The organism is Geobacillus sp. LEMMY01 (genome assembly GCF_002042905.1).
Classification (GTDB): Bacteria; Bacillota; Bacilli; order Bacillales; family Anoxybacillaceae; genus Geobacillus; species Geobacillus proteiniphilus.
Window position 1 is genome coordinate 1 of record NZ_MVKA01000016.1, and the last position, 57,671, is coordinate 57,671.

The following is a 57,671-nucleotide window of genomic DNA, read 5'->3' on the forward strand; positions in this document are numbered from 1 at the left end:
CATGCGGTCTTCKGTGTTATCCGGTATTAGCTCCGGTTTCCCGGAGTTATCCCGGTCTTGCGGGCAGGTTGCCCACGTGTTACTCACCCGTCCGCCGCTGACCGAATCAGAGCAAGCTCCAATCCAGTCCGCTCGACTTGCATGTATTAGGCACGCCGCCAGCGTTCGTCCTGAGCCAGGATCAAACTCTCCAAAGAAAGTTGATTGGCTTTTCGCATTGTCCAGCTTCGGCGCCTAGCTCTCTTCTGCCAAATCACCTTCCCCCTCGGGGGGGAAGCACCCCTGCGGGTGAAGAACATTTGGCTTCGAGATCGCCAGGATGGCGATATTTCGCCGTTGCCCGCAGGACGCGGGCTGCCTTTAGGCGAAATTACGGCGCCTCAGCTTTTCTATTGCGCTTCGTTTCGTTCAGTTTTCAAGGAACGAAATAATCCTATGACTCTTCATGGAGCGGGTGATGGGAATCGAACCCACGACATCAGCTTGGAAGGCTGAGGTTTTACCACTAAACTACACCCGCATAATTTTTGATTAAACACCCACCACACTCTTTCATGCCCCTTCCTCTGCTAGCCGATTCAAAGAAGCTGGATGCGTCGGGGCAACTCGAAGCGTATTCGGCGAAGTGAAGGCTCGTGGCTGAGGTTTTACCACTAAACTACACCCGCATAATATTTAGTTTAACAAAATCGGGAAGACAGGATTTGAACCTGCGACCCCATGGTCCCAAACCATGTGCTCTACCAAGCTGAGCTACTTCCCGATGATGGCGCGCTCGAGAGGATTCGAACCCCTAACCTTCTGATCCGTAGTCAGATGCTCTATCCAATTGAGCTACGAGCGCAATAGATTATTGCACCAAAGAGACGGATTTCATTTTAGCAACTCACTGTGTTGCTGTCAATAGTTTATCTAAAAAATGCGGTCGAGAGGACTTGAACCTCCACGGGGTCGCCCCCACTAGGCCCTCAACCTAGCGCGTCTGCCATTCCGCCACGACCGCATATTGACTAATCAATGCGGGTGGAGGGACTTGAACCCCCACGCCGTGAGGCGCCAGATCCTAAGTCTGGTGCGTCTGCCAATTCCGCCACACCCGCTAATATGGTGAGCCATGGAGGACTCGAACCTCCGACCCTCTGATTAAAAGTCAGATGCTCTACCTACTGAGCTAATGGCTCATGGGTTAGATAACACTCCGAGATAACGATGTCCCTTCCTCTGCCAGCTGATTCGAAGATGCAGGATGCGTCGGGACAACTCGAAGCGGATTCGATGATGCTTCACTCGTTGCTCTACCTACTGAGCTAATGGCTCATAGTTACAATAACACTCTAAGATAACGATGTCCCTTCCTCTACCAGCGATTCGAAGAAGCTGGATGCGTCGGGACAACTCGCAACGAACTCGAAGATGTAGCGCTCGTTACTGAGCTAATGGCTCATGTATGTAACACATAAAAATGGCTGGGCCAGCTGGATTCGAACCAGCGCATCACGGAGTCAAAGTCCGTTGCCTTACCGCTTGGCTATGGCCCAGCGATTTAGTGCAATGGCGGTCCCGACGGGACTCGAACCCGCGATCTCCTGCGTGACAGGCAGGCATGTTAACCACTACACTACGGGACCACAAATCGCGGGGATCACCCCGCGCTATTCAGTGACCCGTACGGGATTCGAACCCGTGTTACCGCCGTGAAAGGGCGGTGTCTTAACCACTTGACCAACGGGCCACGCATATACGTATCGGAGTGGCGGAGAAGGCGGGATTTGAACCCGCGCGCCGTAAAGCCACGACCTAACGGTTTAGCAAACCGTCCCCTTCAGCCACTTGGGTACTTCTCCAAAGAAATGGCTCCGCAAGTAGGATTCGAACCTACGACCTACCGGTTAACAGCCGGTTGCTCTACCGCTGAGCTATTGCGGAATGTTGATGATTACAATACTGTTAGCTCATTACCTCTTCCTCTTCCAGCCAATTCAAAGAAGCTGGATGCGTCGAGGCAACTCGTAGCATATTCGATGATGCCTTTGCTCGTCGCTGAGCTATTGCGGAATGATGTTTGACAATCGACATTGTTTATTATATTGAGCAGCTTGTCGTTTGTCAATACGTTTTCCCACAACTTGCTCTGCTGTTTTCCGCCGTTTGGCGACGGCTTTTATAATTTAGCACACGATCATCTTGATTGTCAACCTGTTTTCGAAAAATGTTTTGTTTGATTATTGGCGTTGACTGGACATTATAGTTTAACATATCCTTGACGAAAAAGTAGCTTGTCTATTTTCTCGACTGACGAACACCAAGGCGTGACGGAAGACCGAACAACCACCCGCTTCACAGACCCATGCATGGGTCTGAAAGCGGCGTTGTTCAGTCGCCCGACAGTCGATCAAATGCCGGGGCTATGTAAAAGCCGCAAATGTTAAAGTTTCAAATTGCATCTACTCTGAAAATACCTGAGCTTCAAAATGTGTAAAACCGCAATATTCGACATAGAGATATTTTCATCCTTCCGATGGCAACCAAATTTTTCTGTCATGGGAGTCTAGGATAGTTTGAGCTTGCTTCGGCAGCGGCCGCAAACATAACGGTCTATGTTGATCCGTCTTTTGCGGCGGTAGGTGAGGCCGCATGACGTGCAAATGTATGTGTAGATCGTTTTCGGCGCTTTTGTATTTCGGATAAGCGGACGGCAGTAGCGAGGCGCCCCCACTTTTTGCAGCAGTTCGCGGAAGTCGCGGTCGCGGTGACGGTAGCCTTTCCCTTCGAGGTGCAAATGGTAATGGCATAGTTCGTGTTTGATGATAGCAATGAGTTCTTCTTCACCGTACATGTCGTAATGTTTTTTATTGAGCTCAATGTTGTGCGTTTGCAACATGTAGCGCCCGCCGGTGGTGCGCAAACGAGGGTTAAAGAAAGCGGTATGGCGGAACGGCTTGCCGAACACGCGAATGGAAATTTGTTCGACAAGGGCTTGCAGCTGCTTTTGGTCCATAGTGGGTCTCTCCTTCATCTTTTGGCACAGGACAATTCACCATTACATACATATATATTACCGTTCCACTGTTAGGGAGGTGACTGATTTTGCCTACATGGCTGAAAAATCAGATGAGACGAGCCTACTATGAGAAAAACCGTGAGCAAATTAAACTGTTGAACCAATGCTGGTTTTTTTATCGGAGAAAACACTGCTCCTGAGGCAGTGCTTTCTCCATTTCACTCTTCCGGCGGCACCATCGACAGCGATATTCTTCCCTTCGCCACATCGACATGCTCGACCCATACTTTGACGACGTCGCCGACCGAAACGACATCGAGTGGATGGCGCACGTATTGTTTGCTTAGTTTGGAAATGTGCACGAGCCCGTCCTGTTTGACCCCAATGTCGACAAAGGCGCCGAAGTCAACGACGTTGCGCACGGTTCCTTCCAGCTCCATGCCTGGCTTCAAATCTTCCATCTTCAACACATCTTTGCGTAATAGCGGCTTTGGCAGCTCGTCGCGCGGGTCGCGCTCTGGGCGGCATAAGGCATCGATGATATCGCGGAGCGTCAGTTCGCCGATGCCAAGCTCGGCTGCCACCGTCTCAATCTCGATGGCTTGCAGCGCCTTGCGCAGTTCATCGCTGCCAATGGCGGCGGTCGTAAATCCTAACTTACGCAACAGCTGCTTCACTTCCGCGTACCGCTCGGGGTGAATCGGCGTGCGGTCGAGCGGTTCGTCGCCATCAACGATGCGCAAAAAGCCGATGCACTGCTCGTACGTTTTCGCTCCGAGCCGAGGAATCGTTTTCAGCTCTTCGCGGCTGCGGAATTTTCCTTGTTCTTCGCGACGCTTGACGATGTTTTCTGCAACGGTTTTCGTGAGCCCGGACACGTACTGAAGCAGGGAGACGGAGGCGGTGTTGACGTTAACGCCGACTTGGTTGACGACCGTCTCGACGACGAAACGGAGCGATTCGGCGAGCTTTTTTTGCGACACATCGTGCTGGTATTGGCCGACGCCGACCGATTTTGGATCGATTTTGACAAGCTCGGCGAGCGGGTCTTGGACGCGGCGGGCGATCGAGACGGCGCTCCGCTCTTCGACTTGCAGGTCGGGAAACTCGGCGCGTGCAAGGTCGGAAGCAGAGTAGACGCTCGCTCCTGCTTCATTGACAATCAAATAAAAGATATCGCGTTGCACATGCTTCAGCGTGTCGGCGACAAACTGTTCGGTTTCCCGAGATGCTGTTCCGTTGCCAATAGCGATCATGTCAACGTGATAGTCATCAAGCAGGCGAAGAAGTTTCGCGCGCGCCTCTTCTTTTCGCTCTTGCGGCGGATGCGGATAGATCACGTCAATGCGAAGCAGTTTCCCCGTTTCGTCGACAACGGCGAGCTTGCACCCGGTCCGATAGGCTGGGTCGATGCCGAGCACCGTTTTTCCTTTGAGCGGCGGCTGGAGAAGCAGTTTGCGCAAGTTTTCAGCGAAAATATGGATGGCCCGCTCCTCCGCTTTTTCCGTCAACTCGTTGCGGATGTCGCGTTCAATGGCAGGCTCCATCAGCCGCTTGTATCCGTCCTCGATCGCTTCTGCCACGATGGGAGCGGCCGGGGACGATTCATCAGCGACTGTTTTTCGCCGCAAATAGCGAATGATGTCCTCAACAGGCGCCTTGATCGAGACGCGCAGCACCTCTTCCTTTTCACCGCGGTTTAACGCCAACACGCGGTGCGGAACGATTTTAGCGAGAGGTTCCTCGTAGTCGTAGTACATTTCGTACACACTCTTTTCGTCCTTTTCCGGCGCTTTGGCAACCGAAGCAATCGTTCCTTTCCGCCGCGTCTCGTCGCGCACCCATTGACGAAGAGCAGCGTCATCGGCCACTTTTTCGGCGATGATGTCTTTCGCCCCTTGCAGCGCCTCATCAACGGTCGAGACTCCTTTTTCCTCGTTGATGAACGCTTTCGCCTTCTCTTTTGGATCCGAGGCGGCAGGGCAGGAAAGCAGCCAATCCGCAAGCGGCTCAAGCCCTTTTTCCCTGGCGATCGTTGCTTTTGTGCGCCGTTTTTGCCGATATGGACGGTATAAATCTTCGACTTGTTGCAGCTTCGTGGCCTCAAGAATGTCGCGCTTTAACTCTTCCGTCAACTTCCCTTGCTCATCAATGAGGCGAATTACTTCCTCTTTCCGTTGCTCTAAATGCTGCAAATACTCCCATCTCTCAAGCACTTCACGAATTTGCACTTCATCGAGCGCCCCAGTCATTTCTTTCCGGTAGCGGGCGATAAACGGGATTGTGTTCCCTTCTCGATGGAGCGCAATGACGTTTTCGACTTGCTTCGCTGCCAGCTGCTGCTCGGCGGCAATTACTTCAATGAGCCGCTGTTCGTTAGCCAAGCGATTCCCTCCTTAATGATATTGGACTTGAACGCTCTCCCACCTACGCTAACGCTTCGAGGTGGGAGATTCCTGGGAACACCCGCCCCACGGCAGGCTGTCCACCAAGCCATCCCCGTGCGTCCCACGGTTGAGCTGTCTTACCCAAACAGCAAACGAAGCCCTTCCTGCAAAATATTTCGGGCGGCGTTATGGTCCCGGTCATGTTCGGCTCCGCAGTTTGGGCACACCCACTCGCGGATGTCGAGCGATTTCACCTCAACTTGCCGGTGCCCGCAGCACGAACACAATTGGCTCGATGGAAACGTGTGGCCGACACGGACCACCGTCCGCCCGTACCATTTCGCTTTATACTCGAGCATGTTGAGAAAGCGCCCCCCACGCGGAATCGGAAATGGATTTGGCCAGCTTGCGATTCTTCTGCATGCTCTTGACGCGCAAGTCCTCCACGCACACCACTTGGTTTTCGCGGATGAGGCGGGTGGACAGTTTGTGCAGGAAATCGTTCCGGCAGTTGGCAATTTTCTCATGAAGCCTAGCCACTTTCAAGCGGGCTTTCTGCCAGTTCGAACCACCCGGCTTCCGGCGGGCCATCACCCGCTGGGAGTACGCCAGCTTCTCTTCGTATCGGCGCCAATACTGGGGGTGTTCGATCTTTTCGCCTGTGGAAAGCACCACTATATGTTTCAATCCCAAATCGATACCCACTTGCTTGTCCGTTGCCGGTAATGGAGGGATTTCCGTTTCTACGAGGATGGAGACAAAATACTTCCCTGTTCGGTTTCGACGAATGGTGGCGGAGAGAATGCGGCCTTCCACCTCACGGCTTTTGGCAAACTTCACCCATCCAAGCTTCGGGAGTTTCAAGCGATGGCCGTCCACTTCGATCGATGGGCGCCCTTTCTTTGGGTAGTTGCACTGGGCGGTGTACGATTGATTCGGGTGTTTTTTGCTTTTAAAGCGGGGAGCGTTCGCCGTTCCATCGAAGAATCGGTCAAACGCCTCGTCCAACTGTTGCAGCGCGTTTTGCAAGGCGGTCGAATCGGGCGCCTTCAGCCACGGAAGAGTCTGCTTTAAGGCGGTCAGCCGCTTGGAACACTCGTGGTAGCCGAGTCCTCTTCCGATGGTTTCATACGCCTGATTCCACTCGGCCAAAAAGTGGTTGTACACAAACCGGCAGCACCCGATCGTTTGGTTGATGAGCTTCGCTTGTGTTGGGGTGGGATACAACCGAAAGCGGTAGGCTTTATGCATGATCTTCCCTCCCACATCAGGGAACGTGCGTTCTATTCTTATCCATTTTACACCTTCTGTTCTGTTGAGGCAAGAGGAAGATCGATGACGAATACCGATTCATCCCCCACTGACGCTCACGCGTGGAAGTGGGGGTCTTCTCGGTTTAGGATGATAAAAAAAGCGCTACCTGTACGCAGCTGCTTTGTGAAACAGTATACATAGATGAAAATGGAGGGACAGATCGTTTCCTGAATCTACCAGAAACTAAAATCGTGGGGTTCTTGCGTACGAAAAGGTTGCTCGTACGCCTGCGTGCAGAACTCCCCCTTGTTCCGCAAGACTTTCATGACAAACACCTCTGATGGTGCTTTGCGCCCTGTGCGCCCGATTCAAGGCGCTTTCCTCGCAAATAGGATGCCATCTTTGACTGCATCAAAAACCGGTTGATCCCATGTCTAAAGACGGTCTACGCCTTGCATGGGCTTTCCCCGATTGCGATTGGTGAGACCGATCTGTCCATCTCCGCCATTGGTGTGAACACTCGATAATCAAGACCGATGCCGCACGTCAACGCCGCTTTCCCCATCCACTCGGCCGCCCGTTGGCAACCGAAAACGCCGTTTTCTCCTGTTCGCTGTTATGCCAAAAGCAAAGGTTTTTCGCTCCTATCAAAAGTCGATCAGTCCTAAGCTAATTTGCAGCGCCTCATCGACTTTATCCATCATTTCATCATCCAAATGAGTGATTTTATCGGTCAGTCGTTGCTTGTCGATCGTGCGGATTTGCTCAAGCAAAATGACCGAATCGCGTTCAAACCCGTAGCGCTTCGCGTCAATCTCGACATGCGTCGGCAGCTTCGCTTTTTGGATTTGCGCCGTAATCGCCGCGACAATCACCGTCGGGCTAAAACGATTGCCGATATCGTTTTGGATCACCAACACGGGGCGCACGCCGCCCTGCTCCGAGCCAACAACCGGGGAAAGGTCCGCAAAATACACGTCGCCACGTTTGACAATCAAAGCATTACCCCCCGCTAACTAAGCGTTCAACGGTGTGGTCGGCCTCGTATTCAGCATGAAACGCTTCAGAAGCGATAGATAAATTGATTTTCGCCATTTCCATGTAGCCTCGTCTCATCGCCTCGCGAATTTGCCGTTTTTTCCGCTCGCGAATGTACATTTTCGTCGCTTGATAAATGAGTTCATTGCGGTTGCCGTTTTCCTGCTTTACGAGCACGTCCAGTTCTGTCAGCAGCGACTGCGGCAAACGAACGACGATTTCCGTTGTTGCGCCAGATTCCGACACAAATATACACCTCCACGAACTGCAGCCATTGATTGCTTCCACTTCATGATACCATTAAACAACGGCGCTGCAAAGTCATTTCTCCATTTTCTATCCTTTGTCTTCCGAAACAGATTATGCATCGCTTCATCCGCGACCAACGGCGTTTCTCACTCCCATTATACGCTTATTTCGGAAAAAAATACGGGGCACCCGGTAGCTGATCGTGCACGGCACTTCATAATTGATTGTGCCCAAATGGCGGGCGACATCATCGATGGAAATGACTTCGTCCCCTTGGCGGCCGATTAATGTCACCTTCGTTCCGACAGGCAGCGGCCCCGGCAGGCGGATCATGCATTGATCCATGCAGATACGGCCGACGATCGGCGCCCGCTGCCCGCCAACAAGCACATGAAAGTGCTGCAGGCGGCGCAGCCAGCCGTCCGCATAACCGATCGGAATCGTGCCGATCCACTCTTCCGTCTGCGCGGTGTACGTCGCACCGTAGCTCACCTTTTCGCCTGGTTGCAGCTTTTTGACGTGTACGAGGCGGCTATGGAGCGAAAACGCCTCTTTCAATTCGTATGGGAGGAGCGGCTTGATGTCCGGCGATGGGGCGAGCCCGTACATCGAAATGCCAAAGCGAACCATGTTGAACGCTCGATCGGAAAAACGAAGGGCCGCCGCGCTGTTGGCGCAATGAACGAGCGGCGGCCGCGACGGCAGCCAGTCAAGCATATGCAAAAAGCGGGCGTATTGATAAGAAAAGTAATCCGTATTCACTTCATCAGCGGTCGCAAAATGCGTATACACCCCTTCAAGCACAAAGGGCGGATGGCGATCGATCAAGGCCGCTATTCGCTTTGTCTCCTCTTCGTCTTTAACCCCAAGCCGTCCCATTCCTGTGTCCATCTTTAAATGGAAATGAATCGGGGTCGAACCGTTATACAGCGATGACGCCTCCTCGAGCCAATCAGAGCGAAACACGGTTAAGGCGATGCGGTGTTCGGCGGCCAACGCCACATCCTCGGGACGAGACGCCCCAAGCACTAAAATCGGGGCATCGATGCCTTTTTTTCGTAAGGCAAGCGCCTCGTCCAAAAAGGCGACGGCCAAGCGGGAAGCGCCCGCTTCGAGCGCCGTTGCCGCCACTTGGGCATCGCCATGCCCGTAGGCGTTCGCCTTGACAACGGCCATAATTTGCGTGCCCTCCGGCAAAAAGCGGCGCAAATTCGCGACGTTGTCGTAGATGGCATCTAGATCAATTTCCACCCACGTATCGCGGTGAAACTCGTCCATCCTCTCTCGCTGCCTTTCTAGTCATAGCCAGTTTGAAAGCGCTTGAATCGATTGGATTCCTTTTTTAGTTTACCATGTTCCTGGGGAAGAAGGAATAGGATGAGCGGCGGAAAAATGAGAAAAACGGCGGAAAACATTGGAGATAGCAACAATTCGTCCACTGGCATGCCTTCACTGCTTCTGCACAAAAACAAAAAGCAGCTTCTCCGCTTCAACGCGGAGAGCCGCCTGTTTGCAAAACCGCACTGTCATTTTGCCGCTTTTTCTTGCACTGAGCTGGCGACCATCACCATTTCTTCCGGCGTCAAATCGTCCGAGGCGAGCGTAAACTCCGCCCCATTGTACCACCATGTCAACGTTCGGTCGGTGAGGGCGCCAATGGTGAATCCTAAATCAACCGGGTCGCCGTTGACAAGCACTGGCATGCTTGTCGCCGGAAGCACATCCGCTTTTTCTTGCACGAGCGTAAACGATTTTTTGCCGCCAAATGTCATAATGACGCGCGTGCCGTTTTCACCTTTCACTTCTTTTTCCTCAAGCGCTTGAACCCCTTTCGGAAGCTGACTCGGGTACATGACGGCCATCACTTGCTCTTTTCCTTCCGCCATCGTCGGCACCTCAAGGCGCGCTCCAGTCATGTTCTTCTTTGTATCAAACGCATCATCGTCAAACTTTTTGTTAAACTCGACGTTGGAAAACTCGACCGTCAACAGCGCTTTCCGGTCCGTATCCATCACTTTGACCGAGACGGGGGCCAAATCTTTTTTGCGCAGCGTAATCTCTTGGGTGGGAACGACTTCGCTGTTCGGGTAGTTCGTTTTTGTCTCGAACACATAGTAGTCTTTCGTCGCCTTAAACTTCGCCTTCGAATCGCTCAAAATGTCTTTAACGAGCGATTCGTACAAATACGCTTGGCTGCTGTTTTTCGGCCAATCGCTCACAAACTTGAAGCTTTTGTTGAGCGCCGGCGTGAAGACGAACACCCCTTCGTCATTGCGCAAAATCATTTGGCTTTGCCCTTTGTCGGCGTTTTTCAAGCTGACGCGGTAGTAGGACGGCTGCTTGTGCCACACTTCGACATGATACACTTGCGGCTTCTCACCGGTGCGGAACGTCATTTTCGCCTCGGCCTGATAGCCCGTCATCTCATCCATCTTTTCATCAAGCGACTTGAGCACCTCTTCCTGCGATTTCGACCCGCAGCCAGCCAAAGCAAACAGAAAAATGATGCCGACCAATGCCATCAGCACGTTTCTGCCCATCGCTTCAACCCCTTTGCCTCATATATCGATTTCTGCCCATGCACTACAATATATGAGACAACTGTCGGGAATATGCAGACTAGCCATGGCAAGCATCGGTCGGTCCAAGGCGCTCAATGATGACTTGGGCGACGGCGTAATCGCGGCTATGGGAAATGGACAGATGAACCGTCTCGCCATCGCGGCGGGCAGCAATGCTCGGCTTTCCGTGCTCATCGGAAACGATCTCGATGTCTTGAAACGATAGATGCCGCCCGATCCCCGTTCCGAGCGCTTTGGCGTACGCTTCTTTAGCCGCAAATCGTCCGGCGAGAAACTCTGCCTGTCTTGCGGGCGGCAACTCGCCAAACTGCGCTTTTTCGCGCGGCGTCAAAATTCGCTCCGGAAATTTGCGGCTCCGCTCAAGAAGGGAGCGGATCCGTTCCAACTCTACAATATCAATGCCGATGCCGACGATCACTGCTTCCTCACCTATCCTATCCGCCCTGATGGTCGTACAAATTTTTTATGAGAGATCCGCATAAGATGGCTTATAAAAAACGCCCCATTTCCGCGAAGAAGGGAGACCAACCCGTGTTTCAACATGCAAGCGATGTCCGCTCATTTGTCCGCCTTTATCCCGTCGTTGCCGCCTTGTTGTTGGTCCATATCGCCGCATGGCTGTTGTTTTTTCTTCCCTTGACAGCGCTTGAGCCCATTTGGCAATACGCCGTCGGGACGAACGGCGCTATTCGCCATGGAGAGTACTGGCGGCTTGTCAGCCCGCTCGTGCTGCATCGCGATTTCCACCATATGGCCGCCAACAGTTTGTCCTTATGGCTGTTTGGCCCCTGGCTGGAGCGCGCACTTGGGAAAGGAAAGTTTTTGTTTCTGTATATCGGAGGCGGAATCGGCGCCAATGTCGCCACTTTATTCCTTCTGCCGCCGCTGTACACCCATGTCGGGGCGTCAGGCGCCATTTTCGCCTTGTTTGGCATGTACAGCTACCTCGCCCTATTCCGCCGCGACTTAGTCGCCCCCCGCCACGCCCAGCTGTTGCTTTCGGTCATGGCGGTTCATTTGCTGCTTGGCATCATGACACCAGATGGGAATTTATTGGCCCATCTATTTGGCTTCGCCGTCGGCGGCCTGCTTGCCCCCTTTTTGTCCATCCGCCCCAAGCGGCCGTCGTTTTACATGCCTCGGCTATGAAAAAACGGCGCTTAATGCGCCGTAATCCGCCGTTTTTTCGTCCGGCTGCGGGCTGAGCCGTCCGAGCGTCCGCCCCGTTTTTTCTCCCGCTTGACCGCTAAAGGCGGCTCTTCCGTCAACTGCACCGGCGTCGTATCTGGCTCGCGCGTCAACATTTTCAAGCAGGCAGCGACAATCGTTACCGAATCGTGCTCTTCAAGCAATTCTTCCGCTGCCCGTTTGTAAAATGACAGGTTTTCGGTCTCAACGACGTTGAGAAGCTTTTCGATAGCGATGCGCTGTTGGCCTTCGAGCGCCTCATCAAGTGTCGGCGGCTTCATCCGCTCCATTTTCCGCTTCGTCGTCCGCTCAATATGGTGAAGCTGGCCGATCTCCCTTGGAGTGACAAACGTCATCGCCACCCCTGTCTTGCCGGCGCGCCCGGTGCGCCCAATCCGGTGGACATAGCTTTCCGGGTCTTGCGGGATATCAAAGTTGTACACGTGCGTCACGCCAGAAATATCCAAGCCGCGCGCTGCGACATCCGTCGCCACTAAAATTTCAATCGTTCCTTCCTTAAACTTGCGCAGCACCGACAGCCGCTTCGCCTGGCTTAAGTCGCCGTGAATGCCTTCCGCTGCATAGCCGCGCAAGTTGAGCGCCTCCGCCAGCTCATCGACACGCCGCTTCGTGCGGCCGAACACGATCGCGAGCTCCGGCGCCTGAATATCAAGAAGCCGCGTTAAAATGTCAAATTTCTTTTTCTCGTGCACTTCTAAGTAGTACTGTTGAATGTTCGGCACGGTCATTTCCTTTGCCTTCACTTTGACAAGCTCCGGCTCGTTCATGAAGCGCTCGGCAATGCGGCGAATCGGATCCGGCATCGTCGCCGAGAACAGCAACGTCTGCCGCTCGGCCGGCACATGGCTTAAAATCGCCTCAATATCTTCGATAAAGCCCATATTGAGCATTTCATCCGCCTCATCGAGAACGACCGTATGCACATGGTCAAGGCGAAGCGTCCCACGGTTAATATGGTCGATAATGCGGCCCGGCGTGCCGACGATCACATGAGGATGCTTTTTCAAAGCGCGGATTTGCCGGTCGATATCTTGACCGCCGTAAATCGGCAAGACGCGCACGCGCTTGACGGCGCCGATTTTGTATAGCTCTTCTGATACTTGAATGGCGAGCTCACGCGTCGGCGCGACCACAAGCGCCTGAATGGCGCTGTTTTTCACATTCACTTTCTCAACGATCGGAATGCCAAACGCCGCTGTTTTCCCCGTTCCGGTTTGCGCTTGGCCGATTACGTCTTTATTTTGCAGGCTGAGCGGAATCGTCTTCGCTTGAATCGGAGTCGTCTCTTCAAACCCCATCCGCTCGATCGCTTTCATCACTTCTTGGCTTAATCCTAATTCTTGAAATGTCGTCAATGTTATTCAAACTCCTTATAAAAAATCGTCCCTTTATCCGAGAGAAAGGTTTGACAGTTATCATACCATGTTATGCGGTGATTTGCAATGATGGGCGTGGGCAGCGCGCAAAAATGTTTCCACCTCGGCAAACAAAACGTGGCGATCCGTGCTATGGCAGACGTGGTGGTACGAATTCGGCAAAAACAACAGCTTTTTTTCTGACGAACCGATTCGTTCATATAAATAGTAGGCGCTTTTTAGCGGCACGATCCCATCTTTTTCTCCTTGCACAATGAGCGCGGGCGCCGCGACGCGCGGAAGTCGGGGACGCACATCGCGAACGAGTTTGCGAAACTCCCTGACAGCTGAAAACGGGGTCGCCATCATTTTGTTTCGATAGCGGAGAAACAGTGGGTGCTCCCGCGCTCCTTTCCATCCATTGGCAAACATCTCGCGGATGTCGCGCCATAATTGGCGCGGGTTGACATAGTAAAACGCAGCGCTTAGCAGCACGAGTTTGGCGACCGGGTATTTTTCCGCCAAGTAGACGGCGATCACTCCACCCATTGAAAACCCAATGACATACACCACACTGCAACGGCGATGGAGCGCTAAAAACGCTTGTTCCGCCGCCGCGATCCATTGGTCGTATGCAATTCCTTTCAGCCGCAGTTCGCTTCCGTGGCCCGGCAAGGTCGGCGTTTCGATCATCCAATCGGTCCGCTCCCGCAAATAATCGGCCAGCGGCGCCACTTCTTCCGGACTTCCAGTAAACCCGTGAATGCATAAACAGCCGATCATCATCCCCACCTCCGCCCGAGTGAAAAGCGGCGCCCGTGACGCCGCTTTTCGTTTCTCTCGGGTTGCTTGATGTTACACCCAATATCGAAGCAACTCTTCCAATTTCATGCCGCGCGATGCTTTCAATAAGACGATGTCCTCCGGAGACGCGACGGAACGCACGGCCTCGGCCAACGCTGCTTTATCGTCGAACGCCCTCACCCGCCCATCATCAAAAAATGGGGCAGCCGCCGCGGCGATATGGTGCGCCAGCGGCCCGTAAGTGAACACATAGTCCACCATTCCCGGCCGCAACACCTCCCCGATCTCTCGATGAAACGCCACTTCTTCGTCACCAAGCTCTAACATATCGCCCAATACGGCGATTTTTTGCCGGTAGCCGCCCAATTCCCCAAGCAGCGTCAAAGCGGCGCGCATCGATGTCGGACTGGCGTTGTAAGCATCGTTAATGACCGTAAAGCCGCACTTTGTTTTGACGACTTCCGTGCGCATGCGCGTCACTTGCAGGCGGGAGAGGGCCGCATCAATGTCTTCCCAACCGATGCCGAAAAAACGAGCAACCGCGATGGCGGCGAGTGCGTTGTACACATGATGCTTGCCTAATACCGGCATAAACAGCGTCCGGCCGGGGAGCGCATTGATGACAAACGATGTTCCTCCCGCTTCAATGCGCACATCGGTCGGATAGTAATCGTTCTGTTCGCCCGCCCCGAACGTCACGACATGGCGGGGAAGCGGCAACTTCGGCACGCGCTCCGTCAAGAGCGGCTCATCGCCGTGGTAGACGAATAAACCATCATGGTGCAAACCGGCTAAAATTTCAAGCTTCGCCTTTGCGATGCCTTCCCGCGACCCGAGCTCCTGCAAGTGTGCTTCTCCGATATTCGTGATGACCGCTGCGTCCGGACGGGCGATCATGGTCAGCCGCTCGATTTCGCCAAACCCGCTCATCCCCATTTCGACAACGGCCATCTCCGTCCCTTCGTCAAGCGAAAGAAGCGTCAACGGCACACCGATATGGTTGTTGAAGTTCCCTTCTGTTTTTTGCACGCGGTAGTTGGTCGCCAACAACGCGGCAATCATATCTTTCGTCGTCGTTTTGCCGTTGCTGCCGGTGACGCCGACAACTTTCATCCCGAGCTGCTCACGGTAGCGGGCGGCGAGCCGTTGCAACGCCGAAAGCGTATCATCCACAACGACCACTGGCACGCCTTCTGGCGGTGTTCCTTCCCTTTCCGCCCATAGCGCAGCAGCGGCGCCTTTTTGCATCGCCTCTTTCACGAAGGCATGGCCGTTAAATGTCGCTCCAAGCAACGGAACGTACAAGTTGCCAGCTTGGATCGTCCTTGTGTCGGTTGACACACCGCTAACGGCAATATTCTCCCACTCCGGCTTTAGGCACCGCCCGTCAGCCATTTCGGCGATTTGCCGCACCGTCCGTTTGATCATCCACTCTCACCTCTTTTCCTTTTCGAACGTGTACGTGATCGTCTGCTTTTCTTGATGCCGTTCCAATGCGAGCGCGATAAGCCGTTCAATCAGCTCCGGGTACGGCACGCCGCTGTGTTGCCAAAGAAGCGGGAACATGCTGTATGGCGTAAAGCCTGGCATCGTGTTCACTTCGTTGATATAAACCGCGCCATCTTCGGCGAGGAAAAAATCGACGCGCGCGAGTCCAGACAAATCCAGCGCCTGAAACGCCGTAATGGCCATTTGTTTGATCGTCTCATACTGTTCTTTCGTTACGTCCGCCGGGATGATCAATTCGGTTTGCCCGTCTTCGTATTTCGCTTCATAGTCGTAAAATTCCTTTTTGGGCACAATTTCGCCAACGACCGAACAAATCGGCTCGTCATTTCCTATCACGCCGATTTCAATTTCGCGGCCGACGATCGCCTCTTCAATAATAATTTTCCGATCATACTTAAATGCCTCGATAAATGCGGCTTTTAAATCGCCGCGCTGTTTGCATTTGGAAATGCCGACGCTCGAACCCGCGTTGGCTGGCTTGACAAAGCACGGGTAGCCAAGCTCTCGTTCGATCCGGTCATACACCGTCTCGCCGCTTTTTTGCCAATCGTACTTCGTCACGGCGATATATTTTGCTTGGCGCAACCCGGCCTGCGCAAACAAGTTTTTCATAATCACCTTATCCATGCCGACCGCGGAAGCAAGCACCCCGTTGCCGACATACGGAATGTTCAATATCTCAAGCAACCCTTGCACCGTTCCGTCTTCGCCGTTCGGCCCATGCAAAAGCGGGAAAATGACATCGATCGTTTCCTCGTTTCCTTCCGCAGCCGAATCGGCAGCCGGAGCTTGGTTCAAGGAAACCGGAATCAAGGCGGTCGCCGCCGAAGTGAATTGCAGCTGCTTGATTTCCTCGATCGGTCCGGTCAGCTGTTCGCCCTTGATCCATTGACCTTTCGGTGTAATGTAAATCGGAATGACATCGAATTTATGAGGATCAATGGCGTTCATCACCGCCATCGCCGTCGACAACGATACTTGGTGCTCCGGTGATTTGCCGCCGTATAACACGCCAACTCTCGTTTTCATCATCGTTCCTCCTCTTTCCTTGGCCATCGTTCCTATTGTAACACGTTTCGCGCCCAACGGTCTGATATTTTATATGTACGATGCAGGTTGTTTCGCCACCCCCCATAAGCGATAAGGCACAAAAAAGTGAGGCTGTCTCCAAAGGTGGTTCTTCTTTCAACAAAGCACAACATATCGTTTTCCAGCAGTTGTTTTATGCGTATATACAGGAATAAGAAAAGGTGTCCCGACCGTTTTGGGACACCTTCTGTCGCTACGGATGCAACACGCGCCAAACCATGCGTTGCGGCATGGCCGCTACCACTTCGGCGAGCGCTTCTTGCCCCGTTTTTTCCACGCCGGCAAAATAATCGGACACACGGCGGAAAAACCGGTTTTTCTCCACGTCATCCATCAACAAGCGAAGCATGTGCTGCTCGCCGCTTTCTGGCCCGGCCAAATGATAAATGAGACCGTTTTGCTGTAAATATTGCAAATTGATGCGCTCCTGCCCGGGCAAGCAATCGATCGTAAAAATCGGAATGCGCTTATGAAGCAACTCGCTGACCGTCACCCCGCCTGGTTTCGTAATGACGGCATCCGCCTCTTCATACAGCCGATTCATCTCTTCCGGGTCAGCGATGTATGGAAGCGGCCGAATATGAGACAGCCGCCAGCTGGCAATTTCCTCGTACAGCTGGCGATTGGCGCCGCACAGCACCGAATAGCGGAACAACGTTGACGTGCGGGCCGCCCGCAAAAACGCCATCATATTGCCAAGCCCTTGGTTTCCACCGGCGACAAGCACATGAGCAGGCTGCCGCTTGCGTCTCGCTTCCGACCGATTCATAAACACATCGTGCACTGGGATGCCAGTGACGATGATGCGTCCTTTGTCAACCCCGTACTTCGTGATCAGCTCCCATTTCGCCTCTTGATGGGGAACAAAATGATAGTCAATAAACCGTTTCCCCCAGATGCTGTTCATAAAAAAGTCGGTGTAGACATTGACAACTGGAACCGTCAGCACCCGTTTTCGCTTCAGCCGCTGCAAAATGCGCGACGGAAACGAATGGGTGCAGACGATTAAATCCGGCTGTTCTTCTTCCACCATCTTTTTCATTTTGCTTTCAAAATAAGGCAGCCATGGCTCAAACGAAATGAACTCAAACCGGGGCGGCTCTTGGTACATCAGCGTTTTGTACACACGGTGGTACGAAGCAGGATGCGAGCGAATCCAGCGCAAGTAGGCCTCTGACACCATTTTTTCCATCAGTTCATTGCAATAGCTCAAAAAATCGATCTTTTTGCTTTCGACCGCCGGAAACTGGCGGCGCAAAAAATCCATCAACGTATCGGCTACTTTATGGTGTCCCGTATTCATTTGAAACAGCGGCAAAAACAATACTTTCATCATCGATCGCACCCTTTAGCTTTCGAAAGATTTTTTGCGCCTCCGCTGCCCAACCCATGCCGCAAGCAAAAAAAGCAAAAACAACGCCAAACCGGCAAGCGGAAAAGAAATCAGGGGGATATGGATGCGCTGGCCGAGCCAAAGCCCCGCCGCGGTCAACGGAACTGCCCAACCTGCCGTTCCAAGCGCCGACAGCAACAAAAACGGCCCGAACGGAAACCGGCTCACTCCCGCCATATACGGGCAAATTTGCCGCACCCCGGGAGCATAGCAGCCGAACAAAATCCCCCATTTGCCATAGCGGCCAAACCAGCGGCGAGCCCGCTCCCAACGTTCAGCCGTAATTCCGACGCACTTGCCGTACTTTTGCACAAACGGCGCCCCCCACCACCGGCCGGCGCCGTATGCCGTCACCATGCCGGCCATCGCCCCGCCCCAGCATGAAGCGAGCGACGGTCCAAGCAGCAACTGCTCCTTGGCAACCATCACGCCGACAAAAAAGAGCAAGCTTTCCTCCGGCGCCGGAATGCCGACAATGCCGCAAAACAAAAATAAAAACAGCATCACATATCCATATGACTGGACATACGGCAACCATACGCTTGTATCCATAGCTCCCCCACTACATCGCCGAGATTTGTGTATTAGTTTGCACATTTCTCAGTTCCGTAATCGTCACCCAACGCATCTTTTTCGCTGCTTCATCCTTAAACAGCAGCTCGAGCGCTGACAACATTTGCTCTGGCGCGCGTTTGTCAGCACCTAACGCATCCCCATTGTCATGAAGCACAATCACCGCCCCGCCGCGTATGGACGAACGCAAGCGGCGGAACAATTCCATTGTACCAATTTTTTCGTTCCAATCGCCAAGAATATGCGACCATAACACCGTTGTATACCGCTTTTGCACGATCGGCGTCCAAGCGTTAAAATGCCCCCACGGCGGGCGGTAATACACCGGGCGTTGGCCCGTCGCCCGCTCAATCGCCGCGGCGGCGCGGCGCACCCCCCAATCCAACCAAAGCGGCGGCAACAGCCAATTGCTGATGTGGCGGTAATTATGAATCCCAATTTCATGGCCTTCTTCGGCCATCCGCCGCACAATATCCGGATAGCGCTCGACTTTGCGGCCGACAACGAAAAACGTCGCCTTCACGCCATATTTCTTTAATAAATCAAGCAACTTTGGCGTATAATACGGGTCGGGGCCGTCATCAAACGTCAGCGCCAGACAATCGGATGCCGTTCCCTCCCGAAACAAACGCACCCGCTTTTTGCGAATGATGATCGTCGGTACAATCCCATAAATGGCAATTCCCACAATGAAACAAACGAACAGCCAAGCCCACATGGCATTCACCTCTTGATTGTACTTTACCAATATTTCTTCTCTCTGAAAATAGAAAAATGAACTTTCTATATTCGAGATCATCACGCTGTAGATGTTTTATCATATAACAAACAAATGAGAAATCGAAAAGAAAATCATGAAAATTTCATGCAGACCGTCCAGTTTTCTTACTATACGAAAAGCGCCACCGCTTGGTTTCCTCCCGAAGCTAGGTGGAATCTGCTATAATACATAACGATACACGAGCGATTAAAAAAAGACAGGTGATCCGCATTGCGAAAAAAAATCATCTTAACCGGCGGCGGCACAGCCGGCCACGTGATGGTCAACGTCGCCCTCATCCCGAAATTGAAAGAGCTTGGATGGGATATCGTTTACATCGGATCTCATCAAGGGATTGAACGGGAGATTATCGGCCGCATCGACGGCGTCCCATACTATTCGGTTTCGACCGGAAAACTGCGCCGCTATTTTGACTGGAAAAACTTTAAAGATCCGTTTCACGTGTTGAAAGGCGTTTGGCAGGCGTACCGCCTTATCCAAAAAGAAAAACCGGACGTCGTCTTCTCAAAAGGCGGATTCGTCTCCGTTCCCGTCATTCTCGGCGCTTGGCTGAACGGTGTGCCGTCGATTATCCATGAATCTGACTTAACCCCGGGGCTTGCAAACAAAATCGCCATGCCGTTTGCGACAAAAATCTGCCTCACCTTTCCGGAAACGAAGCAATACGTCAACGCCGATAAAGCCGTCTACGTCGGCGCCGTCGTCCGCGAAGAGTTGAAGGATGGCAACGCCGCACAAGGGAGGAAGATGTGCCAGTTCGACGGAAAAAAACCGGTCTTGCTGGCGATGGGCGGCAGCTTAGGCTCGAAAAAAATTAACGACGCCTTGCGCGCCAACCTATCGACGCTTCTTGCCGAATTTGACATCATCCACATTTGCGGCAAAGGGAACATCGACCCAAGCCTCGCAGGCCAAAAAGGATACAAACAGTTCGAATACGTCAACGAAGAGCTGCCCCACTTACTCGCCTTGGCCGACATCGTCGTCTCCCGCGCCGGGGCGAACGCCATTTTCGAACTGCTCGCCCTGCGCAAGCCGATGCTGCTCATCCCGCTCTCGAAAGCGGCAAGCCGCGGCGACCAAATCTTAAACGCCCGTTCGTTTGAAAAAGCAGGCTATGCGGAAGTGCTGATGGAAGAGGACTTGACGAACGAATCGCTGCAAGCCGCCATTCGCCGCCTGTACGACCAAAAAGACCGTTACCGAAAAAATATGGATAAAGCTGGCGCGAGCGATCCGCTGCAAACGCTGCTTGCGATCATTCAAGACACCGCCCGTTTGTAAAAACAGGCGATGCCTGATGCGGCCAACCGTGGCCGTTCTTCGGCATCGCCTCGTTTTATTTTCATCACCGCATAATGAGCCTTTTCTTCTTTACACCGCCCCAAGCTGGTAACGGTTGATATCCGAAACACATGGTCGCACAGGATGTCGATATCATCCCACTGATGGCTCGTCAGCACAATCGTTCGGCCACCCTTTCCAATAAAAAAACCTGTATATTTTGCAAAATTTTATTGCGGAAACCATCTATTTTTCATTTACCCCCTCCATCCTCCACCGGCCAAAGGAAAACCGCCCGACGGAACGAATCCGCCAGGCGGCATGATTAGAAGTATAAGAAGTAAATGACAACAGCCAGCACGATCCGGTACACCGCAAACGGCACGAGGCGGATGCGGTTGATGAGCTCAAGGAAAAAGCGGATCGCGAGCAAGGCGAAGACAAAGGCGCTCAAAAACCCGGCGATGAAAAACGGGATATCGGCGGCGGTGACGTATTGCCAGTTTTTCAACAGCGACAGCCCGCTCGCCCCAGCCATGATCGGAACGGCCATAATGAACGTGAAATCGGCGGCGGCGCGATGGCTCATGCCGACAAGCACCCCGCCAGAGATCGTCGAGCCGGAGCGGGAAAAGCCGGGCCACAAGGATAAACATTGCATCAAACCAACAAAAAACGCCTGCTTGTACGTAATTTGGTCGACCGTCTGCGCCCGCGCTGCTTTTTTGGCGAATTTGTCGGCGGCGATCATCAACAACGCGCCGAGCACAAGGCCGATCAGCACCGTTTTTGTCGAAAACAAATGTTCATCGATGTAATCTTCAAACAAGACGCCGAGCACCCCAGCCGGCAGCAGGCCAATGATGACGTGAATGAGCGTCAGCCGCGGATGTCCGCCCGGATGGCGGCCGCGAACGCCAAGCAAGTCGAGAAATCGGTCTTTAAACACGACCACAGCGGCTAAAATCGAGCCGAGCTGAATGACGACTTTAAATGTATTCGCCGCGTACTTGCCTAAAAACTCTGTGGATTTCAGCCAAAGATCGTCGACAATAATCATATGGCCGGTCGAGGAAACAGGGGCGAACTCGGTCAGCCCTTCGACCATTCCCAAAATGATGGCCTTCCACAATTCTATCCAGTGCATTCGTTCCATCCTTTCTGCGCGAGGTCGTCTTTTTTATACATATGGGCCAAGCGAGCGGAATAACACCTCGCTCTTTGGGCCGCGCCTGCTCTATTGTACTACAAATCATTCGTTTCTACTACCCACACTTTTTTGGATGGCCGCTTTGTTCGCACAAAGGACGGTGCGGATCCATCCGAATGGTGTTGATCCCTCAACGGGACGCGGACGGGCCGGACGCTTCCCCTAACTCCCCGCGCCGCTGCAAGTAATGATACAAGGCGCCGAGCAAGTTCGCGTCGTTTTTGAACTGGCACGTCTCCACCACCGGCTGGACTTTGGCAATTGGAACGAGCGACAATAACACCGAAAGCCGCTTGTTGATTTCGTTGACGAAATCGGGGCGGCTGCTAATGGCTCCCCCCAAAATGATTTTTTCCGGGTCGTATGCGTACTGCAAGTTAAAAATCCCTTGGGCCAATGAAAAATAAAACCGGTCAATGGCCTTTCGCGCGGTTTCATCGCCGCTCTCGGCCAACGCAAATACTTTTTCTCCGTCCAGCTCCCTCTCCGGTATCCCCTTTTCCTCAGCCGCCATCCGGATCAGCGCACTTGTCGCCGCCAGTTCGCTCCATGTTTTGCATTCAATGTTTCCGTTTGTGTAACGGACATCCATCAACATATAACCAAATTCTCCGCCGTGCAAATGCGCCCCTTTATGGATGCGCCCGTCTTTCACGATCGCTCCGCCAATACCGGTGCCGACAATGACAAAGGCGATGTCGCGACAGTGCCGCCCCGCTCCTTTCCATAATTCACCGAGCGCCGCGCAGTTCGCGTCATTCTCCAGTTCTACCGGCAGGCCCGTCGCCCCGCCGAATACTTCTTTAAAGTTTGGGCCGTGAATGCACGGCAATGCGCTGCTTCCGCCGATGATGCCAAGATCGCTGTCAACGCTTCCTGCGGAACTGATCGCGATGCCGGAAAGTTCATAGTTCGCCTGCGCCTGGCGGACGACCCGAAGCAGATCTTCCCGAAATATATGGAAATCATGCCGCTCCGAACGGTAACGTCCCTTTTCGATCAAATCGCCGTGTTCGTTCATGACGGCATGTTTGACATATGTGCCGCCAATATCAAAAACGATATAGTAGCGCACCGATGACGCCTCCTTCATTTTTTATCTTTCCTCTCTTCTAGCTCCATTAGGCTTAGCTGTTTCTCCGCTTTTAATGTATTCGCCGCCGGCCCGTCCGCTCCTCCCCGCCGCAATGAAAGAGGCCGCTCCACTTGGCGGGAGCGGCTCGTTTCTGTTATCTTTCATATCCCATCGACAACGCTTTTTGCGCGTTGCGGACGTCGTTGTGAAGGATCTGTCCATGCATATGGATCACGTTCTCCCCTTGTTTTTCATTGGTTCATTTCTATTTACTGTATATGCCTGCCAAAAGGAAACGGTCACCATTGTCCGAGCTTCCTGCACCAGCAAAAAAGGCGTCCCGCGAAAAGCGAAACGCCTTCTTCAGCCACTGTTACAACAGATCCCCGCCGTCAAACCCATCGCCGCCCTCAAACCAATCATCCACGTCCAACCCGTCAGCGACATCATCGATCACATCATCAAGCAACTCTTCCGCCACCATTCCCGCCAGCATCCCAGCCGCAAACCCACCAATGGCACCAGCCAACCCATGTCCACCATGGTGCGAATGATGGACGGGTGGATAATGGCCAACTGGATGGCTATAGATAGGCGAATGCGGCGTTGCCAACGGATGCCCGCTCAGCTGGCCGAACGCCCCGGCCGCCTGCACCGCCTCTTCGATGGCTTCTCGAAGCAGACGGGCTGCCGTCGCCGAATCGCGAAGCTGTTCGCGAGTGATAAACAGCTCCCGTTTCATTTCGCGTTCCCCGCCAAAGCCGTGTCGGACGTCCACCTCCATATACAAACGCACCCCTTCTCCCTCGACGAGGGCAAAAAACTCTACTTCTTGGACGATCCCTTGAAATTCGCTCGTCGGGAAGAACGAAAATTCCTGGCCATGCGGCGTAATGCTTCCGGATGTCGCTTTCTCCCGGAATCCCAGGGCTGCCAAAGCGGAAAACACTTGCTCCAAGGCCGTCGGCGGCAAAATGTGAATGCCGTCTTGGTCATATGCATCCGCCCCATCAGCGATATCCAACCGGGTGACGAACGTATAACGGACCGTTGGGCGGCTGATCGGCAAATGGAGCGGCAACGCGTACGAAAACGGCAGCATTTTCCGCTCGCCGGGCTGAATGGTAAACGAAGAAGCCACCGGGATGACAGCCACAGTGCGGCGGTATGCCTTGCCATCGGCCTGCACTTCAAGTTCGAGCACCACTTCTAGTTTGCGGATCTGCTGGGCCACCGTCCCTCCTTCCAGACAAAATTCCCCTCCCAATGTCTCCCCAAGGCGCACATGGGGACGATGCAGTACGAGATCCACTTTCGCAGCTCCAATGCCGAATTTAGACAAAAACTTTTTCCACATCGGACCTCTCTCCTTTTTCATCAACATGTTCCTCACATGAATTACGAACCAGCAGCCAAAATGGTGTCAACGGAATAATTTGATGAACCCTAGGACGATCAACACAACCCCAGGCAGCATTGTCGCTTTTTTCATGATTCCCGTTTTCGACACCATGTACCCCAACGATAAGCCAACTCGGATGAACACGAGATTAAACACGCCAACCAACAGGGCAAACGAAAGCGGAGGAAAATGCAAAAGCGACGAACTGATCCCGGCGCCAAACGCATCCATCGACAGGGCAAGCCCGATCAACACCGCTTCTTTTTGGCTGATCGTGCCTGAACGATCAAGATCCCCAAGTTCAGGCCGTTTCAATACTTGAACAGCGCCGCTGAATCTGTTGGCCTCCCCGGTTCCATCAGATTCCATAGAGGAATCGCTTCCGTCTCCCTTTGGCTTATAGACGTTATAAATCGCCCAACCGCCAAGCGCAATGAGAATGACTGAAGCAAGCCCTCGCTCGACTTGCAACGGCAAAAAAAGCGCCAACAGACGGCCGATGTTCATTGACGCAAACACCACTGCTCCAGACATGAACGCGATGAGCGCCAACGAAAAGAAGGAAAAACGGACGCCCCCCATTCCATAGGTGATCCCTACACTCAAACTATCCACGCTTACGCTGAAAGCCAACAAAATCATGGATACCCATAACCACATCTTCATTCCCCCTCTGCCGTACGATATGCAATTTCGTACGGAGAGGGGACTTTCTTGCCATTCGACACGCATCGATTTCCGGGGAAATGTTTTCCCTTTTCTCGACATTATTCCCGCAAATGATACGGCAACGTCGCAATGACGACATCTTTTTTCATGATCAAGAAAAAGCGCAAGATGATTGCTGTTTGGTTATGCAAAAATGTATGCCACCATTTTTTCACGATAAATTGAGGCAAGAGCACCGTCACCGGCGCGCGGTCTGCTTCTTTTTCCGCTTTCGTGATGTATTCTAACAATGGCGACAAAATGGCTCGGTACGGTGAATAGATGACTTTCAACGGAATGTCCGGATAAAACTTCTCCCACTTTTGCCGCAGCTTTTGTTCGTCTTTTTCGTCGAAAATAACCGACAGTGCCGTAATGTCATCGGAAATGCTGCGAGCGTACTGAACGGATTGCGCGACCACTTTGCTGACGCCGGAAAATCGATCATGAGCGCCGCCCCAGCCACTAAACTGATTTTCGTCCCCAAATGGTCTCGGGCGACAACATACGCCCCGCCTCCAGACGGAAACGCGTAAATAATTTGCCGATACGACAACGTCACTAACAAGAGCAATACTAAAATCGCCACAGCGATCGGCAGCGAGTAGAAAAAGACGCTGGTCCCTAATAAAGCAAGCACAAGCAAAATTTCTTCCGTCGCGTAAGCCACCGATGACAGGGCATCGGAAGAAAAAAACGGCCAATGCCTTCCATTTGGGCAATTTTTCATGTTTCAACTGTTTCGTTTCCATCGGTTTCCCAATCAACAAACGTTTTAACGAAGCCATGCTTCCGTTTCTCCCAAAAGCATAAGAGTTGACTCATCGACTCAAAAGAAAAAAACCGCTGAGGACGCACTCAACGGCTACAAATGTTCTAAGGCCATACTCGTCCCTCCCCAAAGCGCTTGCGAGGTTAGCTGTCGGGTTCGGGCTTGGAGAGATGCCCTTCCTGATCGGATTCACCCCAAGACAGCAGACGCTGCCAAATCGGGTCCCCCGCTCCATGCCAGATTCAGCGCACACCTCTTAAGATTATTACTCCTCGCTATATTTGTTGTAAATCGAGGAAAAGGCGAAAAAAATGACGATTTCCCCCGCTTTTTTGCCGTTTTTCACGATGGACAGCCTATATGCTCATCCTCTTTTCTCGCTTTGTTCTATCCGATCATGATCTTCCCTTTCGGATAACGGAACGGATCGGGTTGACGGCGCAGCGTGACCGCATAGGCGATCGTCAGCGGGCCGACGCGGCCGGCAAACATCGTTAGGGCGATGATTACCTTGCCGAGCGGGGACAAGTCCGGGGTCAACCCCATCGATAGTCCAACCGTCCCAAACGCGGATGTCGCTTCAAATAAAATCATTAAAAAGTCTTTTCCGCGCTCGGTAATCGTCAACACCATCGTCACAAACATGACGACAAACAATCCGCTCATCGTCACGGTCAGCGACTTGTATACTGTATCGTAGACGATTCGTTTGCGGAACAAAATGACGTCTTCCTTCCCGCGGATTTGCGACCAAACCGCGCCGAGCAGGGTCGTAAATGTCGTTGTTTTGATTCCTCCGCCCGTCGAACCCGGGGAAGCGCCGACAAACATGAGAAAAACGATCAAAAACAACGTCGGTTGCGTCAAATCCGGGATGTTAAGCGTATTCGAGCCCGCCGTTCTCGGAGTGACCGCTTGGTAAAACGCGGACAAAAACTTGCCTGAGAGCGACAGCGGCCCCATCGTCTTCGGATTGTTCCACTCCAGCAGCAATATCAGCGCCATGCTGGCAAACACCAGCCATGCCGTCGTGATGACCACCACCTTCGTATGAAGAGACAACCGCCGTGTTTGCCGGTACTCATACACTTCATTCATGACAATAAATCCGATCCCGCCCAGTATAATTAAAATCGGCACGACAAGGCTCACGACCGGATCTTCCACATAGCCGGTCAAACTGCGAAACTCGCCCATTAGATCGAAACCGGCGTTGTTAAAGTTGGAAATCGCATGAAAGAACCCAAAGTAAACGGCCTTCCAAAACGGCATATCGAACGAGAAACGAATCGCCAACAGCAATCCGCCGATGCCCTCAATGACGACGGTAAAAACGAGAATGCGTTTCACGAGCCGAACAATCCCTTCGATGCTCAGCTGATTGAGCGCCTCTTGCAGCAACAACCGCTCTTTCAAGGAAATCCGCTTGCCGAGCAAAAAGGCAAACAACGTAGCAAATGTCATAAATCCAAGCCCGCCCACTTGGATCAGCGCTAAAATGACGAGCTGACCGAACAACGTGAACGTCGTCCCCGTATCAACCACAACAAGTCCGGTCACGCACGTAGCAGACGTCGCTGTAAACAAGGCGTCTAAAAACGGAAGTCCTTTCCCGTCAACGGTCGCCATCGGCAGCATCAGCAAGAAAGCTCCAACCAAAATAATCAAGGCAAAGCCGGACACTAATACTTTCGGCGGATCGAAAAATTTACGGTTTGTATTCAAAGCCCCATCCCTTCCCCCTCGCTCACATAATCGCCTCTTTATAGTTGTGGATGATGCATAGAAAAAATATACCAAAAATAAGCTTGTTCGGGTACTCTAAACAATTTTCATCATAAAAATGGATAAAGGGCATGGCCACCGACTTCAAGAATGTGGATGCATTGAAACCTTTTCCGTCTCCGTTCGTCTATATGAATGGCAATCCGACTGGGGACCACAAAGGCATTGAAGCGCGGAAGGGGGCTTGCACCAGTCCCATAAAAACATTCCATTGACTTTTGGCAACAGACGTATTATGCTACTTGACATGGAGACGTTCCGATGTAAAATCATGTAAGAATAAAACGTTTGTTGCTGTGGGCAACGTCTGTTGATATAAACATAGAAGCATCGTTAAGAATACGGGACAAAGGAGGAGAAGAGGACGTGAAGGCAATTGGGGAAAAATGGATGAAGAAATGTCGTTCTCTCCCTAACCAATACATTGGCTTTTTTATTTTTGCCGTGCTCTTGTTTTGGTCAAAGACTTATGCCGCCTATTTGGCGGAATTTAACCTTGGCGTCAGCAACTCCATGCAGGAGTTTTTATTGTTCATCAACCCGATCAGCTCGGCGGTATTCTTCCTTGGGTTGGCGCTGCTGGCCAAGGAAACGCGCGTATACAAATGGCTCATTATTATTAATTTCGTTTTATCGTTCATTCTATACGCCAATATCGTTTATTATCGTTTTTTCAGCGATTTTATTACATTCCCGACGTTGACGCAAACGAAAAACTTCGGCGATCTCGGCAGAAGCATTTGGGAGTTGCTCCGCTGGTATGACGTGTTCTATTTCTTGGATACGATCATTTTGGCGGTGATCGTTTTCTCGAAGCGATTCTCGCTCCCGGAAGTGCAGGCCGGCCGATTCAAAAAAGGCGCCATTTTCGCTTCGGCCATTCTTATGTTCAGCATCAACTTGGCGCTCGCTGAGGCCGACCGTCCGCAGCTCTTGACAAGAACGTTTGACCGCAACTACATCGTGAAATATTTAGGCGTGTACAACTATTTGATTTATGACGCGATCCAAAGCATGAAATCGTCAACGCAGCGGGCGTTCGCGAACAAAAGCGACATCACAACCGTGCTGAACCATGTACAGGCGACATATGCCAAACCGAATCCGAAATATTTCGGCGTGGCGAAAGGGAAAAACGTCATTTACATTCATTTAGAGTCGTTGCAAAACTTTGTGATTAACTATAAGTTGAACGGTGAAGAAGTCACCCCGTTCTTAAACTCGCTCACCCGCGATCCGAATACGTTCTATTTCGATAACTTCTTCCATCAAACAGGACAGGGGAAAACATCGGACGCGGAGTTTATGCTCGAAAACTCGCTGTTTGGTTTGCCGCAAGGCGCTGTCTTTACGACGAAAGGACAAAACACATACCATGCGGCTCCGGCCATTTTGCACCAATACGGCTATACAAGCGCCGTCTTCCACGGCAACTACAAAACGTTCTGGAACCGCGACGAAATTTACAAGTCGTTCGGCTTTGACCATTTCTTTGACGCCAGCTACTATGACATGAACGACGAGGACGTCTTGAACTACGGGCTGAAAGACAAACCGTTCTTCCGGGAGTCGATCCCGCTATTAGAAACATTGAAAGAACCGTTCTATGTGAAATTTATTACACTGTCGAACCACTTCCCGTACCCGATCAGCGAGGAAGATGCGACGATCCCGCCGGCGACGACAGGCGACGGCTCGGTCGACCGTTATTTCCAAACGGCACGCTATTTGGACGAAGCGGTGAAAGAGTTCTTTGACTACTTGAAAAAATCGGGTCTGTACGACCGCTCGGTCATCATTTTGTACGGCGACCATTACGGCATCTCGGAAAACCATAACAAGGCCATGGCGCAAATTTTAGGAAAAGAAATTACGCCGTATGAACATGCGCAATTGCAACGGGTGCCGCTGTTCATCCACGTGCCGGGCGTCAAAGGCGGTGTCATTCACGAGTTTGGCGGCCAAATCGACTTGTTGCCAACCGTGTTGCACTTGCTTGGCATTGATACAAAAAATTACGTCCATTTTGGAACGGATTTGCTGTCACCGGATCATCAAGAAATCATCCCGTTCCGCAACGGCGACTTTGTCACGCCGAAGGTGACAGCGGTCAACGGCAAGTACTATGACACGAAAACAGGCGAACCGCTTGAAGAAACGCCAGAAATCAAGCGCCTTGAACAAATCGTTCGCACGAAGCTCGACCTATCCGATAAAGTCGTTTACGGCGACTTGCTTCGATTCTACACCCCGAAAGGCTTCAAGCCGGTCGATCCGTCGAAATATGATTATAATAACCGCGAAGAGGGAAGCGATCAATGATCGCCTCCCTCTTTTTTCTCTTAGCGTTGCAGGAGCCGCTCAATGGCTCGCTTCGCATTGACATAGCCCGCTCCGTACACGTTCGGGTCGCGCCCTTTCCACAAATCGGCGCCGTCTTTTAACGCCTGCTTGATTTCATCCGGCGTTGCATTCGGTTTTGCCTGAAGCATCAAGGCGACAATGCCAGCACAAATCGGCGTCGCCATCGACGTACCGGACATCGATATATAATGGTCACCGACTCGGCTTTGTTTATTCATCTTATCAAGCAAAGAGCGCGGCGCGCGAAGCGAAATAATGTTGACGCCGGGAACAACGAGATCCGGCTTCACCACCCCATATTCGGTCGGCCCTCGGCTCGAAAAAGACGCCACATCGTCGTCGGCGCGTGTTGCCGACGTATCGCGGTCATCGAGGGCGCCGACGGTAATGATGAGGTCGCTAATGCCCGGGCTTGAAATCGTCCCGTAATTCGGCCCTTCATTCCCTGCCGCCGCACAGACGACAATGCCGCTTTCCCATGCCCGCTCAGCGACTTGCACGAGCGGATCGTCATTTTCCGTTGGGAACGGTTGCGGCTCCCCTCCAAGCGATAAGGAAATAATATGGATTCGCTTGGTCGGGTTTTTCTTATTGTAGTCGATGCACCACTCAATGCCGCGCATGATCGTCTCGAGCGTCCCGCTTCCCGATCGGTCGAGCACCTTGACACCGACAAGGTTCGCTTCATACGCCGGTCCGGCGTACAGCCCGTCCGACATGCGCCCGTTTCCAGCTGCATCACCGGCGCAGTGCGTTCCGTGCCCGTTGTCATCATACGGTGTCGTGCGGCCATTCACAAAGTCGGTAAACGCCACAATTCGTCCCTCTAAATCCGGGTGCGGGTAAATGCCCGTGTCAACGATCGCAATCGTCACCCCTTTGCCGCTCAGCTCCGTCCCGTTGATCATGACGTGTTTTGCATTCGCCGACGGCACCGCATTGTTCAAGAGCGCCTTCACCGTGCGATTGAGATACACTTTTTTCACTTTCGGATGCTCGAGCAGCTGCTCAAGCGCCGACGGCGTCACCCGCGCGCTGTAGAATGGAACATGGCGAAAGCCGTGATGCACTTTCATACGGAAATGATCTCGTTCCGTCTTGGCGACCGCTTCCACTCCTTCGGCATCCTCGATTTCGATCAAAACGGAAATGGTTCGCCATTTCCGCAACCACCGCTCCATCCAGCGATGGAAAATGCACGGTATGCGCGTCATCGGCTGATACATGCCAACAAGCGCATGGCGGAGCGGGCGATCAAGCCGCCCTGCATGGCGGCGAGCTAACTGCACGATCGAATAGCCAAACATGCTCTTCCTCCTCCTTTCGTTTGTCGCTATACTCATATGACGTGCGGACAAAGAAGGAGGCGGCGGTTCCACTAGGACAAACGGACAAAAAAAGCCTGCCCCGCCGAAACGAAGCAAGCTTTTCCTAATCATTCTTCCACCTGTTCAAGCACAATCTGTCTGGCTCTTCCTAAATAATGCTCGACTTGACGAAGCACGTTTTCCCGTTCAGCAAAAGCGCCGACTTGCGTCCCATCGACAATGACGCGCGTCAATGTCGTTTTTCGCTTTTTCTGCAGACCAAGCGCTCGCTCAAGTCCGTTCACATGCCCTCGGGCGACCGTTCGCAAAAAACGGGTATCATTCAGTTTTCTTGCATCCTCTTCTCGGTCAATAAACCCGTTCTCGGTGAGCACGGCCGGCATCGTGGTCTCCCGTAGCACATGAAAATTCGCTTTCTTTTTCCCGCGATCGCGAAATCCCGTGGCTTTGACGACTTCTTCATGAATCACATCGCGAATGCGGGCTGTTGGAGAATCATCATCGAGCCGGTTATAAATGTAATCTTCATATCCGGTGCCACCGCCCGCATTCACGTGGATGGCCACATACAAGTCTGCCCCCCAACGGTTGGCCCGACTCGTCCGCTCGTCAAGTGACACTGTTTCATCTTTTGTCCGGCTCAACTGCACGGAAACTCCTTCATACTCATTTTGCAGCAGACGATTGATTTCGAGAGCGATAAACAACGTAATGTCTTTTTCCAACAACCCGTTGCCGATCGCTCCTGTATCGCTCCCTCCATGGCCTGGATCAATAAAGATTTTCGGCATACTCGCTTTCTTCCCTTCCCTATTCACATTTTATCCCAATACAACATAGAAATCACGTATACACTATACTTTTCCTTATTATAAAATAAGCATCTGAAAGGAAAAGGTGACAGGCCAAGTATCTAAATGGTTAGACGCGTTAGCGGCCATTGTCCCCTCCGTTTATGGTATAATAGGACAATGAAACGAATTCCAAAGGAGGAATGCCGATGTCTCGCGCACAACAATGGGTGCAATATTTCCTTTCGCACCGCCATGTCACGATGGAACTGATCAACAAAATCGACGAAGCGCATTATGATTACAAACCGACGCCGACGTCGATGACAGCGAAGCAGCTGGCGACGCATATGTTGTTCAGCTTTTACAACTTCGCCAACACCGCGAAACACAGCGATCCGTCGCTGTTCCGGCAAAAAATCGATGAACCGGAGACGAATTTGGCTAAGCTGGCGGAAACGTATACGGAAAAAACGAAGCAGCTGCTCGAATCGATGAGCGATGACGACTTCGACCGGATGCTTGATTTAACTGCCATCTTTGGCACGCAAATGTCCGCGGCGCAGTTCCTGCAATTGGCAATGGACCATGAAATCCACCATAAAGGGCAGCTGTTCGTCTATGTTCGGGGCATGGGACATACGGACTTGCCGCTGTTTGTGAAACGAGGTTAATCTTCCCCATTTTTGTTTTATCTAACTAAATGGGAGGCTTCTCCGTGAAAATAACAAAAAAGCCGGCTAGGAAGTCCCTAGCTGGCTTTTCCTTTTTGGTTGAGGCGATTTAGCCGATCGAGCAGCTTCCGTCTGCGCACATTCCGCCTTCACCCGCCAGCGGCCGCAACGGGGAAGCTTGTTGTTCTTCCTCCCATACTTTCTCTAGCGCCCGCCGGAACACGTCAACCGGCTGGGCCCCGGAAATGGCATACTTCCCGTTCAACACGAAAAACGGCACGCCTCGGACGCCAAACCGGGCCGCCGCTGCTTCATCTTCCCTTACTTGTTCGGCGTAGCGGCCGCCATCAAGCACTGCTTCCGCCTCCTTGCGGTCAAGGCCGGCCGCTTCGGCAATCGCAAACAGCACATCGCGGTTGCTAATCCGTTTTGATTCGGTGAAATACGCATAAAACAGCCGCTCGACAACGTCATTGAGCTTCCCTTTCTCCTTGGCATAATGCGCCAAACGGTGGGCATCAAACGTATTCGTCGGCTTCATCGTTTCAAAGCGAAACGTCAAGCCGACTGCTTCCGCCTGTTTTCCGATATCCGCGTTTGCCCGCTTCGCTTCCTCAACCGTAATCCCGTATTTTTGCGCAATGAGTTCATGGATGGTCAACGGCGTCTCTTTTTTCGCATTCGGATCCAACTCAAAGCTGCGAAATACAACCTCAACATCTTCCCGGTGCGGAAACTGTTCAAGCGCTTGTTCCAAGCGGCGTTTGCCGATATAGCAAAACGGGCAGACAAAATCGGACCAAATTTCGATTTTCATGGCCATCCTCCTCTACTTTTGGGCGCTTCCCCTCCATTGTAGCCCATTGCCAGTCAAATGGCTAACGAAAGGAATGGGGATGGAGCGACTCGCATACATTGTACTACTACGCTGTCCGGACAAGGAGGACGGAAATGATGCATTCCCGGGAACTAGGAGCCTTTCTGCTACGGATCGTCACGGATGCATCTTTTTTGCCCATGGCTCGGTGAAATGGCAACGAGGGCTTGAGGCGACTGCGGATTCGTTTGTTGCTATGGGCCTTCCCGGCCTGCTCGCCTACATCGTGACGATCATAGAGCTTGCTGGGGGCTGGACGATGATGCTTGGCCTCGGCACGCGCCCGATCGCTGCGGCGTTTGCCGTCATTATGATCGGGGCGATCGCCACCGCCAAAGCAGACGCCGGCTTGCTCGGCAACGGCCGGGAAACGGGCTATGAATTCAATCTCGCCTTGCTCGCCATGTCTATTTTATTTATGGCTGAATGGCAGCCGGCTTTGGTCGTTAGACACTGTCATCGGGCGGCCACGGGGCTAAACAGTCGACACAAAACGGGTGTCCCACAAGGAGCAGGACACCTTTTTTTCTGCTTATATTAACGATGAGAGAAGGCTGCCCATGGCGTCAAATCTTGTGCTTGCTTGTCGGTACGCTGCTTCATCCTTTTTCCACTGCCAGCTTGACGACGCGTTCACCGATTGCGCGGATGAGTTCAAGCGGCATCGGGAAGCTGACCGCGGCCGGGTCGGATGCCACCGCTGGAATCGTCGCCGCAAACTGTTCTTCCGTCATCGGATAGTCGGCAAAATCCGCGGGCAAACCAATGTCATCGCGCAGCTGGCGGATTCGTTCAATGGATTTCGCCAACAGCGCTTCATTGCCTTGACCGTGATCATGAATGCCAAGCGCTTCAGCCAACAGCTTCGCTTTCGGCAAATACAACTCCGGAATCGCTTCCATCACGACCGGCAGAAAGACAGCGTTTGCCAATCCGTGCGGAATGCGGAACATTGCTCCGTACGCGTGGGCGAAATTGTGCACCGGAATGGCGTTTAACGCAAAGCTGAACGCGGTGATGCCAAGCAAGCTCGCCTGCAGCATCTCCAAGCGGGCGCGGATGTTCCCGCCGTCACGAACCGCCGCCGGCAAATAGTCGCGAATCAAGCGAATCGCCTGCAAAGCGCACGCGTCGGTGAGCGCGGTCGCCGTCGGCGAGGCGAGCGCCTCAATGGCATGGGTGAGCGCGTCCATGCCGGTAAACGCCGTCACCTTCGGGGGAAGCCCTACCGTTAAATCAGGATCCAAAACGGCCACATCAGCATTGATAAACGGATTGATGATGTTCGTTTTCAAGCGCAGCTCTTCATTATAAATGACTGCGATCGGCGACACTTCCGACCCCGTGCCGGCTGTCGTCGGGATGGCGATGTGCGGAATCGGCATGAATTGCGCTTGCGGGAACGACTCGTACCGCAGCCCGCCTGGAATCGCCTCTTTAATATCACGCAACCCTTTAAACAGGGCGTATTTCACCCCTTTGGCCGTATCCAGCACGCTGCCGCCGCCGACGGCCAGCAAGGCGTCAGCTCCGACAGCGCGCGCATAGCGCGCCGCTTCATTGACGCATTCACTTTCTGCATCTTGGCGGATATCCAAAAAGATGCCGACAAGCTCTGGCCCAACCTCATGCGTCGTCAGCCGAAAGATGTCAGCCACCTTCTCGACGACCCCAGCTTGCTCGAGCCCACGGTCAGAAAGCAATAGCACCCGTTTAGCGCCCAGCCCGCGAAACAAATCCGGCACGAGCGCTCGGGTGTTCGACCCGGTGTAAATTGCCGTGCGCAGCCAAAAGTTCGCTAACGTCGTCATCCTCCATCTCCCCCTTTACTTTTTCATAATGGCGTTGAGCCGGGAAAAGAGCACTTGATACCATTTCCGTTTCCCAAGCTCCGGCACCATTGATGTGTGCACATGCTTCAGCTGCGTGTAGGCATCCAGTGAATATTTGCCCATCTCGCGCCCGATGCCGCTTTGTTTGTAGCCGCCAAACGGCGCGTCATTGCGAAGCATATGCCAGTCATTGATCCAGACGACGCCAGCCTGCAGACGCCCAGCGATGGCGTACGCCTTGTTGACGTCGCGCGTCCAGACACCGGCCGCAAGCCCGTAAATCGTGTCGTTTGCCATCGCCATCGCTTCTTCCACGTCATGATAGCGGATGATCGACAACACTGGACCGAAAATCTCTTCTTGGGCGATTTTCATGTCATTCGTGACATTCGAAAAAATCGTCGGCGCGACAAAATGGCCGCCTTCACAGCCGGGCACTTCGACTTCATGACCGCCGCATACAATGGTCGCACCTTCTTGCTTGCCGGCTTCAATATAGGAGAGCACTGTCTCTTTTTGCCGCTTGGAGATAACCGGCCCGACGTCGGTCGCCGGATCGAGCGGATGGCCGATTTGCAGCGTCTTCGTCAGGGCGACAAGCCGCTCGACCACTTCATCATGGAGCCGGTCAGGCACAAACAGCCTTGTTCCCGATTCGCACAACTGACCAGAGTGCAAAAAGACGCCAAACAAACTGCCGGGAACGGCAAGGTCCAAATCGGCATCTTCGAGCAAAATGTTCGGCGACTTGCCGCCAAGCTCAAGCGTAACGTTTTTCACCGTTTCCGCCGCCAACGCCATAATGCGGCGGCCGACTTCCGTCGAACCGGTGAACGCCACCTTGTCAACTTGCGGATGGCGGACAAGCGCCTCCCCGACATCGGCGCCGGGACCAGCCACCACGTTGATGACCCCCGGCGGCACGAAGGACGAAATGATTTCCGCCAGCTTCAGTGTCGACAGCGGTGTGTAGCTCGCCGGTTTCACGACAATCGTATTGCCCGCTGCCAGCGCCGGGGCGATTTTCCACGACGCGATCATGAGCGGCAAGTTCCATGGTGTGATCGCCGCGCAAACCCCGATCGGCTCGCGCCAAACAAAGTTATGCGCCGGTCCGGGAAACGGCGGAATCGGCAGTGTTTCCGAAAACGGGTACTCTTGGACGATGTTCGCCATCGTCTGGAACAAATCAACGACTTGCAAGATGTCGATTGAGCTGATGCGCCGGATCGTCCCCCCGCTTGAGATCGCTTCCAAATAGGCAAGCTCTTGGGCGTTGGCGGCAATGGCTTGGGCGATCGCATTCAGCACGCGCGCCCGTTCTTTCGGTTTCATCGCCTTCCAATCCGTCTCATCAAACGCCTTGCGCGCCGCCTTCACCGCGCGGTCAACATCATCCACTGTCGCCTTCACGACGGTCGCAACCACCTCTCCGGTCGCCGGATTGTATACGTTAAACGTTTCCCCGCTGCTTGCCGGCTGCCATTGGCCGTCAATGAAGAGCGGGAAATGATGCACTTGCACGTCAATCGTCATGATGGCATCTCCTTTCTCTTTTTTGTTGCTCGTATAGAACCATCCATCGATTTCCCCTGCCGCCGAACAGCCGGGCATCAGTGCGGGTTGGCGACTGCCTGTCCAACGCACAGAAGGTCGTTCTTCGGCTCAATCTCTCCCTCTCACCCGACACGTTCGCTTTCTTCAAGCCCAAACAGCTCGTCAAACGGTTTCTCCTGCGCTTTTTTCAACACTTCCATCCTCGCTGCCAGTTGGCAGGCGGTGAAATTCATGATGTCGGCATCAATATCAACTGGATTCCACACCCCCAACCGCTTGGCCTTTTGGTAAAGCCGAAACGGAAACGAATCCTCCTGCAGCCCGCAGCTGCCCGTTGTGACCAACGGCTGAGCCCGCCGCACGCTCACCACTCCTTTGCTATTTTTTTGGATGTCGGCTGGATACTGCACGTCTGGATGGATGACCGTGAGGACAATCAATCGATGTAAAGGCTTACAAATATACTGTTGCAACAATAGGCAGGTTACTAGCAAGGAGGCAAGTTGTACAAATGACCAGAATATTATGAATAGTCACTCACCACATCTCATTCTAGCAATCTTCCTTTCTTTCCGTCAACGAAAAGCGAATGACATTTTCCGACAATCATTGCATAAAAACGCCGCCTGCTGTCAGCAGACGGCGTTTGATTACAGATCCGCGAGCGAGAAAGGGGGGTGACCCAAAACGCGAGTGCGTTTTGGATCAGCCCCGCTTTTTTGGCACCAAAATAGAAGAATCGCCCTTTTTCTGGTAGAATAGAGTCATCGAAACCACTACCACCGAAAGAAGGGCGATTCTTTTATGAAACATGATCATATTTCCTTTAAAGAGTATACCATGGACAACCTCTCTTTGCCAAGCAACATCGTGGATCTCATTCCGCGGTACAACATGGCCCACGTGGTTCATGAGATGGTCGAACGCATCCCGATGGAGACGTTTCTGCCTTATGACAAAGGAGGGGGCGCCTCCGCCTATCATCCGAAAATGATGACGAAAATCATCCTTTACGCTTACACCCAAAAAATGTACCACGGCCGGGAAATAGCCCGAGAGTTGGAAGTACACCTTCCCCTCATGTGGCTGAGTGGGTTTCAAAAGCCGGACTTCCGTTCCATCAACCGGTTTCGCTCGGAACGGATGAAAGGCTTGATTGACGACCTGTTCCGGGAAATCATCACCCTGCTTGTCGCGGACGGCTATGTCAAGACGGAAGACTATTTTGTGGATGGAACGAAAATTGAAGCGAATGCCAACCGGTACACCTTCGTTTGGCGCAAATCGGCTGAGAAGTACCAGGAGAAACGGCAAGCGAATGTCGATCGGCTGATTGCCCAGATCGATGCGATCGTGGAGAAAGAAAAGGCGGAAGAATTCGAGGCTTCCCCTGCTTGGACGTCTGAAGAAATCCGCCAGAAAACGAAAGAATGGGAAGAGCGGCTCGAGGCCGAGCCTGACAACCAGGCGTTGAGAAAGGCCGTCAACATGATGAAGGACGATTACTTGCCCCGCAGTGAAAAATACGAGCACCAACTCCATGTATGCCAAGACCGCAACAGCTATTCCAAGACCGATGTGGATGCCACCTTCATGCGATGGAAGGAGGATCACATGCGAAATGGCCAGCTCAAGCCGGTCTATAACGTACAGGTGGGTTCTTCCGACCAATTTATTTTGGGGTATTCTCTTCATCAGAGGCCTGGCGACACTCGTTGTCTTCTCCCTCATTTGGAGACAGTTCGAGAGAAATACGGTGTGGAACCGGAACGTTTGATCGCCGACGCGGCCTATGGTTCGGAAGAGAACTACGTGAAGCTGGAAGGAGAAGCACATATCGGCCTTGATCAAGTACAATACGTACGAGAAGGAGAACACGCGCAAGGTCAAGAAGAACCCGCATCATCAGCAGAATTGGACCTATCTGGAAGAAGAAGACGTTTGGATTTGTGCGAATGGAAAAAAGCTGGTCCGTATGGGGACTTCGAAACAGACCACTGAATCGGGATACACCTCGGTCACCCGACACTACCAATGCCATGAATGCGAAGGATGTCCGTTCCGTTCGGCCTGCACGACTTCCAAGTATGGACGAACCACGCAATGGAACCCAGTCTATCATGAACAAAAACAGAGAGCTCGTGAACGGCTGGAGAGTGAAGAAGGACAAGCCCGATACCGCCAACGCAAAACCGACATTGAGAGTGTGTTTGGGCAAATCAAACAAAATCGCGGGTTTCGTCGATTCGTCCTGCGAGGCCTCCAAAAAGTTTCCATCGAATGGGGGCTGATTTGTGCTGCCCACAATCTTCTCAAAAAAGCCGCTAGGGACAAGCAACCGTCCCTAGTGGCATAAATTAGAGAGCGAACAGAGATGGAATTTCCCTTTATTTAACAAAATGTGTAAAAAACAAAGAGGGCTGACTCCAAAAGTCCGCTTTTTGGCGGACTTTTGGGTCAGCCCCATGAAAGCGAGCATTTTTCTTTGAATGATTCTAAAAAAATGGTACCCTGTAATCGCCACAAGGAGGTGAATCCATGCCGACGATCACACTAAGGCTGGAACTGCACAAACCAACGAAAGTCAAACAAGAAATGTACGAACGGATGACAGAAGTGAATACAGCGTTTGCGAATTGGCTGTTGGATCATCCCAAACTGAATCAAGCGACAAGTAAAATGTTTAAAGAGTTTTCGTCGCAGCGGTTTCCTTCCGCCGTCGTGAATCAAACGATTCGAGAAGTGAAGTCCCAAAAGAAAAACCAGAAAACAAAGAAGTTTCGAACATTATGGTGTTGCTTTAACAATCAAAACGTGAAGGTTGAAAAGAAAGGAGAGTTCTACACCGTTTCATTCCCCACACTGGAGAAGCGAATTGGCGTGCCGGTGGTCACGCGTCCCTATCAAGAAGCATGGCTGAATCGATTGTTGGACGGAACAGCCAAACAAGGGGTGGCAAAACTCTACAAGAAGAAAAAGAAATGGTACTTCGCTATTGCGATCACATTTGAAGTCCAACAACGGGAAGAAACCAAGGCAATGGGCGTTGATTTGGGACTTCGCTATATTGCCGTTGCCAGCGTGGGAACGAAATCGTTGTTTTTCAAGGGCAACCAATGCGCCTTTGTACGCCGACGATACGCGGCTTTGCGAAGGAGATTAGGAAAAGCCAAGAAGCTTCATATGATTCGCAAAATCGGCCGTAAAGAGTCCCGCTGGATGAAGGAAATGAACCATAAAATCAGCCGTCAAATCGTCCGTTTTGCCCACGCCAACGGTGTTGGCGTGATTCGGATGGAAGAGTTGACAGGGATTCGGAAACGGGCAACATCGGCCAAAGAAGCAGGACGAAGCCTTCACTCTTGGGCGTTTCATCAACTGCAAACGATGATTGCCTATAAAGCGGAAATGGCGGGCATTCGGGTGGAGTGGGTGAAGCCGACCTATACAAGCCAAACATGCCGATGCGGGCATCGGGAGAAAGCGAACCGAAACGGCATCCGCTTCCGATGCCAAAAGTGCGGATATGCGATTCATGCCGATCTGAATGGCGCGATCAACATCGCCAAAGCGATTTCGGGCTTGAGCGCCGAACCTAGCGCACTGGTCACAGGTGCGCCGCCCATTGGGGTACATCCTAACCCGATGGGACGGGGTGATGACACACCCCTAAACTTGGGCGTTGTCCGAACCAGAAATGGATGAGGGCGCAAACGACCCAAGAATCCCACGCCCTTTAGGCGTGTGGAGTGTCAAAACATAACCTTGATCCGCAAGACGGGCTCAATTGGATCATTGAGCACCGCACCCAGCTTTCTGACGCCGATGCAGTGGTGGACGCGGCACTCCGTTGGGTGAATGAACATACGTCCACTGGCTCCCCGGTGTCAGGAATCGGAGCGGAACAACAAGAGTGAGGCGGCGAACAGGAAAGGGCGGAACAAAGGATGGTATGGGTCATCAAAACAAAACACGAAAATGACCAAGGGGAGACGGTCGGGCTGGAGCTTGAGAGCGAAGATGGCTGGCTTGACGCCAACGTCCGCTGGGACGGATGCATGGAAATTCACTTGTACTTGGTGACGGAGGAAGGCCGCGAACTGAGCGATACGCTCCATACGTGCGATTTGCAGGGGCTGATCGAGCGGTTGCAGTCATTGGATTCCGTGTGTCGATCGTTCTTTTTCCAAATTTCAAGACAGGGGAGCTGATGAAGGCCGAACCGCCGGCAGCGCCGCTGACCTCATCGATGAATGAACGAGGAGCCAAAACCGAGGCTCCTCTTTTTTCCTTAACGGCATGGTGTTCATTGAAGGAAGGAGACGCGTCAGGAGGGGAAGCAGGCTCGATTGCCGTTGGCTTCGTCTTTGTTTGGAGGTGCAGGCTTTTCTGATTAAGATATAAAAATGTTTAAAATATTCTAAATGTGATGTATAATAAAAGAAACAACATACTAACCGGTTGGTATATCGTCTGTTGAAAACGGATTCAGAAGCGGATCGAAAGGTGGGAAGATCATGAGGCTAAAAGGAAAAGCGGCGATTGTCACCGGCGGCGCGAGCGGCATCGGCCGGGCGACGGCGATCCGCTTTGCGGAAGAAGGCGCCAAAGTGGCGGTGAGCGACATCAATGAGGAAGGAGGGGAAGAAACGGTCCGCCTGATTCGGGAAAAAGGAGGGGAGGCGATTTTTGTCCAGACGGATGTCGCCGATTCCAAGCAAGTGAGCCGCCTTGTCCAAACGGCGGTTGATGTCTTTGGCGGCCTACATATTCTCTTTAACAATGCCGGCATCGGCCATTCAGAAGTGCGGAGCACCGACTTGTCTGAAGAAGAGTGGGACCGGGTCATGAACGTTAATTTGAAAGGAGTGTTCCTCGGCATCAAATACGCGGTGCCGGCACTGAAAGCATCCGGGGGTGGGGCGATTGTCAACACAGCAAGCCTGCTCGGGCTGAAGGGAAAAAAATATCAAGCCGCCTACAACGCATCAAAAGCAGGCGTCATTTTGTTAACACAAAATGCAGCATTGGAATACGGGAAATTTAACATTCGCGTCAACGCCATTGCGCCGGGGGTCATTGATACGAACATCATTACGCCGTGGAAACAAGATGCGCGCAAATGGCCGATCATCTCGAAAGCGAACGCCCTCGGCCGCATCGGGACACCAGAGGAAGTGGCGAACGCGGTGTTGTTTTTGGCGTCCGATGAGGCGTCGTTTATCACCGGCGCGACATTGTCGGTCGACGGCGGCGGACTGACGTTTTAGCGGCCCGAAGTTTGAAAAAAGAAGGGCAGGCCCAAACGGCCGGGCTAGCAACATGAAATGAGGGGAGAGGAAAACGATGCGTTTTTTGAATACCGTGGCAGTGGTCACAGGAGGAGGCAGCGGCATCGGCAAGGCGACGGCCCTCCGTTTTGCTAAAGAAGGCGCCACTGTCGTACTTGTCGGCCGTACAGCAACGAAACTGGAGGAGGCTGCAGCAGAAATCGCGCGTCTCGGGACGCCGGGGGGCGCTGACCGGTTTGCGGCGGATGTCACCGACCGCGAACAAGTGAAAGCGTTGGCCGAGTATGTCCGACAGCGGTACGGCGATTTGCATGTGCTTGTCAATAACGCCGGCATCTCCACCCATGCGAGATGGCTTGAGTTGACGGAACAAGAGTGGGATGACGTTCAACGCATCAACATCAAAAGCGTGTTTCACGTTTCACAAGCGCTCGCTTCACTGATGATCGAAGGGGCAAAACGCGAGCGCGCCAACCGGGCGATTGTGAACGTGGCGTCATTGTCCGGCCATCAGGCCGGGGCGGAAATTCCGCACTACAGCGCGGCGAAAGCAGGGGTCATCAACTTGACCAAATCGCTCGCTTTGGAGCTGGCGCCATATGGCATTCGCGTCAATTCCGTCTCGCCCGGCTTTGTCGAGACGCCGCTTACCGAGCGCGGCCTGCAAAACGAGCGGTTTGTCAAAGCCATCGAGCGCAACACCGCCTTAGGCCGAGTCGGGACGCCGGAGGAAATTGCGAACGTCATTGCGTTTCTTGCTTCTAACGAAGCCTCATACATGACCGGTTCCGATGTGCTCGTCGATGGCGGTTGGCTGATCAAATAAAGAGTTGCGTCAAATTCCATCCAAACACTAAAAGAAAGGGAGAGGAACATGGAAACGCCTCATTTGCTTGTGGAACAATCCGGATCGATATTATGGTTGACGCTGAATCGCCCGGAGCGGCTCAATGCCTTCAGCCCGGAGATGATTGCCGGACTAACGCAGGAAATCGAACGCGCCGCGGCGGATGATGCCGTCCGCGTCATCGTCTTATCCGGCGCTGGGCGGGCGTTTTGCGCCGGCGGGGATGTGAAAACGATGGGGCAGTCGAGCGCCCCGCAGGCGTATGAGCATATCGGCCGACTCAATCGGCTCATTTTGGCGATGAAATCATGCGAGAAACCGATCATTGCCGCCGTGCACGGCGTGGCGGCCGGGGCAGGGTTCAATTTGGCGCTGGCTTGCGATTTGATCCTCGCGGCCGAAGACAGTCAATTCATTTTGAGCTTTGCGAAAGTCGGTCTTGTCTCCGACGGTGGCGGGTCGTATTGGCTCCCGCGGCTTGTCGGCCCGCATTTGGCGAAACAGTTTTTCTTCACCGCCGAGCCGATTCCGGCCCGCCGCTTGTACGAGTTAGGCGTCTTAAGCGAAGTCGTTCCAGCCGAGGGGCTGCGCGAAGCGGTGGAAACGCTCGCTTTGCAGTTGGCTAGCGGTCCGACGAAAGCGATCGGCAAACAAAAACGGCTGGTCGAGCACGCGTTGACCGCCACACTGGAAGAGATTCTCGAGGAAGAGCGGCTCATTCAAGGATTGATGGTGGAAACCGAAGACCATCGCGAAGGGGTGGCGGCGTTCAAAGAAAAACGGAAACCGTTGTTTTTAGGGAAGTAAGCTACTTCCAACCAGCGCGAACGTTTGTTTTAAGAAGGCTGCCGCCTCGACTTGCACGAACATGGAATCAGCCCCTCTTCCTGCCCATAGGCGGGCGGCGAGGGGCTTTTCGTTCGATGCAACGGTTTTCATTGATTCGAAGAGGTTCTATGTTCTGTTAGAGTGCCTTGGCTTGGGTTGCGTTGTGTTCGGCCAACAGCCGATCCACGTCGCCGAGCAACTCGTCGACGTTGTCGTACGGCGGATCAAGCTGCAACATCTTCCGCAAGATCCTACGGGCGTTCATCGACAAATCGAGTTCTTCTTCCCAGCTTTTTTCCTCGTCACTCGTCGGTTCATAGGCAGAATACAATAAAAACAAGGTGAAGTGTCCAAGGGCATAGAAATCGCTTCGTGGATGCGGTTCGCGCCGCAGCCGCTTCTCCAGCAGGTCGTCATCGCGGAAATCCACCGGTTCGCCGATGCGGCACGCCAAGCCAAAATCGATGATCGCCACCGTTCCATCGCGCCAAATGATGTTCGGGATGCGCAAATCGCGGTGGACGATGCCGAAAGCATGGACGTGCCGGACGACCTCAAGCACCTCCTTTAGCAGCCGAAACGCCTCTTGTTCCGTGTACTTGGCTTCCAGCTTGAAAATCCGGTCTTCCACCGTTTCTCCGTCGATATACTCCATCACGAGATGCGGCTGTCCGCGCTCCACGAACCGATCATACAGCATCGGAATTTGCGGGTGGCGCAGGCGGGCGAGCATGTCAGCTTCACGCCGAAGCAAGCGGCGTCCGTCTTCCCCTTTTGTCCGCCGCGCTTGTTTGATGACGACAAGACGGCCTGTCAGGTGATCGCGCCCTTTGTAGGCGATGCCGTAGCTTCCCATCCCGAGCTCTTCGATGACTTCATAGCGGCCAGAAAGCACATCCCCGCTCCGATGCGGCCGGTCAAACCAGCGGGCGATGAGCGGATGGCGTTCGAAAAAGCGTTTCATCAGCTGCCGAAGAAGCTTGAGAAGAAACTGCCGCTATGATGTTTCTTTTTGTAGTGATGGTGTCCGTACTGGGACGGGTGATGGTGCGAGTGATGCGTCGGGTTGTAATGATGGTGGTCGCTGCTGCTGTAATGTTTATGGTAGTGCGACGGATGATGGGGATGGCCTAAAAGTGCTTTTAGCAATTTTTTCAACATCGCGATCGCTCCTTTGCCATAGATTTACCTATATATACGAGGCAATGAGAAGGAGGTTTCAGATTCAAAGATGCAAATGAAACCGCCAGGGGCATAGCCCCTAGCGCGGTATGGCAACCTCATTCCTCTTTTTCGTTCAACGCCTGCTTGAGCAGCTCTCCTAAACTCGTGCCAAACGATTCGTTGGACGGGCTGTATTTTTTGAGAAGCGCCCGTTCGCTTCCTTTGGCTGCTATGCGTTTCGTCTCGTCCGCTTTTTCGACAATATTGCACGGGCGGCATTGGAAATACATCCCTGCTTTTCCTTCATGCATTTCCATGCGCCGGTGGCATTGCGGACAGCGGCGGTTCGACAGTTTCGGGTCGCGCCGGCGGCGGTAGCGGCATTGTAAGTTCGAGCAGACAAGCATCCGTCCGTCTTTCGTTTTCCGCTCTTTTAAAAGCGCGCCGCATTCTGGACACGTCAGATTCGTGAGGTTTGGCGCTTTGTATACCTGCTCGCTTTGCTTAATTTCGGCAACGAGCTGCTGCGTTTGCCGGCGGATGTTGGCCAAAAATTGTTGTGGATTTCCTTTCCCGCGGGCGATCGCCTCAAGCTCACGCTCCCAGCGGGCGGTCAATTCCGGCGATTTCAACTCTTCATTGACGAGCTCAATCAGCTGTTTCCCTTTTTTCGTCGGATAAAACCGTCCGTCTTTTCGCTCGACCACTTCGGTTTCGACCAGCCGTTCGATGATGTCCGCTCTTGTCGCCGGCGTGCCGAGCCCGTATTTCTCCATTTGCGCGAGCAAATCGGCTTCCGAATAACGGGCGGGCGGTTCGGTAAACGATTGTTCCCTCTCAAGCTGCACCGATGGGAGCGTCTGACCTTCCGCGAGGTGTGACAACGTCGGTTTGGCATCCGTTTCTTCTTTGCCGAGAACGGCTTTAAATCCGAAGTTCACAACCGCCGTCTCCTTGGCGACAAACATTTCGCCGCCGATGTCAAAGACAGCTGTCGTCGTTTCGGATTCATACGGCGGGAAAAACAGCGCCAAAAAGCGACGGGCGATGAGATCATACAGCTTGCGCTCATCAGTCGACAGCCTGCTAAGGTTGAGCCGCTCATCCGTTGGAATGATGGCGTGATGATCGGTCACTTTGTCATCGTTAAATACCCGCTTGGCTGCTTTGGCTTTGCCTTTGGCAAGGAGCGGAGCGATGACGTCCTCATAACCGGATTTCATCGCCAACAACCGCTCGGTCATCGTCGCTTCCATATCGCTTGGCAAATAACGCGAATCGGTGCGCGGGTACGTGACGAGCTTGTGTTGTTCATACAGCCGCTGCAACACCGAGAGCGTCTTTTTTGCCGAAAAACCAAACCGCTTGTTCGCCTCCCGCTGCAGCTCGGTTAAATCATACGGCAGCGGGGCGGGCTCGCTTTTTCGTTTCCGCTTGACCGACACGACGCGCGCCGGCTGACCGTCAAGGCGGGCGACAAGCTGCTTCGCTTCGTCTTGGTCAAACAGACGATGTCCTCCATGCCGCTCCCATACGGCCGTGATGGAACCAATCTTCGCCCGAATCGTCCAATATGGCACGGGAACGAACGATTGGATCTCGCGTTCGCGCTCGATGATCATCGCGAGCGTTGGCGTTTGCACGCGCCCGGCCGAAAGCGGATCGTTGTATTTTGTCGTCAAGGCGCGCGAGACGTTTAACCCAATCAGCCAGTCGGCTTCGGCGCGGCAGACGGCCGATTGATACAGCCGGTCAAACTGCGCCCCGGGCTTTAACTGGCGAAACCCGTCGCGGATGGCGCGGTCGGTTTGCGACGAAATCCATAGCCGCCAAATCGGCTTCGTCCAACCGATCATCTCTAAAATCCAGCGCGCCACAAGCTCCCCTTCACGGCCCGCGTCGGTCGCGATGATGACATCTTTCACATCCGGTCGTTTCGCCAACCGTTCAATGGCGCGAAACTGGTGGCTCGTTTGCCGGATGACTTTCAAGCCCATTTTCTTTGGGATGATCGGCAAGTCCTCCAGCCGCCATGTTTCGTATTTCCGGTCGTAGTCTTCCGGCATCTTCAGCTCAACTAAATGGCCGAGCGCCCAGGTGACAATATGTTGCTTTCCTTCAAAATAATGTTTATGCGCTTGCTTGCAACCGAGCACGCGGGCGATGTCGCGGGCGACGCTCGGCTTTTCCGCTAACACGAGCGATTTCATCGATAAACCCCTTTCTGTCGTCTCCACATGAGCACAGTCTGCTTCTTAGTATAAAGGAAGAAGGAAAAAGACGCATCCGCCAAGGTTTGTCTCCTTGGCAGGACAAGACGCCTTGGCGCGGCGCAAAGCCGCATCTCCACACTTTCTGCACATTTGCCAAATAAAATAGTAAAATTGAAATGACACTCGGGCTTGATGGATGAGGAGAGGAATCCGTGCGAAAACTGTCATGGAAACTCGGAATGCTGTTTTTTGCCTTTGTCTTGGCCATTGAAATGGTGCTGTTCGTTTCCCTCTATGCTACGCTCGTCCATGCGCGCATCGAGGAAGAATTCGCGCAGCTGTTGGCGCGGGGAAACAGCCACCGCAACGTCTTGGAGAAAAATAACGATCGAACGACGTTGGCGCATGTCGTGATGATGGAATCAGAGGCGGAAACCGATGTCGCCATCACTGACGCCCGGCGCCGGATTGTATCGGCTTCTAGCGGCATTGTTCCGTTTGCCAAGCGCATCATTCCTTTAACGAACGGTCGCCATATTCCCCGCCGGGGAATGATGGTCGAAACCGACTGGAAGCGGGCATCGCATATCGCCGCCGTCAGCCCGATTCAAATCAGGGGTGAAACAAGAGGATATGTGTATATGTTTCAAGACACCCGCTCGATCCGGACGATGGTGTATAAACTGAAGCATCATTTTATCGTCGTTGGCGTGCTGTCGGTGGCGATCACCGTGTTGACCATCGCCTTTTTCTCCCGCGCCATCACGATGCCGCTCCTTCGCATGAAACAGGCGACCGAGGCGCTCAGCCGGGGGGATTTTTCCGTCCGCCTCGAGATGAAAGGCAACGACGAGCTGGCGCAACTCGGGAGAGCGATTCAAACGCTGGCCAACGATTTGGCGTATTTGAAACAAGAGCGGAGCGAATTTTTAGCGAGCATCTCTCATGAATTGCGCACGCCGCTGACGTATGTGAAAGGATACGCCGACATTGCTAGGCGTCCGCATCTGTCTGAGGAGCAGCGGGCGAACTATATGGCGATCATTTACGAAGAAGCGGAAAAGATTGAAAAGATGGTCAAAGATTTGTTTGAATTAGCCAAACTGGAGCAACACTCGTTCCAGATTGAAAAGCAGCCGACGAATCTTTGTTCGTTTTTGACAAAATTGTGTGAAAAACTGCGCCCCGCGTTTCAGGAAAAATCGCTGTCGCTTGTGTGCCAGTGCCCCGGTTCGGTCATGGCCGCGATCGATCGGCAGCGGTTCGAGCAAGTGATGATCAACGTGCTTGACAATGCACGAAAGTACGCGTTTTCCGGCACGACGGTGGCCGTCGCCGTTCACCTTCAAAAGCAAGGAATCGTCATTGCCGTGTCCGATGAAGGAACCGGCATTCCGCCGGAAGATGTGCCCCGGATTTTCGAGCGGTTTTACCGGGTTGACAAATCGCGGTCGCGGACAAGCGGCGGGACCGGACTCGGTTTGGCGATTGCCAAAGAAATCGTCGAGGCGCACGGGGGAACGATCGCCGCTAGAAGCGAACAAGGAAAAGGAACGACCATCCTCATTACGCTGCCGGAGGGATAACGATGTATACCTTGCTGTTGGTTGATGATGAAGAGCGGATGCTTGATTTATTGGAATTGTATTTAGCGCCGAACGGCTACCGCTGCGTGAAACGGCGTTCGGGGGCGGAAGCCATTGACTATTTGCGGCGCCATCATGCCGATTTGGTGCTGCTTGATGTCATGATGCCAGAACTCGACGGATGGGAAACGTGCCGCCGCATCCGATCGTTTTCGAATGTGCCGATCATGATGGTCACCGCTCGCGATGAGACGGCGGATATTGTCCAAGGATTGAAAATCGGAGCGGACGATTATGTGACGAAACCGTTTGACGAGGCGGAACTGCTTGCTCGCATTGAAGCGGTGCTGCGCCGTACAGCCGGCGGTCGTTCCGCCATTCGCGCGGCCGGGCTTGTATGGGACGAAGAGGAACATACGGTCCGCTACGAAGATAAGCCGATTGCGTTGACGCCGAAAGAATTTGCCATTTTGGGGCTGCTGTTAAAGCACCCGAATCAGGTGTTCAGCCGAGGGCAAATCATCTCATCGCTATGGGGCTATCTCGCTGATACGGAAGAGAGGACCGTTGACTCCCACATGAAAAACATCCGCGAAAAATTGCGGAAAGCGGGGTTCCCAGCGGACGAATATTTGCAGACGGTCTGGGGCGTCGGCTACAAATGGGAAGGGCGCAAGTCATAACCATTTTCGGAAAGAGAGGCGTTTGGGCCAAATGGAAGAACGGATGATTGAGTTCCTTCAAGCATACGGCGGAGCGGCGTACTTCTTGAGTCTAGCCTGTAATGTGGCGATCAGCGTGCTCGGGGTCGTACCAAGCGCCTTTTTGACTGCCGCCAATTTGACCGTTTTCGGATTTTGGCCCGGCTTTTGGGTGTCGTTTGCCGGCGAGGCGCTCGGAGCGGTCGTCTCGTTTGTCTTGTATCGAAAAGGACTTCGCCGATGGAGCCAAACCACATGGCTTTCCCATCCCAAGGTGAAGCCGTTGCTTCATGCCAGTGGCAAGGAGGCGTTTGGGCTCATTTTCGCGCTTCGACTGTTGCCGTTTGTGCCATCAGGGGTGGTAACGTTTGTCGCCGCCATCGGCCGCACGTCCTTCCTCGTCTTTGCGGCCGCCAGTTCGCTCGGCAAGCTCCCAGCTTTATGGATGGAAGCGTATGCTGTCGATCAGGTGATCCGCGTCACGTGGCAAGGAAAACTCATTCTTGCTGTTTTATCCGGAGCCATGTTTTTGTTTATTTGGCGGAAGATAAGGAAAAAGATGCCTGGATGAAACGGAGAAGCGGAAACAGCAGGCTCCCGCTCCCTCTTCCGTTTAAGGCGGTGGAAGAGACTTTGTATACTTAAAAACAGGGGAAATCCGCTGCGGCCATCTGCCGTCTTCCTGCGTCCAGGGCTCATCGGTTCCTCTTGCACCACAGCCTGCAGCTCCACAGACCGGCAAACCTCGCCTTTCCATCACATGTTTACATGCACGGTCGCCACTTTTTGCACGATCAAGGCCATCTCCATAAAATCTGCACAAATGCCGGGTATGCTAACAAGGCAAGGAGGGTGAAAACGATGAAAAAATTAAAAATGTTGCTAGGCACAACTTCGGTCATGGCAGCGCTCTTGCTATCCGCCTGCACCGGTGCAGACGACAACAAAGCGCCAAAGGAAAATACGGCTTCTCACACCGGTCATGAGGGAATGAACCACTCGGGTTCAGGAGAGGTGCCGGCTGGATTGAAGGAAGCGAAACAACCAAAGTATCCGATTGGAAGCCAAGTCATCATCCATGCGGATCATATGCCGGGAATGGATGGAGCCAAGGCGACTGTCACCGGTGCCTTTGACACGATCGTCTATACGGTCACATACACTCCAACCACGGGCGGGAAACCAGTGAAAAACCATAAATGGGTCATCCATGAAGAAATCGAAAACGCCGGTGACAAACCGTTCCAGCCGGGGGACGAAGTCGTCTTGAATGCCGACCATATGGAAGGGATGAAAGGCGCGAAAGCCATCATCGACTCCGCCCAACAAACGACGGTGTATATGGTCGATTACATCGATACAGAAACCGGTAAAAAAGTAGCAAACCACAAATGGGTGACCGAAGATGAACTGTCGCCGGCGAAATAGCGAATCGACATTGGCATCATACGCGCAGCAAGGGGGCTCTGAAGCGGCGAGACGCCTCTTTTCCATCATTCCGTGCACAATATTGTCCATGGCACGAACAGGGTGTCCCAAAAGGATCGGGACACCCTCTTCCCATCTGTGCATCGGTCTTCTTTTTTCGCGCTATATGTTGTGCCGGTCTTGAAGGCAGCCGGTCAGTCCAGTTGTTTTTTTGGACATCAAGGTAGAATGAAATCAAAAGTCTGTTGGATGACAGAAGGTGTGAGCGAGAAAATCCGCCTCTTTCGGCGGAAGGGAACATGAACAGGGAGAGGAAAACGATGAAATGGTTTTGGTTGGGGGCATTGTTGTTTTGCTTCGGTTGGTTCGGATACGGGGCTGCGATCCGTTTGTATCGTTTATGGGCCGAGCGGCGAGTGGATGAGCAGGCGCTGATTTTGGCGTTTTGCATGGAGGTCGTCGGTTGGCGAGCGTGGGAAGAATGGCGGGGGGGGGGGGGACAGCCCGAGAGGACAAGAGAACAGGCGCCGGTCATAACGGCACGAGCGGCCTGTTTTTTGTGCACTCTTGTTCATGCAGATTGTTCGTCGATGTTCTGTTCCGGCAGCCGGCGCTGTTTTTCTTTGACCGCCCCATACATCGCCAGAACCGCCAAGATCACTAGGCAAAGAACCGACCCGATTCGATGATCATGCTGGAATAAAAAGCTCACCCAAATCGCGCCGAGCGACACGACGGCGATGAGCGTCGTGTACGGAAATCCTTTGACGCGGAAAAACGGATTCGTGTCGTAATGCGGCCGCAGTTTGAGTTGGGCCGCGCCGATCATCATCCAGACGATCAGCACCGTAAACCCAGGGATTGTCATCAGCTCGCCGATGATCCGCCCCGGCGCCAAGTACGCGCCAACGACCCCTAGAGCGATGCAGACGGCGACCATTCCCATCCCGTAAAGCGGAACCCCGTGTCGCGTCGTCCGCAACAAGCGGCGGCTCGCTTCTCCTTGCTCAGCCATGGAAAAGAGCAAGCGAGACGTGGCGTACACCCCGGTGTTGGCCGCCGATAAGACGGCCACAAGCAAAACAGCGTTCATCACATGGGCGGCGCCCGGAATGCCAGTGGCCTCGAGCACTTGGACGAATGGGCTGTTTTCCGCCGATACGGCGCTCCAGGGCATGATGCCGCAAATGATGGCGATCGGCAACACATAAAAGCCGACGACCCGCCATATCGTCGTTTGGATCACCCGCGGCAGCACCCGGTCGGCGTCTTTCATCTCCGTCACCGCTACACCGATCAGCTCCGCTCCGCCGTATGAAAACATGACGACAAGCAGGGCGCTGATCATGCCGCCGATCCCATGCGGAAACCAGGCGTCGTACGTTGCATAACGGCTCCATGGGTTTCCGTCCGCTCCTTCGATCACTCCCAACCACATGCCGACCCCAAGCAAGATGAACAGCCCCAGCGCCGCCACTTTCAACCCAGCGAGCCAAAATTCTGTTTCCCCATAGTAGCGAACAGGAAACAAGTTCAGCACGATGATAAACAGCGCGCAGCTAAGAGCGAGCAGCCAAAGCGGCACCGCCGGCATCCAATAGCGCAAAAAACTGCCTGCCGCCAGCAGCTCGACGACCGTGACCAACGTCCAGTTCGCCCAATACAGCCACCCGACGAGAAACGACCAGCGAAATCCAAACGCCCGGCGGATCAAATGCTGAACGTTTTCACCCGGATAGGCGATGGCCATCTCCGCTAAGGCGGCCATAATGAGAAACAACAGCGCGCCGCCGAGGAGATACGTAAGAATAACGCTCGGTCCGGCCATGTGAATCGTATCAGAGCTCCCTTTGAAAATGCCGGTGCCGATCATGCCGCCGAGCGCCATCAACTGCACATGGCGGGGCAGCAGCCCTTTTTGCAATGAGGGGCGGGAATGTTCCATACAGCAACAACCTTTCTCACACGAAGTTCATTTCATGATGTACTTTTTTGCTTTTACGCTTTTATGCAATTAAGCAAAAAAGATAGTTTTAGAATATAATCGTTTTGTTTTTCTGTCAATGTTTCGCAAAAAACATGTCGTTAATGTGGAAATGTTTTGTTATACTGGAAACAGATTTTGAACTCGCCAAAAGGAGATTGGTAGGATGCTTCGCAACAGCGGTAAACCGATTTCGGAAAAAGCCATCACCGTGTGGCGTTGGACCGGAGCGTTGGGGACATTGGTTTCTGGCGCCGTCATTGGCGGAATGGCGTGGGTGCTGGCGCGCTTTCATGTCCCGAAATGGTGTTTGGGGATGTTAGCCGGCATCTGGTTGATTGAAGTGGTTCTATGGGTGGGATGGGTGCCTGTGCTTCGCCAGCGCCGTTGGCGTTACGCTATTCGCGAAGAAGAAATCGACATTCAGCGCGGGGTCTGGTCCACGAAGCGAACGCTCATTCCGATGACCCGCGTTCAGTATGTCGATGTGCGGCAAGGCCCGCTCCTTAAGCGGTATGGATTGGCTTCCATCGCGGTGTTCACGGCGGCGGCCGCTCATGAAATTCCCGCTCTTCCGATGGAAGAAGCAGAACGGCTTTGCTGCTTGATTGCGGAGTGGGCGAAGGTGGCGGATGACAATGACGCGTAAAGCAAGACGCCGCCTCCATCCGATTGCCATTATGGCCGGGCTAGGAAAAGAATTAAAAAATATGGTCGTTCCTCTTCTAGTCATCATGGCAGCCGGCAGTCGCCATGGGTTTTCATGGACCGATATTCTTGTGCCGTTGGCCGCCCTCATTTACACGCTGGTCATGGGCGTTCTTTCTTGGCTTCGTTTTACATATGAGTGGGATGACACTTGCTTGGTCGTTGAAGAAGGGGTGTTTGTTCGCAAAAAACGTTCCATTCCGTTGGAGCGCATTCATGGGATTTCGGTGACAGAGGGAATATGGCAGCGGATGGCGGGGGTCGTCCAAGTGCATATTGAGACGGCGGGCGATGCCCTCGGTGAAGCAGAAGTGACGCTTCGGGCCATATCAAGGGAAGAAGCCCGCCGCCTGCAACGATGCGTGGAACAGGCGAAACACAAGGCGGAAAACGCTTCCCATCCGGAGCCACTCGCGAACCGCCCACATCCTGTTCTGTTTACCTTATCGATGAAAGAAGTATGGGTCGCTTCGTTGACAAGCGGTGGGGCGCTTGGCGTGGTCGCCGCTTTATGTGCGCTTTTGTCGCAATTTAGCGACTTCATTCCGTATGAGGCGCTTGTCCGTGATATTCAGTCGACATGGAACGGACATGGACGATGGTATATTGCTCTATTGATCTTGTCGATTCTCTTGGCCGCCTATGGAGTGGCCATCGTGCAAAATATGATCCGGTGCGCTTCGTTTGTCGTGCGGAAACAAGAAGACACGATTGTGATTGCTCGCGGATGGTTGGAACGAAAAGCGGTGTCCGTCCCTGTTGACCGCGTCCAAGGCGTCGTTATTCATGAGAATTGGCTGCGCCGTTTTTTCGGATACGCCTCTGTATCCATTATTCATGCCGGCGGAGCGCTCGATGGCGGACCGTCAGGGGAAGTCGTTCTTTGCCCGCTGGTCAAAAAGCATCGCATCGTCCCCATTGTTCAGGCTTGTTTGCCCGAGTATCGCCTCGATGTGCCATTTTGTCCGCTTCCTCAGCGTGCAAAAAGTCGATATATGCTTCGCCCGCTTTATTGGTTGACGATTCCGGTTGGAGTTGCCGCGTATATGGAGCGTCCATGGGGAGCAGGGCTTTTGTTTGTGTTGCCGCTTGCTCTGTGGATCGGGGCGCGGCGCTATCAAGCGGCCGGCTGGGCGCTTTCCTCGAAGCAGCTGTCGCTCCGCAACGGCTGGTTTCGGCGAACGACCGCGCATTTGTTAAAGCGTCACGTCCAATCGTTGGAAATCGCAACGACATGGTGGCAAAGAAAAAAACAGTTGGCGACAATCTCGGCTTCCGTCATGCCGGTCGGCACCCGCTCCCGTGTCGTGGATGTGGATGAAGAAGATGCCGCTTCGATCTATCGCTGGCTGCAAGGGGAAAAGGGGGACCAAACATGATGAAGGCCTTTCTTCACGGGCTTATCCTTGCGTTTGGACTCATTTTGCCATTGGGGATGCAAAACGTGTTCATTTTGACCCAAGGAGCGGTCCAGCGGCGTTGGCGGCATGCCTTGCCGGCGGTGCTGACGGCGTCGTTGTGTGATACGTTGTTGATTTTCCTCGCCGTTTTGGGCGTCTCGCTCGTTTGGCTTGGTTCCGCTTGGCTGAAAACAGCCGTGATGGGGGCTGGCATTCTTTTTTTGCTGTATATGGGCTGGAGTACATGGAAGAGCGAGCCTTCAACAGGCGAAAGCGAAGCGGCGGAACGGTTTCCGCCCCGCAAACAAATCGCTTTTGCCGCCTTGAAAGCGACCTGAGTTGTTCCCAACGAACAAATGATCTGCTAAAATAGGAAACAACGAAAGAAAAGAAGGGAAGAAAGATGCAAACGGAGCGCGAATCGCATGGGCGGATCATTTTTCATGTAGACGCCAATTCGTTTTTCGCTAGCTGTGAGATCGTCCGTGATCCATCGCTTCAGAAAAAACCGGTCGTTGTGGCAGGAGACCCGAAAGAGCGGAAAGGAATTGTGCTGGCGGCCAGCTATGTAGCGAAACAACAGTTTGGCATCTATACGACGATGCCGCTTTGGGAAGCGAAAAAACGCTGTCCATCGCTCGTCGTGCGGCCGCCGGATTTCGCGTTATACCGCGAAGTAAGCCGTCGCTTGTTTCAATGCTTACAGCGTTTCTCGCCCGTATTGGAGCGCGCCTCCATTGATGAAGGCTATTTGGACATGACCGGGCGGACGCCAACGGTTCACCCGCTCGCTTTGGCGCACCATATCCAACAAGAACTGCTTGAGCGGTTGTCGATTCCGGTGAGTATTGGCATCGCCCCGAATAAGTTTTTGGCGAAAATGGCAAGCGACATGAAAAAGCCGCTTGGCATCACCGTGCTGCGCAAACGCGATGTCCCGCGCGTGCTATGGCCGCTTCCGGTCGAACAGATGCATGGCGTCGGCGACAAAACAGCGAAGAAGCTGCATGCGCTTGGCCTCCATACGATCGGCGATCTTGCCAAAGCTGACCGCGAGCGTCTTCGTCAGACGTTTGGCATCTATGGTTTGCGCCTTCAAGAGAAAGCGAACGGCATCGACCCGCGTCCGGTTGATCCAGTGGCGGCGGAAAAGAGAAAATCGATCGGACACTCAACAACGTTGCCGTACGATATGGATGAGGAACAGAACTTGCTCGTTGTCTTGCGCCAGTTGGCTGAGTCTGTCAGTGCGAGGATGAACGAAAAGCGGGTTGTCTCGCGGACCGTTCAACTGACCATTCGCTACTACGATTTTCAAACCATCACTCGTAGCCAAACCGGAATGGATCCGTTATGGGATGCGGAAGACATCTTTTCCTATGCTGTACGGTTGTTCCAAAAGCATTGGGACGGTCGTCCAGTGCGGCTTCTTGGCGTCGCCGCGCTCCATGTGTTTGACCGGACCGGGGCCGTGAAGCAGCTCGATTTGTTTCATTATGAAAAGGAGGCGAAAATGGAACCGCTTTGGAAAACGGTTGAACAGCTGCAGGCGAAGTTTGGCGCCCGTGCCTTGCAGATAGGTGTTGAGCCGCTTTCATCCGACAGGCAAACGAAAGAGGGGGAAGAACGTTGACGATCTCAATGATTGCCGCGGCTGTCGTGATGCTTGCAGGCCTCATCGGCACGCTCGCGCTGTCGGGGCGGGGGGACGAACAGTACACATCAGCAACCAAAGGCAATCTCACCCGCCTAGTGTTGATTTATGCCGGGTTGGCCCTTGTGCTAGCGGCGGGAATCGGGGTATATCTAGTGTTATAACAAGCGAAAGACGATGCCCGCCGTCGAGTTTAGATGCCGCGGCACCATTTAGAGACAAACGGTTATGGACAATCGAGCCCTGGTGACAAAGTAGCCATCGGTTCATCTCAGGCAGAGCGTCGCTCTCTTCGACATGGGATGAACCGATTGGCTTTGGTTGAGTGAAAAAGTCGGCCTACGGCTTTCCGTCAATGAGGGGAAGCACCTAGGTATTGGAAGTGCCCCTGCGTTTGTGGTGTGATGATCCTCACTCCGACGGGATGGTTTTTTGGGGTAAAATGGATGGTAAACGGAACAACCATGGAGGATGTATGGCCCACTATGTTTGGATGATCATTAATGCGCTGTTGGTGATCGGCACGGCGGTTTATATCTGGCTGTTTCGCCCGAACGACTCAGCTGCGGTGCTGGCAGGAAAATGGCTGGCACAAGTGGCGGTGCTGCTGTTTTTGGTCAATGTCAATATGTATTTTATCTTCCTTGTCATCCGCAAAACAAAAATCCGGAAGGTCAAAGTCACGTTAGCGCGGATAGCAAGAAGCATGATGAAAGCCCACATCCCGCTCGCGGTTGTCGGAACGAGCTTGATTGTCTTTCACGGAGTGGTGATGGCATGGAAACTCGGAGCGGTGATCGGTTTTGGCCATGGGAAACTGGTGACCGGTTATGCAAGCCTCGCGATGTTGGCCATCACCTTGTTTGCAGGTGTCCTTCGGCGGCAAAAAGCGTCAGGGTGGAGAAGAACGTTTCATCTTGTCTCTGCCTTGCTGTTTGCCGGTTTGTTTCTCCTTCATCTATTTTGGTCGATCTAATCACGTGT

52 protein-coding genes, 11 tRNA genes, 1 rRNA gene, 3 pseudogenes and 1 riboswitch are annotated in these 57,671 nt (G+C 53.1%); of the genes and pseudogenes, 23 read left to right on the forward strand and 44 right to left on the reverse strand.

The features are described 5' to 3' along the window. The 13 genes from B1A75_RS09140 to B1A75_RS09205 all read right to left on the reverse strand — a co-directional run. A 16S ribosomal RNA gene (locus tag B1A75_RS09140) occupies positions 1-197 on the reverse strand; the annotation flags it as partial. 249 nt (positions 198-446) lie between these two features. Next, positions 447-520: transfer RNA gene (locus tag B1A75_RS09145), tRNA-Gly, on the reverse strand. Between the two features lie 169 nt (positions 521-689). Then, positions 690-763: transfer RNA gene (locus B1A75_RS09150), tRNA-Pro, on the reverse strand. 4 nt (positions 764-767) lie between these two features. Then, positions 768-844 (reverse strand) — tRNA-Arg (locus tag B1A75_RS09155). Positions 845-920: 76 nt separating this feature from the next. Next, a tRNA-Leu gene (locus B1A75_RS09160) sits at positions 921-1,003 on the reverse strand. A 15-nt stretch (positions 1,004-1,018) separates the two neighbouring features. After that, positions 1,019-1,100, reverse strand: a tRNA-Leu gene (locus tag B1A75_RS09165). Between the two features lie 5 nt (positions 1,101-1,105). Then, a tRNA-Lys gene (locus B1A75_RS09170) sits at positions 1,106-1,181 on the reverse strand. Positions 1,182-1,463: 282 nt separating this feature from the next. Then, positions 1,464-1,538, reverse strand: a tRNA-Gln gene (locus B1A75_RS09175). Positions 1,539-1,552: 14 nt separating this feature from the next. Next, positions 1,553-1,628 (reverse strand) — tRNA-Asp (locus B1A75_RS09180). A gap of 32 nt (positions 1,629-1,660) precedes the next feature. Further along, positions 1,661-1,732 (reverse strand) — tRNA-Glu (locus tag B1A75_RS09185). A 19-nt stretch (positions 1,733-1,751) separates the two neighbouring features. Then, a tRNA-Ser gene (locus B1A75_RS09190) sits at positions 1,752-1,844 on the reverse strand. 7 nt (positions 1,845-1,851) lie between these two features. After that, positions 1,852-1,926: transfer RNA gene (locus tag B1A75_RS09195), tRNA-Asn, on the reverse strand. Between the two features lie 622 nt (positions 1,927-2,548). Further along, positions 2,549-2,998, reverse strand: a complete 450-nt coding sequence (locus tag B1A75_RS09205; protein ID WP_074044157.1) for a SprT family protein — start codon at positions 2,996-2,998, stop codon at positions 2,549-2,551. 89 nt (positions 2,999-3,087) lie between these two features. Between B1A75_RS09205 and cmpA the strand changes: the two genes are divergently transcribed. After that, positions 3,088-3,201, forward strand: a complete 114-nt coding sequence (gene cmpA, locus B1A75_RS19320) for a cortex morphogenetic protein CmpA (protein ID WP_013144046.1) — start codon at positions 3,088-3,090, stop codon at positions 3,199-3,201. A gap of 18 nt (positions 3,202-3,219) precedes the next feature. Here cmpA and B1A75_RS09210 read toward each other — a convergent pair whose 3' ends face one another. The 7 genes and pseudogenes from B1A75_RS09210 to acpS form a co-directional block, all read right to left on the reverse strand. Continuing rightward, on the reverse strand, positions 3,220-5,385 hold the full coding sequence (locus B1A75_RS09210; RefSeq protein WP_074044158.1) for a Tex family protein: 2,166 nt from the start codon (positions 5,383-5,385) through the stop codon (positions 3,220-3,222). Positions 5,386-5,525: 140 nt separating this feature from the next. Continuing rightward, positions 5,526-6,639: pseudogene (tnpB, locus tag B1A75_RS09215) on the reverse strand (IS200/IS605 family element RNA-guided endonuclease TnpB). A gap of 650 nt (positions 6,640-7,289) precedes the next feature. Beyond that, positions 7,290-7,640, reverse strand: coding sequence for a type II toxin-antitoxin system endoribonuclease NdoA (gene ndoA / locus B1A75_RS09220; RefSeq protein ID WP_003253417.1), 351 nt, complete (start codon positions 7,638-7,640; stop codon positions 7,290-7,292). A 4-nt stretch (positions 7,641-7,644) separates the two neighbouring features. Next, positions 7,645-7,926 carry a CopG family ribbon-helix-helix protein gene (locus B1A75_RS09225; protein ID WP_013144044.1) on the reverse strand — a complete coding sequence of 94 codons (282 nt, stop codon included), beginning with the start codon at positions 7,924-7,926 and terminating at the stop codon, positions 7,645-7,647. Positions 7,927-8,052: 126 nt separating this feature from the next. Continuing rightward, positions 8,053-9,207 (reverse strand): alanine racemase, encoded by a 1,155-nt coding sequence (gene alr / locus B1A75_RS09230; RefSeq protein WP_033024535.1) that lies wholly within the window; start codon positions 9,205-9,207, stop codon positions 8,053-8,055. A gap of 248 nt (positions 9,208-9,455) precedes the next feature. Continuing rightward, the gene (locus B1A75_RS09235) at positions 9,456-10,469 is read right to left on the reverse strand and encodes a LolA family protein (protein WP_074044159.1); all 1,014 of its coding nucleotides are present in this window, start codon (positions 10,467-10,469) and stop codon (positions 9,456-9,458) included. 79 nt (positions 10,470-10,548) lie between these two features. Beyond that, positions 10,549-10,929, reverse strand: coding sequence for a holo-ACP synthase (gene acpS, locus B1A75_RS09240; RefSeq protein ID WP_074044160.1), 381 nt, complete (start codon positions 10,927-10,929; stop codon positions 10,549-10,551). A gap of 113 nt (positions 10,930-11,042) precedes the next feature. Between acpS and B1A75_RS09245 the strand changes: the two genes are divergently transcribed. Further along, positions 11,043-11,660, forward strand: coding sequence for a rhomboid family intramembrane serine protease (locus B1A75_RS09245; protein ID WP_074044161.1), 618 nt, complete (start codon positions 11,043-11,045; stop codon positions 11,658-11,660). 11 nt (positions 11,661-11,671) lie between these two features. Here the strand turns inward: B1A75_RS09245 and cshA are convergent, their stop codons facing one another. The 7 genes from cshA to B1A75_RS09280 all read right to left on the reverse strand — a co-directional run bounded on the left by cshA (position 11,672) and on the right by B1A75_RS09280 (position 19,161). Next, positions 11,672-13,075 (reverse strand): degradosome RNA helicase CshA, encoded by a 1,404-nt coding sequence (cshA, locus tag B1A75_RS09250; protein ID WP_074044162.1) that lies wholly within the window; start codon positions 13,073-13,075, stop codon positions 11,672-11,674. 60 nt (positions 13,076-13,135) lie between these two features. After that, complete coding sequence (locus tag B1A75_RS09255) at positions 13,136-13,858, reverse strand: alpha/beta hydrolase (RefSeq protein ID WP_074044163.1); 723 nt, start codon at positions 13,856-13,858, stop codon at positions 13,136-13,138. Positions 13,859-13,930: 72 nt separating this feature from the next. After that, positions 13,931-15,307: a UDP-N-acetylmuramoyl-tripeptide--D-alanyl-D-alanine ligase gene (locus B1A75_RS09260; RefSeq protein ID WP_074044164.1), complete on the reverse strand. Its 1,377-nt coding sequence runs from the start codon at positions 15,305-15,307 to the stop codon at positions 13,931-13,933. Between the two features lie 6 nt (positions 15,308-15,313). Next, a complete protein-coding gene (locus tag B1A75_RS09265) occupies positions 15,314-16,417 on the reverse strand; it encodes a D-alanine--D-alanine ligase (RefSeq protein ID WP_074044165.1) in 1,104 nt (367 codons plus the stop codon). A 253-nt stretch (positions 16,418-16,670) separates the two neighbouring features. Further along, complete coding sequence (locus B1A75_RS09270) at positions 16,671-17,813, reverse strand: MGDG synthase family glycosyltransferase (protein WP_074044166.1); 1,143 nt, start codon at positions 17,811-17,813, stop codon at positions 16,671-16,673. 12 nt (positions 17,814-17,825) lie between these two features. Further along, a complete protein-coding gene (locus B1A75_RS09275; protein WP_074044167.1) occupies positions 17,826-18,422 on the reverse strand; it encodes a DedA family protein in 597 nt (198 codons plus the stop codon). A gap of 10 nt (positions 18,423-18,432) precedes the next feature. Beyond that, on the reverse strand, positions 18,433-19,161 hold the full coding sequence (locus B1A75_RS09280) for a polysaccharide deacetylase family protein (protein WP_013144037.1): 729 nt from the start codon (positions 19,159-19,161) through the stop codon (positions 18,433-18,435). A 273-nt stretch (positions 19,162-19,434) separates the two neighbouring features. Here B1A75_RS09280 and B1A75_RS09285 point away from each other — a divergent pair, with 273 nt between their 5' ends. Next, positions 19,435-20,508 (forward strand): undecaprenyldiphospho-muramoylpentapeptide beta-N-acetylglucosaminyltransferase, encoded by a 1,074-nt coding sequence (locus B1A75_RS09285; protein ID WP_079936088.1) that lies wholly within the window; start codon positions 19,435-19,437, stop codon positions 20,506-20,508. Positions 20,509-20,833: 325 nt separating this feature from the next. Here the strand turns inward: B1A75_RS09285 and B1A75_RS09295 are convergent, their stop codons facing one another. The 7 genes from B1A75_RS09295 to B1A75_RS09320 form a co-directional block, all read right to left on the reverse strand. Next, on the reverse strand, positions 20,834-21,655 hold the full coding sequence (locus B1A75_RS09295) for an undecaprenyl-diphosphate phosphatase (protein ID WP_079936090.1): 822 nt from the start codon (positions 21,653-21,655) through the stop codon (positions 20,834-20,836). 193 nt (positions 21,656-21,848) lie between these two features. Beyond that, on the reverse strand, positions 21,849-22,793 hold the full coding sequence (locus B1A75_RS09300) for an ROK family protein (RefSeq protein ID WP_074044170.1): 945 nt from the start codon (positions 22,791-22,793) through the stop codon (positions 21,849-21,851). A 373-nt stretch (positions 22,794-23,166) separates the two neighbouring features. Continuing rightward, positions 23,167-24,150: a sporulation protein gene (locus B1A75_RS09305; RefSeq protein WP_079936091.1), complete on the reverse strand. Its 984-nt coding sequence runs from the start codon at positions 24,148-24,150 to the stop codon at positions 23,167-23,169. Positions 24,151-24,216: 66 nt separating this feature from the next. Beyond that, positions 24,217-24,855 (reverse strand): sporulation membrane protein YtaF, encoded by a 639-nt coding sequence (gene ytaF, locus B1A75_RS09310; RefSeq protein ID WP_079936092.1) that lies wholly within the window; start codon positions 24,853-24,855, stop codon positions 24,217-24,219. Positions 24,856-24,962: 107 nt separating this feature from the next. Beyond that, a complete protein-coding gene (locus B1A75_RS20760; RefSeq protein WP_074044172.1) occupies positions 24,963-25,196 on the reverse strand; it encodes a hypothetical protein in 234 nt (77 codons plus the stop codon). After that, the gene (locus B1A75_RS20765; protein ID WP_254866617.1) at positions 25,193-25,633 is read right to left on the reverse strand and encodes an APC family permease; all 441 of its coding nucleotides are present in this window, start codon (positions 25,631-25,633) and stop codon (positions 25,193-25,195) included. The genes B1A75_RS20760 and B1A75_RS20765 overlap by 4 nt, the downstream gene beginning before the upstream one ends. A 159-nt stretch (positions 25,634-25,792) precedes the next feature. Beyond that, positions 25,793-25,933, reverse strand: a riboswitch (cyclic di-AMP (ydaO/yuaA leader). A 129-nt stretch (positions 25,934-26,062) separates the two neighbouring features. Beyond that, positions 26,063-27,400 (reverse strand): TrkH family potassium uptake protein, encoded by a 1,338-nt coding sequence (locus B1A75_RS09320; protein ID WP_074044174.1) that lies wholly within the window; start codon positions 27,398-27,400, stop codon positions 26,063-26,065. A 450-nt stretch (positions 27,401-27,850) separates the two neighbouring features. Between B1A75_RS09320 and ltaS the strand changes: the two genes are divergently transcribed. Continuing rightward, on the forward strand, positions 27,851-29,782 hold the full coding sequence (gene ltaS / locus B1A75_RS09325; protein WP_176202400.1) for a lipoteichoic acid synthase: 1,932 nt from the start codon (positions 27,851-27,853) through the stop codon (positions 29,780-29,782). 20 nt (positions 29,783-29,802) lie between these two features. Here the strand turns inward: ltaS and B1A75_RS09330 are convergent, their stop codons facing one another. Then, the gene (locus tag B1A75_RS09330; protein WP_074044176.1) at positions 29,803-31,131 is read right to left on the reverse strand and encodes a S8 family serine peptidase; all 1,329 of its coding nucleotides are present in this window, start codon (positions 31,129-31,131) and stop codon (positions 29,803-29,805) included. A gap of 128 nt (positions 31,132-31,259) precedes the next feature. Beyond that, a complete protein-coding gene (locus B1A75_RS09335) occupies positions 31,260-31,943 on the reverse strand; it encodes an N-acetylmuramoyl-L-alanine amidase family protein (protein WP_074044177.1) in 684 nt (227 codons plus the stop codon). A 209-nt stretch (positions 31,944-32,152) separates the two neighbouring features. Between B1A75_RS09335 and B1A75_RS09340 the strand changes: the two genes are divergently transcribed. Then, complete coding sequence (locus tag B1A75_RS09340) at positions 32,153-32,617, forward strand: DinB family protein (RefSeq protein WP_074044178.1); 465 nt, start codon at positions 32,153-32,155, stop codon at positions 32,615-32,617. A gap of 109 nt (positions 32,618-32,726) precedes the next feature. Here the strand turns inward: B1A75_RS09340 and B1A75_RS09345 are convergent, their stop codons facing one another. Then, the gene (locus B1A75_RS09345) at positions 32,727-33,434 is read right to left on the reverse strand and encodes a DsbA family oxidoreductase (RefSeq protein WP_074044179.1); all 708 of its coding nucleotides are present in this window, start codon (positions 33,432-33,434) and stop codon (positions 32,727-32,729) included. 137 nt (positions 33,435-33,571) lie between these two features. Between B1A75_RS09345 and B1A75_RS09350 the strand changes: the two are divergent. Then, positions 33,572-33,973: pseudogene (locus B1A75_RS09350) on the forward strand (DoxX family protein). A gap of 120 nt (positions 33,974-34,093) precedes the next feature. On the opposite strand, the gene B1A75_RS09355 reads toward B1A75_RS09350, so the two are convergent. From B1A75_RS09355 to B1A75_RS09365, 3 genes are all read right to left on the reverse strand, one after another. Next, positions 34,094-35,305 (reverse strand): iron-containing alcohol dehydrogenase, encoded by a 1,212-nt coding sequence (locus B1A75_RS09355; RefSeq protein WP_079936094.1) that lies wholly within the window; start codon positions 35,303-35,305, stop codon positions 34,094-34,096. 15 nt (positions 35,306-35,320) lie between these two features. Continuing rightward, positions 35,321-36,862, reverse strand: coding sequence for an aldehyde dehydrogenase family protein (locus B1A75_RS09360; RefSeq protein ID WP_079936095.1), 1,542 nt, complete (start codon positions 36,860-36,862; stop codon positions 35,321-35,323). A gap of 143 nt (positions 36,863-37,005) precedes the next feature. Next, on the reverse strand, positions 37,006-37,245 hold the full coding sequence (locus tag B1A75_RS09365) for a hypothetical protein (RefSeq protein ID WP_074044181.1): 240 nt from the start codon (positions 37,243-37,245) through the stop codon (positions 37,006-37,008). Between the two features lie 442 nt (positions 37,246-37,687). On the opposite strand from B1A75_RS09365, the pseudogene B1A75_RS09370 reads away from it, so the two are divergent. From B1A75_RS09370 to B1A75_RS09395, 7 genes and pseudogenes are all read left to right on the forward strand, one after another. Continuing rightward, a pseudogene (locus B1A75_RS09370) lies at positions 37,688-39,239 on the forward strand (IS1182 family transposase). 182 nt (positions 39,240-39,421) lie between these two features. Then, complete coding sequence (locus tag B1A75_RS09375) at positions 39,422-40,588, forward strand: transposase (protein WP_254866619.1); 1,167 nt, start codon at positions 39,422-39,424, stop codon at positions 40,586-40,588. 44 nt (positions 40,589-40,632) lie between these two features. Further along, positions 40,633-40,800, forward strand: a complete 168-nt coding sequence (locus tag B1A75_RS19875; RefSeq protein ID WP_161496649.1) for a hypothetical protein — start codon at positions 40,633-40,635, stop codon at positions 40,798-40,800. Between the two features lie 30 nt (positions 40,801-40,830). Further along, positions 40,831-41,094 (forward strand): hypothetical protein, encoded by a 264-nt coding sequence (locus tag B1A75_RS09380; protein ID WP_079936096.1) that lies wholly within the window; start codon positions 40,831-40,833, stop codon positions 41,092-41,094. Positions 41,095-41,400: 306 nt separating this feature from the next. Further along, positions 41,401-42,153, forward strand: a complete 753-nt coding sequence (locus B1A75_RS09385; RefSeq protein ID WP_074043726.1) for an SDR family NAD(P)-dependent oxidoreductase — start codon at positions 41,401-41,403, stop codon at positions 42,151-42,153. A 76-nt stretch (positions 42,154-42,229) separates the two neighbouring features. Next, positions 42,230-43,000, forward strand: a complete 771-nt coding sequence (locus tag B1A75_RS09390) for an SDR family NAD(P)-dependent oxidoreductase (protein WP_079936097.1) — start codon at positions 42,230-42,232, stop codon at positions 42,998-43,000. A gap of 48 nt (positions 43,001-43,048) precedes the next feature. Next, on the forward strand, positions 43,049-43,828 hold the full coding sequence (locus B1A75_RS09395; protein WP_074043724.1) for an enoyl-CoA hydratase/isomerase family protein: 780 nt from the start codon (positions 43,049-43,051) through the stop codon (positions 43,826-43,828). Positions 43,829-43,985: 157 nt separating this feature from the next. On the opposite strand, the gene B1A75_RS09400 is transcribed toward B1A75_RS09395, so the two are convergent. From B1A75_RS09400 to B1A75_RS09410, 3 genes are all read right to left on the reverse strand, one after another. Continuing rightward, on the reverse strand, positions 43,986-44,813 hold the full coding sequence (locus tag B1A75_RS09400) for a serine/threonine protein kinase (protein WP_079936098.1): 828 nt from the start codon (positions 44,811-44,813) through the stop codon (positions 43,986-43,988). After that, the gene (locus B1A75_RS09405; protein ID WP_074043722.1) at positions 44,813-45,010 is read right to left on the reverse strand and encodes a hypothetical protein; all 198 of its coding nucleotides are present in this window, start codon (positions 45,008-45,010) and stop codon (positions 44,813-44,815) included. The genes B1A75_RS09400 and B1A75_RS09405 overlap by 1 nt, the downstream gene beginning before the upstream one ends. Positions 45,011-45,129: 119 nt before the next feature. Beyond that, positions 45,130-47,223, reverse strand: a complete 2,094-nt coding sequence (locus B1A75_RS09410; protein ID WP_079936099.1) for a DNA topoisomerase III — start codon at positions 47,221-47,223, stop codon at positions 45,130-45,132. A 215-nt stretch (positions 47,224-47,438) separates the two neighbouring features. Between B1A75_RS09410 and B1A75_RS09415 the strand changes: the two genes are divergently transcribed. The 4 genes from B1A75_RS09415 to B1A75_RS09430 all read left to right on the forward strand — a co-directional run bounded on the left by B1A75_RS09415 (position 47,439) and on the right by B1A75_RS09430 (position 50,941). Then, a complete protein-coding gene (locus B1A75_RS09415) occupies positions 47,439-48,812 on the forward strand; it encodes a sensor histidine kinase (protein WP_013523746.1) in 1,374 nt (457 codons plus the stop codon). Positions 48,813-48,814: 2 nt separating this feature from the next. Then, the gene (locus B1A75_RS09420) at positions 48,815-49,495 is read left to right on the forward strand and encodes a response regulator transcription factor (protein ID WP_079936100.1); all 681 of its coding nucleotides are present in this window, start codon (positions 48,815-48,817) and stop codon (positions 49,493-49,495) included. 31 nt (positions 49,496-49,526) lie between these two features. Continuing rightward, positions 49,527-50,084: a TVP38/TMEM64 family protein gene (locus B1A75_RS09425; RefSeq protein ID WP_079936101.1), complete on the forward strand. Its 558-nt coding sequence runs from the start codon at positions 49,527-49,529 to the stop codon at positions 50,082-50,084. 290 nt (positions 50,085-50,374) lie between these two features. Then, positions 50,375-50,941: a YdhK family protein gene (locus B1A75_RS09430; protein WP_079936102.1), complete on the forward strand. Its 567-nt coding sequence runs from the start codon at positions 50,375-50,377 to the stop codon at positions 50,939-50,941. Positions 50,942-51,512: 571 nt separating this feature from the next. Here the strand turns inward: B1A75_RS09430 and B1A75_RS09440 are convergent. Then, complete coding sequence (locus B1A75_RS09440; RefSeq protein WP_079936103.1) at positions 51,513-52,886, reverse strand: amino acid permease; 1,374 nt, start codon at positions 52,884-52,886, stop codon at positions 51,513-51,515. A 205-nt stretch (positions 52,887-53,091) separates the two neighbouring features. On the opposite strand from B1A75_RS09440, the gene B1A75_RS09445 reads away from it, so the two are divergent. From B1A75_RS09445 to B1A75_RS09470, 6 genes are all read left to right on the forward strand, one after another. Next, positions 53,092-53,574 carry a PH domain-containing protein gene (locus B1A75_RS09445; RefSeq protein ID WP_014195793.1) on the forward strand — a complete coding sequence of 161 codons (483 nt, stop codon included), beginning with the start codon at positions 53,092-53,094 and terminating at the stop codon, positions 53,572-53,574. After that, the gene (locus tag B1A75_RS09450) at positions 53,564-55,012 is read left to right on the forward strand and encodes a PH domain-containing protein (RefSeq protein ID WP_079936104.1); all 1,449 of its coding nucleotides are present in this window, start codon (positions 53,564-53,566) and stop codon (positions 55,010-55,012) included. The genes B1A75_RS09445 and B1A75_RS09450 overlap by 11 nt, the downstream gene beginning before the upstream one ends. After that, positions 55,009-55,371, forward strand: a complete 363-nt coding sequence (locus tag B1A75_RS09455) for a LysE/ArgO family amino acid transporter (RefSeq protein WP_079936105.1) — start codon at positions 55,009-55,011, stop codon at positions 55,369-55,371. Before B1A75_RS09450 ends, B1A75_RS09455 begins: the two co-directional genes overlap by 4 nt. A 65-nt stretch (positions 55,372-55,436) precedes the next feature. Next, positions 55,437-56,666, forward strand: a complete 1,230-nt coding sequence (locus tag B1A75_RS09460) for a DNA polymerase IV (RefSeq protein WP_079936106.1) — start codon at positions 55,437-55,439, stop codon at positions 56,664-56,666. Continuing rightward, complete coding sequence (locus B1A75_RS09465) at positions 56,663-56,851, forward strand: hypothetical protein (protein ID WP_023634321.1); 189 nt, start codon at positions 56,663-56,665, stop codon at positions 56,849-56,851. The genes B1A75_RS09460 and B1A75_RS09465 overlap by 4 nt, the downstream gene beginning before the upstream one ends. Before the next feature lie 311 nt (positions 56,852-57,162). Further along, positions 57,163-57,663, forward strand: a complete 501-nt coding sequence (locus B1A75_RS09470; RefSeq protein ID WP_079936107.1) for a hypothetical protein — start codon at positions 57,163-57,165, stop codon at positions 57,661-57,663. Positions 57,664-57,671: the final 8 nt, after the last annotated feature.

Bases quoted from the DNA above. Each gene is read 5' to 3' on its own strand.
- B1A75_RS09205 (WP_074044157.1), bottom strand. From the start codon at position 2,998: ATGGACCAAAAGCAGCTGCAAGCCCTTGTCGAACAAATTTCCATTCGC.
- alr (WP_033024535.1), bottom strand. From the start codon at position 9,207: ATGGACGAGTTTCACCGCGATACGTGGGTGGAAATTGATCTAGATGCC.
- B1A75_RS09235 (WP_074044159.1), bottom strand. From the start codon at position 10,469: ATGGGCAGAAACGTGCTGATGGCATTGGTCGGCATCATTTTTCTGTTT.
- B1A75_RS09255 (WP_074044163.1), bottom strand. From the start codon at position 13,858: ATGATCGGCTGTTTATGCATTCACGGGTTTACTGGAAGTCCGGAAGAA.
- B1A75_RS09260 (WP_074044164.1), bottom strand. From the start codon at position 15,307: ATGATCAAACGGACGGTGCGGCAAATCGCCGAAATGGCTGACGGGCGG.
- B1A75_RS09265 (WP_074044165.1), bottom strand. From the start codon at position 16,417: ATGAAAACGAGAGTTGGCGTGTTATACGGCGGCAAATCACCGGAGCAC.
- B1A75_RS09270 (WP_074044166.1), bottom strand. From the start codon at position 17,813: ATGATGAAAGTATTGTTTTTGCCGCTGTTTCAAATGAATACGGGACAC.
- B1A75_RS09275 (WP_074044167.1), bottom strand. From the start codon at position 18,422: ATGGATACAAGCGTATGGTTGCCGTATGTCCAGTCATATGGATATGTG.
- B1A75_RS09280 (WP_013144037.1), bottom strand. From the start codon at position 19,161: ATGTGGGCTTGGCTGTTCGTTTGTTTCATTGTGGGAATTGCCATTTAT.
- B1A75_RS09295 (WP_079936090.1), bottom strand. From the start codon at position 21,655: ATGCACTGGATAGAATTGTGGAAGGCCATCATTTTGGGAATGGTCGAA.
- B1A75_RS09305 (WP_079936091.1), bottom strand. From the start codon at position 24,150: ATGTGGAAAAAGTTTTTGTCTAAATTCGGCATTGGAGCTGCGAAAGTG.
- ytaF (WP_079936092.1), bottom strand. From the start codon at position 24,855: ATGTGGTTATGGGTATCCATGATTTTGTTGGCTTTCAGCGTAAGCGTG.
- B1A75_RS20765 (WP_254866617.1), bottom strand. From the start codon at position 25,633: ATGAAAAATTGCCCAAATGGAAGGCATTGGCCGTTTTTTTCTTCCGAT.
- ltaS (WP_176202400.1), top strand. From the start codon at position 27,851: ATGAAGAAATGTCGTTCTCTCCCTAACCAATACATTGGCTTTTTTATT.
- B1A75_RS09330 (WP_074044176.1), bottom strand. From the start codon at position 31,131: ATGTTTGGCTATTCGATCGTGCAGTTAGCTCGCCGCCATGCAGGGCGG.
- B1A75_RS09335 (WP_074044177.1), bottom strand. From the start codon at position 31,943: ATGCCGAAAATCTTTATTGATCCAGGCCATGGAGGGAGCGATACAGGA.
- B1A75_RS09340 (WP_074044178.1), top strand. From the start codon at position 32,153: ATGTCTCGCGCACAACAATGGGTGCAATATTTCCTTTCGCACCGCCAT.
- B1A75_RS09345 (WP_074044179.1), bottom strand. From the start codon at position 33,434: ATGAAAATCGAAATTTGGTCCGATTTTGTCTGCCCGTTTTGCTATATC.
- B1A75_RS09355 (WP_079936094.1), bottom strand. From the start codon at position 35,305: ATGACGACGTTAGCGAACTTTTGGCTGCGCACGGCAATTTACACCGGG.
- B1A75_RS09360 (WP_079936095.1), bottom strand. From the start codon at position 36,862: ATGACGATTGACGTGCAAGTGCATCATTTCCCGCTCTTCATTGACGGC.
- B1A75_RS09375 (WP_254866619.1), top strand. From the start codon at position 39,422: ATGCCGACGATCACACTAAGGCTGGAACTGCACAAACCAACGAAAGTC.
- B1A75_RS09380 (WP_079936096.1), top strand. From the start codon at position 40,831: ATGGTATGGGTCATCAAAACAAAACACGAAAATGACCAAGGGGAGACG.
- B1A75_RS09385 (WP_074043726.1), top strand. From the start codon at position 41,401: ATGAGGCTAAAAGGAAAAGCGGCGATTGTCACCGGCGGCGCGAGCGGC.
- B1A75_RS09390 (WP_079936097.1), top strand. From the start codon at position 42,230: ATGCGTTTTTTGAATACCGTGGCAGTGGTCACAGGAGGAGGCAGCGGC.
- B1A75_RS09395 (WP_074043724.1), top strand. From the start codon at position 43,049: ATGGAAACGCCTCATTTGCTTGTGGAACAATCCGGATCGATATTATGG.
- B1A75_RS09400 (WP_079936098.1), bottom strand. From the start codon at position 44,813: ATGAAACGCTTTTTCGAACGCCATCCGCTCATCGCCCGCTGGTTTGAC.
- B1A75_RS09405 (WP_074043722.1), bottom strand. From the start codon at position 45,010: ATGTTGAAAAAATTGCTAAAAGCACTTTTAGGCCATCCCCATCATCCG.
- B1A75_RS09410 (WP_079936099.1), bottom strand. From the start codon at position 47,223: ATGAAATCGCTCGTGTTAGCGGAAAAGCCGAGCGTCGCCCGCGACATC.
- B1A75_RS09420 (WP_079936100.1), top strand. From the start codon at position 48,815: ATGTATACCTTGCTGTTGGTTGATGATGAAGAGCGGATGCTTGATTTA.
- B1A75_RS09425 (WP_079936101.1), top strand. From the start codon at position 49,527: ATGGAAGAACGGATGATTGAGTTCCTTCAAGCATACGGCGGAGCGGCG.
- B1A75_RS09430 (WP_079936102.1), top strand. From the start codon at position 50,375: ATGAAAAAATTAAAAATGTTGCTAGGCACAACTTCGGTCATGGCAGCG.
- B1A75_RS09440 (WP_079936103.1), bottom strand. From the start codon at position 52,886: ATGGAACATTCCCGCCCCTCATTGCAAAAAGGGCTGCTGCCCCGCCAT.
- B1A75_RS09445 (WP_014195793.1), top strand. From the start codon at position 53,092: ATGCTTCGCAACAGCGGTAAACCGATTTCGGAAAAAGCCATCACCGTG.
- B1A75_RS09450 (WP_079936104.1), top strand. From the start codon at position 53,564: ATGACGCGTAAAGCAAGACGCCGCCTCCATCCGATTGCCATTATGGCC.
- B1A75_RS09455 (WP_079936105.1), top strand. From the start codon at position 55,009: ATGATGAAGGCCTTTCTTCACGGGCTTATCCTTGCGTTTGGACTCATT.
- B1A75_RS09460 (WP_079936106.1), top strand. From the start codon at position 55,437: ATGCAAACGGAGCGCGAATCGCATGGGCGGATCATTTTTCATGTAGAC.
- B1A75_RS09470 (WP_079936107.1), top strand. From the start codon at position 57,163: ATGGCCCACTATGTTTGGATGATCATTAATGCGCTGTTGGTGATCGGC.